Origin of the sequence: Staphylococcus arlettae (genome assembly GCF_025560845.1) — a bacterium.
Lineage (GTDB): Bacteria > Bacillota > Bacilli > Staphylococcales > Staphylococcaceae > Staphylococcus > Staphylococcus arlettae.
The window spans coordinates 1,384,113-1,441,783 of record NZ_CP094803.1 but is presented as its reverse complement, the minus strand read 5'-3'; the positions used below and the strand labels follow the sequence as shown (position 1 = coordinate 1,441,783).

General features: G+C 32.6%; 59 protein-coding genes, 1 other RNA gene and 1 riboswitch (2 of these 61 cut by a window edge). Of the genes, 6 read left to right on the top strand and 54 right to left on the bottom strand.

The window, feature by feature from the left end; genetic code table 11:
- From MUA37_RS07030 to MUA37_RS06970, 13 genes are all read right to left on the bottom strand, one after another.
- Window positions 1-1,064: the 5' portion of an undecaprenyldiphospho-muramoylpentapeptide beta-N-acetylglucosaminyltransferase gene (locus MUA37_RS07030; protein WP_002511141.1), read on the bottom strand. 10 nt of this gene lie to the left of the window's left edge; only the first 1,064 of its 1,074 coding nucleotides appear in the window; it begins with the start codon at window positions 1,062-1,064; the stop codon falls past the left edge of the window.
- A 17-nt stretch (window positions 1,065-1,081) separates the two neighbouring features.
- Window positions 1,082-1,588 (bottom strand): GNAT family N-acetyltransferase, encoded by a 507-nt coding sequence (locus MUA37_RS07025; protein WP_142019659.1) that lies wholly within the window; start codon window positions 1,586-1,588, stop codon window positions 1,082-1,084.
- Between the two features lie 16 nt (window positions 1,589-1,604).
- Entirely contained in the window at window positions 1,605-3,068 is a 1,464-nt protein-coding gene (locus MUA37_RS07020; RefSeq protein WP_262624400.1) for a S41 family peptidase, read from the bottom strand.
- A gap of 129 nt (window positions 3,069-3,197) precedes the next feature.
- Window positions 3,198-3,419, bottom strand: coding sequence for a YozE family protein (locus MUA37_RS07015; protein ID WP_002511144.1), 222 nt, complete (start codon window positions 3,417-3,419; stop codon window positions 3,198-3,200).
- Window positions 3,419-3,919, bottom strand: a complete 501-nt coding sequence (locus MUA37_RS07010) for a PTS sugar transporter subunit IIA (RefSeq protein WP_002511145.1) — start codon at window positions 3,917-3,919, stop codon at window positions 3,419-3,421. Before MUA37_RS07010 ends, MUA37_RS07015 begins: the two co-directional genes overlap by 1 nt.
- Window positions 3,920-3,933: 14 nt before the next feature.
- Window positions 3,934-4,362 carry a peptide-methionine (R)-S-oxide reductase MsrB gene (gene msrB, locus MUA37_RS07005; protein WP_002511146.1) on the bottom strand — a complete coding sequence of 143 codons (429 nt, stop codon included), beginning with the start codon at window positions 4,360-4,362 and terminating at the stop codon, window positions 3,934-3,936.
- Window positions 4,355-4,882: a peptide-methionine (S)-S-oxide reductase MsrA gene (gene msrA / locus MUA37_RS07000; protein WP_002511147.1), complete on the bottom strand. Its 528-nt coding sequence runs from the start codon at window positions 4,880-4,882 to the stop codon at window positions 4,355-4,357. The genes msrB and msrA overlap by 8 nt, the downstream gene beginning before the upstream one ends.
- Window positions 4,883-4,999: 117 nt before the next feature.
- Window positions 5,000-5,839 (bottom strand): DegV family protein, encoded by an 840-nt coding sequence (locus MUA37_RS06995; protein ID WP_002511148.1) that lies wholly within the window; start codon window positions 5,837-5,839, stop codon window positions 5,000-5,002.
- Window positions 5,814-6,332, bottom strand: a complete 519-nt coding sequence (locus MUA37_RS06990) for a dihydrofolate reductase (protein ID WP_002511149.1) — start codon at window positions 6,330-6,332, stop codon at window positions 5,814-5,816. The genes MUA37_RS06995 and MUA37_RS06990 overlap by 26 nt, the downstream gene beginning before the upstream one ends.
- 98 nt (window positions 6,333-6,430) lie before the next feature.
- The gene (locus MUA37_RS06985; RefSeq protein ID WP_002511150.1) at window positions 6,431-7,387 is read right to left on the bottom strand and encodes a thymidylate synthase; all 957 of its coding nucleotides are present in this window, start codon (window positions 7,385-7,387) and stop codon (window positions 6,431-6,433) included.
- Window positions 7,388-7,545: 158 nt separating this feature from the next.
- Complete coding sequence (gene brxA / locus MUA37_RS06980) at window positions 7,546-7,980, bottom strand: bacilliredoxin BrxA (protein ID WP_002511151.1); 435 nt, start codon at window positions 7,978-7,980, stop codon at window positions 7,546-7,548.
- Window positions 7,981-8,037: 57 nt separating this feature from the next.
- Window positions 8,038-9,153, bottom strand: coding sequence for a conserved virulence factor C family protein (locus MUA37_RS06975; protein WP_002511152.1), 1,116 nt, complete (start codon window positions 9,151-9,153; stop codon window positions 8,038-8,040).
- An 11-nt stretch (window positions 9,154-9,164) separates the two neighbouring features.
- Window positions 9,165-9,359 (bottom strand): zinc-finger domain-containing protein, encoded by a 195-nt coding sequence (locus MUA37_RS06970; RefSeq protein ID WP_037580352.1) that lies wholly within the window; start codon window positions 9,357-9,359, stop codon window positions 9,165-9,167.
- 366 nt (window positions 9,360-9,725) lie between these two features.
- On the opposite strand from MUA37_RS06970, the gene MUA37_RS06965 reads away from it, so the two are divergent.
- Window positions 9,726-10,430 carry a queuosine precursor transporter gene (locus tag MUA37_RS06965; protein WP_002511154.1) on the top strand — a complete coding sequence of 235 codons (705 nt, stop codon included), beginning with the start codon at window positions 9,726-9,728 and terminating at the stop codon, window positions 10,428-10,430.
- A gap of 33 nt (window positions 10,431-10,463) precedes the next feature.
- Here the strand turns inward: MUA37_RS06965 and MUA37_RS06960 are convergent, their stop codons facing one another.
- Window positions 10,464-11,027, bottom strand: coding sequence for an RBBP9/YdeN family alpha/beta hydrolase (locus MUA37_RS06960; RefSeq protein WP_002511155.1), 564 nt, complete (start codon window positions 11,025-11,027; stop codon window positions 10,464-10,466).
- 354 nt (window positions 11,028-11,381) lie between these two features.
- Here MUA37_RS06960 and MUA37_RS06955 point away from each other — a divergent pair, with 354 nt between their 5' ends.
- Entirely contained in the window at window positions 11,382-11,798 is a 417-nt protein-coding gene (locus MUA37_RS06955) for a ribonuclease HI family protein (protein WP_002511156.1), read from the top strand.
- Window positions 11,799-11,816: 18 nt separating this feature from the next.
- Here MUA37_RS06955 and MUA37_RS06950 read toward each other — a convergent pair whose 3' ends face one another.
- The 9 genes from MUA37_RS06950 to MUA37_RS06910 all read right to left on the bottom strand — a co-directional run bounded on the left by MUA37_RS06950 (window position 11,817) and on the right by MUA37_RS06910 (window position 21,258).
- A complete protein-coding gene (locus tag MUA37_RS06950) occupies window positions 11,817-12,698 on the bottom strand; it encodes a 5'-3' exonuclease (RefSeq protein ID WP_002511157.1) in 882 nt (293 codons plus the stop codon).
- 17 nt (window positions 12,699-12,715) lie between these two features.
- The gene (locus MUA37_RS06945) at window positions 12,716-16,162 is read right to left on the bottom strand and encodes a dynamin family protein (RefSeq protein ID WP_262624399.1); all 3,447 of its coding nucleotides are present in this window, start codon (window positions 16,160-16,162) and stop codon (window positions 12,716-12,718) included.
- A 192-nt stretch (window positions 16,163-16,354) separates the two neighbouring features.
- Window positions 16,355-16,990: an NAD(P)H-binding protein gene (locus MUA37_RS06940; RefSeq protein ID WP_021458784.1), complete on the bottom strand. Its 636-nt coding sequence runs from the start codon at window positions 16,988-16,990 to the stop codon at window positions 16,355-16,357.
- 311 nt (window positions 16,991-17,301) lie between these two features.
- Complete coding sequence (gene rarD, locus MUA37_RS06935; RefSeq protein WP_002511160.1) at window positions 17,302-18,207, bottom strand: EamA family transporter RarD; 906 nt, start codon at window positions 18,205-18,207, stop codon at window positions 17,302-17,304.
- 27 nt (window positions 18,208-18,234) lie between these two features.
- A complete protein-coding gene (locus MUA37_RS06930) occupies window positions 18,235-19,371 on the bottom strand; it encodes a THUMP domain-containing class I SAM-dependent RNA methyltransferase (RefSeq protein ID WP_262624398.1) in 1,137 nt (378 codons plus the stop codon).
- 143 nt (window positions 19,372-19,514) lie between these two features.
- Window positions 19,515-19,897: RNase P RNA component class B (rnpB, locus tag MUA37_RS06925), an RNA gene on the bottom strand.
- Window positions 19,898-20,010: 113 nt separating this feature from the next.
- Window positions 20,011-20,346 (bottom strand): cell division regulator GpsB, encoded by a 336-nt coding sequence (gene gpsB, locus MUA37_RS06920; RefSeq protein ID WP_002511162.1) that lies wholly within the window; start codon window positions 20,344-20,346, stop codon window positions 20,011-20,013.
- A gap of 13 nt (window positions 20,347-20,359) precedes the next feature.
- Window positions 20,360-20,926, bottom strand: coding sequence for an SLOG family protein (locus MUA37_RS06915; RefSeq protein WP_262624397.1), 567 nt, complete (start codon window positions 20,924-20,926; stop codon window positions 20,360-20,362).
- A complete protein-coding gene (locus MUA37_RS06910) occupies window positions 20,923-21,258 on the bottom strand; it encodes a DUF1798 family protein (protein WP_002511164.1) in 336 nt (111 codons plus the stop codon). The genes MUA37_RS06915 and MUA37_RS06910 overlap by 4 nt, the downstream gene beginning before the upstream one ends.
- A 253-nt stretch (window positions 21,259-21,511) precedes the next feature.
- Here MUA37_RS06910 and recU point away from each other — a divergent pair, with 253 nt between their 5' ends.
- Window positions 21,512-22,138 carry a Holliday junction resolvase RecU gene (gene recU, locus MUA37_RS06905; RefSeq protein WP_002511165.1) on the top strand — a complete coding sequence of 209 codons (627 nt, stop codon included), beginning with the start codon at window positions 21,512-21,514 and terminating at the stop codon, window positions 22,136-22,138.
- A complete protein-coding gene (locus tag MUA37_RS06900) occupies window positions 22,135-24,381 on the top strand; it encodes a transglycosylase domain-containing protein (RefSeq protein ID WP_002511166.1) in 2,247 nt (748 codons plus the stop codon). Before recU ends, MUA37_RS06900 begins: the two co-directional genes overlap by 4 nt.
- 29 nt (window positions 24,382-24,410) lie before the next feature.
- Here the strand turns inward: MUA37_RS06900 and MUA37_RS06895 are convergent, their stop codons facing one another.
- The 25 genes from MUA37_RS06895 to cmk all read right to left on the bottom strand — a co-directional run bounded on the left by MUA37_RS06895 (window position 24,411) and on the right by cmk (window position 49,360).
- Complete coding sequence (locus MUA37_RS06895) at window positions 24,411-24,746, bottom strand: YpoC family protein (protein ID WP_002511167.1); 336 nt, start codon at window positions 24,744-24,746, stop codon at window positions 24,411-24,413.
- 3 nt (window positions 24,747-24,749) lie between these two features.
- Window positions 24,750-25,409, bottom strand: coding sequence for an endonuclease III (gene nth, locus MUA37_RS06890; RefSeq protein WP_002511168.1), 660 nt, complete (start codon window positions 25,407-25,409; stop codon window positions 24,750-24,752).
- Window positions 25,399-26,085 (bottom strand): DnaD domain-containing protein, encoded by a 687-nt coding sequence (locus MUA37_RS06885; RefSeq protein WP_021458776.1) that lies wholly within the window; start codon window positions 26,083-26,085, stop codon window positions 25,399-25,401. Before MUA37_RS06885 ends, nth begins: the two co-directional genes overlap by 11 nt.
- An 87-nt stretch (window positions 26,086-26,172) precedes the next feature.
- Window positions 26,173-27,465 (bottom strand): asparagine--tRNA ligase, encoded by a 1,293-nt coding sequence (gene asnS, locus MUA37_RS06880; protein WP_002511170.1) that lies wholly within the window; start codon window positions 27,463-27,465, stop codon window positions 26,173-26,175.
- Window positions 27,466-27,560: 95 nt separating this feature from the next.
- A complete protein-coding gene (locus MUA37_RS06875; RefSeq protein WP_262624396.1) occupies window positions 27,561-30,245 on the bottom strand; it encodes a helicase C-terminal domain-containing protein in 2,685 nt (894 codons plus the stop codon).
- A gap of 24 nt (window positions 30,246-30,269) precedes the next feature.
- On the bottom strand, window positions 30,270-31,241 hold the full coding sequence (locus MUA37_RS06870; protein ID WP_002511172.1) for a biotin--[acetyl-CoA-carboxylase] ligase: 972 nt from the start codon (window positions 31,239-31,241) through the stop codon (window positions 30,270-30,272).
- Window positions 31,234-32,430, bottom strand: a complete 1,197-nt coding sequence (locus MUA37_RS06865; RefSeq protein WP_002511173.1) for a CCA tRNA nucleotidyltransferase — start codon at window positions 32,428-32,430, stop codon at window positions 31,234-31,236. Before MUA37_RS06865 ends, MUA37_RS06870 begins: the two co-directional genes overlap by 8 nt.
- Window positions 32,423-33,553 (bottom strand): N-acetyl-alpha-D-glucosaminyl L-malate synthase BshA, encoded by a 1,131-nt coding sequence (bshA, locus tag MUA37_RS06860; protein WP_002511174.1) that lies wholly within the window; start codon window positions 33,551-33,553, stop codon window positions 32,423-32,425. Before bshA ends, MUA37_RS06865 begins: the two co-directional genes overlap by 8 nt.
- Before the next feature lie 21 nt (window positions 33,554-33,574).
- Window positions 33,575-33,886 carry a nucleotide pyrophosphohydrolase gene (locus MUA37_RS06855; RefSeq protein ID WP_002511175.1) on the bottom strand — a complete coding sequence of 104 codons (312 nt, stop codon included), beginning with the start codon at window positions 33,884-33,886 and terminating at the stop codon, window positions 33,575-33,577.
- Window positions 33,887-34,051: 165 nt separating this feature from the next.
- Entirely contained in the window at window positions 34,052-34,747 is a 696-nt protein-coding gene (locus MUA37_RS06850) for a zinc metallopeptidase (RefSeq protein WP_002511176.1), read from the bottom strand.
- A gap of 38 nt (window positions 34,748-34,785) precedes the next feature.
- On the bottom strand, window positions 34,786-35,382 hold the full coding sequence (locus MUA37_RS06845; protein WP_002511177.1) for a DUF1405 domain-containing protein: 597 nt from the start codon (window positions 35,380-35,382) through the stop codon (window positions 34,786-34,788).
- 4 nt (window positions 35,383-35,386) lie between these two features.
- Window positions 35,387-35,947 (bottom strand): YpiB family protein, encoded by a 561-nt coding sequence (locus tag MUA37_RS06840; RefSeq protein WP_002511178.1) that lies wholly within the window; start codon window positions 35,945-35,947, stop codon window positions 35,387-35,389.
- Between the two features lie 14 nt (window positions 35,948-35,961).
- Window positions 35,962-37,203: a tol-pal system YbgF family protein gene (locus tag MUA37_RS06835; protein ID WP_021458773.1), complete on the bottom strand. Its 1,242-nt coding sequence runs from the start codon at window positions 37,201-37,203 to the stop codon at window positions 35,962-35,964.
- Between the two features lie 5 nt (window positions 37,204-37,208).
- Entirely contained in the window at window positions 37,209-38,507 is a 1,299-nt protein-coding gene (aroA, locus tag MUA37_RS06830) for a 3-phosphoshikimate 1-carboxyvinyltransferase (protein ID WP_002511179.1), read from the bottom strand.
- Between the two features lie 9 nt (window positions 38,508-38,516).
- Entirely contained in the window at window positions 38,517-39,584 is a 1,068-nt protein-coding gene (aroB, locus tag MUA37_RS06825) for a 3-dehydroquinate synthase (protein WP_002511180.1), read from the bottom strand.
- A gap of 61 nt (window positions 39,585-39,645) precedes the next feature.
- Window positions 39,646-40,812, bottom strand: a complete 1,167-nt coding sequence (gene aroC / locus MUA37_RS06820; RefSeq protein WP_002511181.1) for a chorismate synthase — start codon at window positions 40,810-40,812, stop codon at window positions 39,646-39,648.
- A 231-nt stretch (window positions 40,813-41,043) separates the two neighbouring features.
- A complete protein-coding gene (gene ndk / locus MUA37_RS06815; RefSeq protein WP_002511182.1) occupies window positions 41,044-41,493 on the bottom strand; it encodes a nucleoside-diphosphate kinase in 450 nt (149 codons plus the stop codon).
- Between the two features lie 137 nt (window positions 41,494-41,630).
- Window positions 41,631-42,584: a polyprenyl synthetase family protein gene (locus MUA37_RS06810; RefSeq protein ID WP_002511183.1), complete on the bottom strand. Its 954-nt coding sequence runs from the start codon at window positions 42,582-42,584 to the stop codon at window positions 41,631-41,633.
- Window positions 42,585-42,609: 25 nt separating this feature from the next.
- Window positions 42,610-43,311 (bottom strand): demethylmenaquinone methyltransferase, encoded by a 702-nt coding sequence (locus tag MUA37_RS06805; protein ID WP_002511184.1) that lies wholly within the window; start codon window positions 43,309-43,311, stop codon window positions 42,610-42,612.
- Window positions 43,308-43,886 carry a heptaprenyl diphosphate synthase component 1 gene (locus tag MUA37_RS06800; protein ID WP_021458769.1) on the bottom strand — a complete coding sequence of 193 codons (579 nt, stop codon included), beginning with the start codon at window positions 43,884-43,886 and terminating at the stop codon, window positions 43,308-43,310. Before MUA37_RS06800 ends, MUA37_RS06805 begins: the two co-directional genes overlap by 4 nt.
- A 293-nt stretch (window positions 43,887-44,179) precedes the next feature.
- Window positions 44,180-44,452: an HU family DNA-binding protein gene (locus tag MUA37_RS06795; protein ID WP_002483248.1), complete on the bottom strand. Its 273-nt coding sequence runs from the start codon at window positions 44,450-44,452 to the stop codon at window positions 44,180-44,182.
- A 169-nt stretch (window positions 44,453-44,621) separates the two neighbouring features.
- Window positions 44,622-45,620: an NAD(P)H-dependent glycerol-3-phosphate dehydrogenase gene (locus tag MUA37_RS06790; RefSeq protein ID WP_002511186.1), complete on the bottom strand. Its 999-nt coding sequence runs from the start codon at window positions 45,618-45,620 to the stop codon at window positions 44,622-44,624.
- A gap of 17 nt (window positions 45,621-45,637) precedes the next feature.
- A complete protein-coding gene (gene der / locus MUA37_RS06785) occupies window positions 45,638-46,948 on the bottom strand; it encodes a ribosome biogenesis GTPase Der (RefSeq protein ID WP_002511187.1) in 1,311 nt (436 codons plus the stop codon).
- Window positions 46,949-47,215: 267 nt separating this feature from the next.
- Window positions 47,216-48,397: a 30S ribosomal protein S1 gene (gene rpsA / locus MUA37_RS06780; protein ID WP_002511188.1), complete on the bottom strand. Its 1,182-nt coding sequence runs from the start codon at window positions 48,395-48,397 to the stop codon at window positions 47,216-47,218.
- Between the two features lie 303 nt (window positions 48,398-48,700).
- A complete protein-coding gene (cmk, locus tag MUA37_RS06775; protein ID WP_002511189.1) occupies window positions 48,701-49,360 on the bottom strand; it encodes a (d)CMP kinase in 660 nt (219 codons plus the stop codon).
- Window positions 49,361-49,439: 79 nt separating this feature from the next.
- Here cmk and MUA37_RS06770 point away from each other — a divergent pair, with 79 nt between their 5' ends.
- A complete protein-coding gene (locus MUA37_RS06770; protein ID WP_262624395.1) occupies window positions 49,440-50,414 on the top strand; it encodes an asparaginase in 975 nt (324 codons plus the stop codon).
- 42 nt (window positions 50,415-50,456) lie between these two features.
- Here the strand turns inward: MUA37_RS06770 and ypdA are convergent, their stop codons facing one another.
- The 4 genes from ypdA to MUA37_RS06750 all read right to left on the bottom strand — a co-directional run bounded on the left by ypdA (window position 50,457) and on the right by MUA37_RS06750 (window position 55,666).
- A complete protein-coding gene (ypdA, locus tag MUA37_RS06765) occupies window positions 50,457-51,443 on the bottom strand; it encodes a bacillithiol disulfide reductase YpdA (RefSeq protein ID WP_204171451.1) in 987 nt (328 codons plus the stop codon).
- Between the two features lie 161 nt (window positions 51,444-51,604).
- Window positions 51,605-53,197 (bottom strand): LysM peptidoglycan-binding domain-containing protein, encoded by a 1,593-nt coding sequence (locus MUA37_RS06760; RefSeq protein WP_262624394.1) that lies wholly within the window; start codon window positions 53,195-53,197, stop codon window positions 51,605-51,607.
- 140 nt (window positions 53,198-53,337) lie between these two features.
- On the bottom strand, window positions 53,338-54,717 hold the full coding sequence (locus MUA37_RS06755) for a RecQ family ATP-dependent DNA helicase (protein WP_002511193.1): 1,380 nt from the start codon (window positions 54,715-54,717) through the stop codon (window positions 53,338-53,340).
- Window positions 54,707-55,666, bottom strand: a complete 960-nt coding sequence (locus MUA37_RS06750) for a helix-turn-helix domain-containing protein (protein WP_002511194.1) — start codon at window positions 55,664-55,666, stop codon at window positions 54,707-54,709. Before MUA37_RS06750 ends, MUA37_RS06755 begins: the two co-directional genes overlap by 11 nt.
- A gap of 110 nt (window positions 55,667-55,776) precedes the next feature.
- Between MUA37_RS06750 and MUA37_RS06745 the strand changes: the two genes are divergently transcribed.
- Window positions 55,777-56,025: a ferredoxin gene (locus tag MUA37_RS06745; protein ID WP_021458763.1), complete on the top strand. Its 249-nt coding sequence runs from the start codon at window positions 55,777-55,779 to the stop codon at window positions 56,023-56,025.
- A 391-nt stretch (window positions 56,026-56,416) separates the two neighbouring features.
- Here MUA37_RS06745 and MUA37_RS06740 read toward each other — a convergent pair whose 3' ends face one another.
- Both MUA37_RS06740 and MUA37_RS06735 read right to left on the bottom strand, forming a co-directional pair.
- Complete coding sequence (locus tag MUA37_RS06740; protein WP_002511196.1) at window positions 56,417-56,962, bottom strand: ECF transporter S component; 546 nt, start codon at window positions 56,960-56,962, stop codon at window positions 56,417-56,419.
- Window positions 56,963-57,032: 70 nt separating this feature from the next.
- Window positions 57,033-57,169: riboswitch (FMN riboswitch) on the bottom strand.
- A 78-nt stretch (window positions 57,170-57,247) separates the two neighbouring features.
- Window positions 57,248-57,671 carry the end of a cell wall metabolism sensor histidine kinase WalK gene (locus MUA37_RS06735; protein ID WP_262624393.1) on the bottom strand. Its footprint extends 1,325 nt past the window's final position, so 424 of the gene's 1,749 nt are visible here — the last part of the coding sequence; its start codon lies off the right edge, out of view; the stop codon is at window positions 57,248-57,250.

Sequence of the window (57,671 nt, the reverse complement as noted above, 5' to 3'; positions counted from 1 at the left end):
GCGTCTGTAACGATTTTATCGAATAAATCTTCTTTAGTATAACTTTCTTTATAAGTTTTCATTTTATCAATAATGTCTGATCTATTATGTTCTATATCAGCTAATTGTTCAGCTAGTTGGTTTTCAGAAAGTTCATCTTCTAAAATATATCTACCGAAATCTTTTGATGCAAAATTTTTAGCGTTGTCAATTTGGTCTCCTCTAGACTGTTCCAAACCTAATGGAATGAGTAACATAGGAATGCGTAACGTTAAAAACTCATAAATCGCATTAGAACCAGATCTACTAACAACAGTATCGGTAATAGCTAATAAATCAGTTAAGTCATCTTTCACAAATTCAAACTGAATATAACCTGGGCGATTAATATATTTTTCGTCTAATAGTCCTTTACCAGTTAGGTGAATGATTTGATATGTTTTGAGTAATGCATCTAAATTACCTCTTATAGTATCATTTAATTTTTTGCTTCCGAGGCTACCTCCCATCACTAGTAAGACCTTTTTGTCGCTGCTAAACTGCGTTAATTGATAACCACGCGATTTATTACCACTTTTCAAATCTTCTCGGACAGTTGCACCTACAAAGTCAGCCTTATCTTTAGGTAAGTAGTTTAACGTATCTTCAAATGTTGTGTATATTTTTTTAGCAAACTTTAATGCTATCTTATTTGCTAATCCTGGAGTTAAATCAGATTCATGAATGATAGTTGGTATTTTTAATGACCGAGCAGCTATAACTACAGGTACAGACACAAATCCTCCTTTAGAAAATAACAAATCAGGTTTTTCTTTCTTTAATACGCGACGCGCATCGATGATTCCTTTAAGGACTTTAAAGATATCTTTGAAATTGTCAAAAGACAGGTAACGACGTAATTTCCCACTGGAAATTACATGATATTTGATTTCTGGTAGCTGTGATTCAATCATCTCTCTTTCAATCCCTTTTTGAGATCCTATATAAAAAGCTTCATGTCCTTTTGCTAATGCTGTAGGAATTAAACTTAAATTAACAGAAACATGACCAACAGTACCGCCACCGGTAAATGCTATTTTCGACATAAAACAACCTCGCTCTATTATTTTAATTTGGTGTAATAAGCATAAAAAGGTTTCCCTTTATCAAATGGAAAATAATCCATTGTGGCTTCGCCTACTTTAGTAAAGCCAAATTTAGTGAATAATTGTTGTGCACGATAATTTAATGCAAACGTGTCAGTAAGTACATAATCAACTTCGTGGCTTTTGGCTAAATTTAAAGCAAAAGCAAAAAGTTTTGTAGCGCCTCCCTTATAATTAGGGGAATTTGCTAATCGATGTATTACAAATGCCTGATTTTTATTTATAGGCCACTTTAAGCTATCATACCATTCTGCTTGAGATTGGTCGACCGCAACAAAACCATAAACCGTATTATTTTCATCTAACACATAAAGTGATTTGTTTTCAATATCACCCACGAAGTGTTGTTGTAATGGGTAGTTGTCATCCCATTGTGGATTATTATCTTGTTGCATAATTGCTTTTGCTTGATTTACGATAACCATTATTGAATCAAGATCTTTCATTGTTGCATTACGAATCATTGACTGACACCTCGTATTATTTAAGTTTATCAAGTAATTCATCAAGTACTGTATCTTTTTCGTTTGCTTTGTTGACTAACATTTCAGTGAATTTATTGTTCGTCTCTTTATCAAAATTACCATTTACAGTTAATTTTTGATCTTTTTGGAATTTTTTAATTGCTTCAGTTAATTCATTATCATAAGTTTTAGACTCGTTATTTATGGAATAACCCAATGCTTTAAGTCCAATTTTTATTGTTTTGACATGGCTAGTTTCGTCACCTTCTACATAAGTTTTGTTATTTGGAATAACGTTTAATGATTGATATCCAGGTGTGTCAATTTTAACATCAGGTTTTATCCCTTTACCATGAATATATTTATCATCTGGTGTTAACCATTTCATGTCAGTGTATTTTAAGATAGAACCATCGTCTAATTCATGAGTAGTTTGTACGATCCCTTTACCAAATGTTTTACTACCATATATTTTAGCTTTTTCATGAGCTTTCATGGCTCCTGCAAAGACTTCTGAAGCACTTGCTGAACCGCCATTAACTAAGATAGCAACATTCATATCTTTAGCTTCTTTTAGTGAGTCGTTCGGTGTTTTTACCTGTTCTTTATGTTCCCCTTTTTCTAATTGCACAACAGTTTTATTTTTGTCGATAAAGATATTTGCCATTTTAACTGCTTCATTCAATAAACCACCAGGATTATTTCGTAAGTCTAGTACAATATTATCAATTCCTTGTTTGCGTGCTTTAATAATTGCAGATTTTAATTCGCCTGCTGTACTATCTTGGAATTTATTGATTTTAAACACACCACTATTTCCATGTTTTTCGTATTCAACACTTTTCACATGTATAGTATTACGTTTAATAGAAATGTCTTGTTCCTCACCATTTCTTTTTATCGTAAGTGTAACCTCACTACCTTTTTTACCTCTCACTTGTTTTACAATAGCATCTAAAGGTTTACCTTTAACAGATTTACCATTAACTTTAGTAACAATGTCTTTTGGTTGTATTCCTGCCTTTTCAGCTGGTGAGTCTTTCATAGGACTTGTTATTTGAATTTGGTCATTTTTTTTCTGCATTTCAGCGCCAATGCCGACAAAATCACCGGAGACATCTTCATTAAATGCTTTAGTTTGTTGTTTCGTCATATACTCTGAATAAGGGTCATCAAGTTGTTTGACCATACCGTTTATAGCAGCATCTGATAATTCTTTAGACTTTACGTCTTTATAGTATTCGTTATCAATTGTTTTATAGGCTTGTTCTATTTTGGCTACATCCTTACGTTGTTCACTAGTAAGTCCAGACATAAAATTACTGATGGAAATTGTAGCAAAAACCGTAATCAAAGCTGTTAATATAATAGTAGCTATAACAAGCCAAATAAATTTTCGCCGTTTGAATTGTAAGTATTTTGTAGCTGGTTGAGACTTCTCTGTGCTGTCTTCAGTATGTGTATCTTGTGGTTCTGTCATAAATTCACTTCCTAATCATCTAACTAAACAGTAAAATAGCTGGGTTTGAACTCATACGTTTCACCCAGCTATTTACTCTATTTTTATATTTTAATATATCTAAAATGTGAAACTCAAATATATTGATATTTAAAATTTAAGCCACTCTTGGTATTCTTCATATAAATCATCGAATACTGCCATAGATACTGTAAAATTGCCGTGAGTTTCAACATAATCCGATAATTGGTTGAAATCCTTTTCTTGTTTTGGAAAAGATAAGTCATCAAAAATTTCTTCGGCAAGCTCACCTTTTGCATCTTTTCGACCTCTCACGGTTAATATAAATTGATAAAATGAGTGGTTTTTCATTATTTCATTGTCACATCAGCGATTTTAGTTTCACCTTTTATTAAATCAGTAGCTTCAGCGAAGTTTATATCACTCGTTTGATCTGAATTAGTAATGATGATTGGAGAATTTGTTGATTTAGCATTTTTTTGAATATAGTCAATATCAAAACGTAAAATTGGATCACCCACATTGACAGTATCTCCACTGTCTACTAATACTTCAAAGCCCTCACCATCAAGTTGTACAGTATCTAAACCGATGTGTACAAGTAACTCTAAACCATTTTCAGCTTTTAAACCAATAGCATGTTTGGTAGGAAATACATTATCTACTTTGCCTTCTATAGGTGAAACTACTTCACCTTCACTAGGATTAACTCCAAAGCCTTCTCCCATCATTTTTTGGGCAAAAACTGGATCAGGAATATCTTCGATTTGAATATATTGTCCAGTTATTGGTGCAAAAACTTCCGTATTTTTGTTAACTTCTTTACCTTTTCCAAATAATTTTTTAAACATATCGTATTCGCTCCTTATTTATTAAAATGGGTTAGTAAATCACCATACCCTAGTTCTTCTAATTTATCATACGGTATAAATTGTACTGCTGCAGAATTAATGCAATAACGTAAACCACCAGATTCTTGTGGCCCGTCATTAAACACATGACCTAAATGACTATTTGAGTCTTCAGATCTTACTTCTGTACGAACCATACCAAAAGATTTATCCACTAATTCGACAATTTCATCATCCGTTAATGCTTTAGAGAAACTAGGCCAACCACAATCAGATTCAAACTTTTCTTCTGATGTAAACAGTGGTTTGCCTGATAATTTATCTACGTAAATCCCTTTTTCAAAATGATTCCAATATTCATTTTGAAATGGTGGTTCAGTACCATCTTCTTGTGTTACTAAATATTCCATTTCAGATAGCTCTGATTTACTTTTCTTAATCATTCTGTTCCCCCCAATGCTTTTCAATAAACGCTTTTCTACCAGAACCTTTTTGATATTGCTGATAATGTAAAGGATTCTTTTTATAATAATCTTGATGATAAGATTCAGCTGGATAAAAATTTGTATATGGTTTTATTGGTGTAATGACTGGTTTATTAAAGATTTGTTGTTCATTTAATTGTTGAATTTTATACTCGGCAGCCTTTTTTTGGTGTTCATCATGATAAAATATTGCTGGCTCATAATGTGGACCTCTATCGAAAAACTGACCCGAATTATCTGTTGGATCAAATGTTTTGAAAAATATATCTAAAATATTTTCAAAAGAAGTGATATCGGAGTCAAATGAAATTTGTACTGCCTCAACATGACCGGTTTGCCCTGTACTTACTTGCTCGTAAGTCGGGTTCTCTACATGGCCACCAGCATAACCTGATATTATGCTTTCGATACCTGGATAAGAAGTAAATGGTTTAACGAGGCACCAGAAACAACCACCTGCTAATGTTGCATAAGCCATAAAATACCTCCCTCTAATACTAGTGTGTCATAAAATATATAATATATTAAGGATTTTGCAATTATTAACAGCAGAAATAATAAGATATTTGAATTACTATAGTTAATTGTATTAGCTTTATGAACGAACTACTACTAATCCAATCGCGCCTTGACCTGTATGTGTAGTAATTACAGGCGTTGTCGTATTGACATCAAAGGTATGATGATCAAATTCTTCAGCAAATTGCTTTTTAATTTTATCTACGAATTGGATTATATTGGCATGAGCAATACCGATAGATTTAACATTATGATTTTTGATAAACTTAGAAACTTCTTTCTTTAAAAACTGTATACTCGCATTTTGAGTTCGTGAATTATGCATTAATTCAATTTTCCCATCGACTAATGTGCCGATAGGTTTAATTTTCATCATATTACCGATTAGCCCTTTAGTTTTACTAATGCGTCCACCTTTAATCAATTGATTTAATTGACCAATGACGACAAACAGTTTGATGTTTTTTTGTAATTCTTCAAGTTTTAGTAAGATATCGTCTGTGGAATGTCCTTCATTACACCAAGTAACTAAATGTTGTATTTGATAGCCTAAACCGTACGAAATCGATTTTGAATCTATTACAGTAACATTGCTATCAGTCATTTGACTCGCTTGCAATGCAGTTTGATAAGTACCACTTAAACCGGAAGTCATGTGAATACTTATAATTTCATCCCCATTGTCACCTAAAGTATTATATAATTCTATAAATTTGCCTATAGACGGTTGACTTGTTTTAACATCTGCACCTTCCTCAATGCGTTGTATATAGTCTTCTGAATTGATATCAATTTGGTCTACATATGACACTCCGTCAATTGACAAATTTAATGGTACAACATGTATGTTGTTGTCATTCAAGTAATCTTGTGATAGATCAGATGTAGAGTCAGTTACTATTATCCTGTTTTTCATTTGCTATCCCCCTATTATTCTTTCTAACTAAATGTAAAAACGTATGTGGGATGGTGTTTTTATCATCTAACTCACCAGGTACTGAGGAAACAACATCCCATTCTTCAAAAGTATAAGGTGGGAAAAACGTGTCGCCATTAAATTTGTCTTCGATTACCGTTATATACATGTCATCGACTTTATCAATCATTGCTTCAAATAATGTTTGCCCGCCAAATATAAAAACATGACCTGGCAAATTATTAATTTCATCTAAAGAGTGTATCACCTCTACACCTTCAGGATGAAAAGAACGATTTCGCGTAAGTACTACATTTTTTCTATTAGGTAAAGGTTTACCGATAGATTCATAAGTTGCTCTCCCCATAACTAATGTATTACCAGTACTTAATTGTTTTACATGTTTTAAATCATTTGGTAAATGCCAAGGTAAGTCATTGTTTGCGCCAATGACACGTTGGCGGTCATGCGCAACTAATATTGAAAGCGTCATGAAGTTCCTCCTTTAAAAAACTTAGTTCTTCTTAATTATTAATTTAACTTGGTGTCTATTATATAACAAATTTAACTGTTTTATAACTTTAGAGACTTTTATACTGCAATTGGTGCTTTAATCGCTGGATGCGATTGATAATTTATTAATTCAATATCTTCATAATTAATATCAAAAATTGACTTGTCACTATTTATTTTAACTGTAGCAGGTGCGTAACTATCTCTAGATAATTGCGTTTCAATAGCATTGATATGATTAGAATAAATATGTGCATCACCAAATGTATGAACGAATTCTCCCACTTCTAAGTTACATTCTTTGGCGATGAGATGTGTTAATAAACTATAACTGGCAATGTTAAAAGGTACACCTAAGAAAATATCGGCACTACGTTGATATAGTTGACAGCTTAATTTGCCATCTTGAACATAAAATTGGAACATTGTATGGCAAGGTGGCAATGCCATCGTATCAATTTCAGTTGGATTCCATGCAGATACAATATGTCGTCTGGAATTTGGATTTTGTTTTATCTGTTCAATGACAGTTGCCAATTGATCGAAATGGTTACCATCTTTATCTTCCCAATCACGCCATTGTTTGCCATAGACGTTACCTAAATCACCATACTTTGCCGCAAAAGTTTCATCATTTAATATTTTAGCTTTGAAATTTTTCATTTCAGTTTGGTATAAAGCTTTGAAATCTTCATCTTGATTCGCTCTATGACCAAAATCAGTCATATCTGGTCCGTGATAATCTGGAGAATTAATATAATTTTCGAATGCCCATTCATTCCAAATATTATTATTATATTCTAATAAATATTTAATATTAGTGTCGCCTTTAATAAACCATAATAACTCTGTAGCAACTAATTTAAATGAAACTTTTTTAGTCGTTAATAACGGAAATCCCTTTGACAAATCAAAGCGAAGTTGATGGCCAAATTTTGAAATTGTTCCAGTTTTTGTTCTATCATCTTTTGTACTACCAATGTTTAGTACTTCGTTACATAGATCATGATAAGCTTGATCAAAAGCATTTAACATAATCACCACACTCCTTCCACATTGAATCGTTATATTAATAATATTTCATAAAGACATTTTTTTAAAGCGTAATCATTATTCTTGAAAAATAAAGCGATTGACACGTGTGTCAATCGCTAATAAATCAACAGTTATCTTGCTTGTTAAGTTTTCAAATATTAACAATGATCGTCAAATGCATCTTTAATATCCATGCAGATATCTTGAATGTCGCGACCCTCAATATGCTCTCTTGGGATAAAGTGTTTTAACTCTGTCCCTTTAAATAGCGCGTATGATGGGCTAGATGGTACTTGTTGAATATAATTACGCATTTCTGCAGTGGCTTCTTTATCTTGGCCAGCAAATACCGTCACTTTATGATTAGGTACTTTGTCGTTTTGTTCAGCAACAGTAACTGCTGCTGGTCGTGCAAGGCCTGCAGCACAACCACATGTTGAATTGATTACTACAAAAGTAGTATCTTCAGCATTAACTTGTTGCATATAATTCGTAACTGCGTCCGCAGATTCTAAGCTATTAAAACCATGTGTAGTAAGTTCTTCGCGCATTTGTTTAGATAATTCATTCATATAAGCTTCGTAAGCATTCATTGTTACACTCTCCTAATTTAATTTCACTATTTACGATGTATCTTTAACATGTATGAGTTACTTATTTCGATTTGCAATTTGTTTCCAAACAGAACCTAAAGCTTCATCACCATTTTCAATACGTGATATTGCCATTTCAATTTGCAGTTTGACTTCATAAGCAGAATCTTCAACGTGAGCTTTTAATGTATCAAGTTGTTCTGGACCACCTTCATCGAATAGGAACATAGCTGCACGCCAACGGACAATTTTTTGTGGGTCAGCTAAAGCTTTTTCCATTGCTGGTAATGCTGCTTTAAAGCCTAAATCACTTAAACAATCTCCTGCGGTTCTTCTAACTGCTGGACTTTTATCGTTAAGGCCTTTATACAAATAAGGTAAAACACGTTCATCTTCAATCATCCCAAGTAATACAACCGCTTCTCTGCGTAACGGTACTTTCGCTGCTTCTGAAATCACATAATCTAATAATGTAATATCATCTAATGTTGGCGTTGGGAAATGTTTCAACATACGTAATTGTGCTTTCCAATCATCCGTCGCTTTAAAGTCATCTAAAGTTACATGTTGATAATGTTTTTCTGGGATAACAATATCTGTTTGTAAAGCATTATTTACAAGCGTCGACAATTGTGATTCTGGGTATAAAGCATAGATTTCTTCAGTGATTTCTGACATAACTTCATCAAAATCACCGTAACGTACACCAAAGTTTTCCCATTTTCTTAAAAATACGACGTTATCATTTTCTTTTTGCGCTGCTAGCATACTGTCTACATATATTTCTGGTAATTGTTTACGTTTTTCTTCGTCAGATGAACTAAGTTTAATTTGATATGGTATTCCTTTAAACATTAATACTTCAGCTTTTATTTCACCAAAGTGTTCATCTGGTGCTGTGGCAGTCTCTTCTTCACTTTCATCATTTAAAGTGGCAGTAACTTGAGGTAATACATCTTCCCAATCAAATTTAGGTTGTTTATCAACCGCTAAAAAGTCCATGACATGGAAAATTGATTTTACACCCTCTAGCGCTAATAAATCATTGATAAACTTAGGTTGCTCTTCTTTTACTGTAGTATAGGTGTTTGATTTATTATCTTCCCTCTTTTCACTTAATACAATTTTCATTGTATTTGGACTAGGTGTTGGTTCAACTCTAACAATTTCCATCCTATGACCTCCTATTGTAATTCATTTCCTAATTGTTTAATTTGTTTACCGACAGAACATTCATTTATACAAAAATGATGTGCCTGTGTTTTTCCTTGTGTATGTTTAATATGAGATTTTAGTAAACATTGATGACAATATGTGTTCATCAATTTATCAATAGCCACAATAGCTTCTTTCTCCGTATACGTAAGGATAGTTTTCACACTCCTAATTCATGTAACTTGTTAGCACTAAGAGACGACCGAACATAATAGTATATTTTACTATCATTCAAGCGTTAATTTTATTTTAACATCAATTAGCAATGTCGCCCACTAGTGTGTATAAATCAGTTGTAAATATTATAATTTGTAGTATATCAAATATTAGCGATAGATACGTATTGTGTCTATTATTATAGCAAATAACAGCTATTATTTATAAATTTGAAAACCGATGTTATAACATTTAAGTTTAATATGACAAATTAACTTAGGCTATTGCTTTTCAATAGTTATTTTATTAGAATGAATAGGTTGAATTTTGCGGTTTCTAAACACCCGCATTATCAAAATTTAGGAGGAAAGAAAATGTATAACGAAATATTTGGTGTTTTAACTTTTTTAGTTACTTTCATATTGTTAGTAGCTATGTATCGATTTTTTGGCAAACATGGACTCATAACTTGGGTAGCTATAGGTACGATTATTGCTAATATTCAAGTGATTAAAACAGTAGATTTATTTACTATATCGGCTACATTAGGTAATGTGATGTTCGCTTCTATTTATTTAGCGACAGATATTTTAAATGATATCTATGGCAGAAAAATAGCCAAAAGAGCTGTATGGTTAGGATTTAGTTCGACGTTAGTAATGATTATAGTGATGCAAATGTCATTACATTTCATCCCTTCTTCAGTTGATAACTCTCAAGATGCACTTGCGACAATTTTTAATGTTGTTCCACGTATTGCATTAGGTTCAATTATTGCGTATATTATCGGCCAACATTTAGATGTAATGATTTTTAATCTAATTAAAAAAGTATTTAGTTCGGATAAAACATTTATAGTGAGAGCTTACGGCAGTACTATTATTAGTAATATTATAGATACAGCATTATTTGTGTCTATCGCATTTCTTGGCACAATGCCTAATAGTGCGGTGTTTGAAATCTTTATCACTACGTATTTATTAAAATTAATTTCTACAATTTTCAATGTTCCATTTGGTTATTGGGCTAAATCTATGTATAGAAAAGGTAAAATTAAGAACCTAGACGAAGGTTATTAAAAAGAAAGACTGAGGTTGAATGTTTATTCAACCTCAGTCTTTTTTGTCATTTAATATATGCTGTAGTTGAGTCCACAGAAATTCAAAAGAAGTATAACCTTCTTCAGCTAAAAAGTGACCGTCATGTTCAATGTTTATAGTATTAATATTTAATAGTTGGGAGAGACGATTAGAAGCGGCGTTATCGACAATAGGATCATTTGTAGCTGCAAGCGCCAAAATATGTTGAGCATTGATGTTCCTTACGATGGTTTGTGAGATAAAAGCATCCAATTCGGGTAAATTGCGTAATTTTTCGTGAAAGCCTGAAATTAAAATTAATGCTTTAATATTTGGTGCTTTTGACAAACGCGCAAGGTAATTAAGCGTTGTAATAACACCTAAACTATGAGCAATTATAATCGTTTGATCATTTAATTCATGATCCATATGATGTTTTAAAGTATCATACCAAGCATGATATTCAGGTTTATGAGGATTTGGTAATTCAATAATATCGGTAGTATAGCCATAGTGTTGTATTTTTTGTGCAATCCAGTTAAACCAATGACTATTAGGATTGGCTTGATAGCCATGTATTATAAATAACTGTTTCATGATTTACCTCCTTAGGTGGATAATCCTACTAAGCATTATACTCCATTTTCCGATGTTATATAGACTATAGTGCCTAATTATAATTTATAACAGTTAGTTCTCATTAAGGAGCATTGGTTAAATTGTAATAAATAAAGTTTTATGATTTCGCAAATATTTGATCTACTTATGAGAAATGCCTTGATTAATAAAACTTACAGTCTGTTATTATACACATCAAACTAGTCTAAGTTGTAACGCTTGGAACTATAGTTAAGTGTAATTATTATTCAATACTTAGTTTGTATTTAGCTTTTGAAAAACTTTATGCTAGTCTAGTAATAGATAGATTATAACAGTAAGGTGGCAAGACATTTGGCTAAAATTTATTTTGATGCTGCAACAGCTGGTAATCCAGGTGAAAGTGTTGGAGCAGTAATTATAGTGAATGACGATGAGCGTTTAGTATTTGAACAATATTTGGGTGAATTAGATAATCATAGTGCAGAATGGGCAACCTTTGATTTTGCACTATCGTGTGCACTAGAACATAACGTGTCTAATGCTCTAGTATTTACGGATTCAAAATTAATTGAAGATAGTATGAATCAAGAAGCTGTTAAAAATGAAAAGTTTAAACACTACTATTCACAAATAATGACTAAAGCACCTATGTTTGAGTTAATGTTTGTAAAATGGGTACCAAGAGCGCAAAATAAAGAGGCGAATCATTATGCGCAACAAGCGCTATATAAAATGGTTACGCAAAGCAAAAGAAGGAAGTCAAAATAACTGACTTCCTTCTTTTTATTATTTGAAATGTGTTGCTAAATATTTTTGTGACACATGTAATTCATGTTGGTGACAAATATTTAAAGCATTTGTCAGAGTTGTACCAAATTGCATATCAGTTAACAACTGCTGTAAGTTAAGTGGTACTTCTGTATGAATTGCAGCTAATGATTTGGAAATTTTAAGGTTATCCATATCGTTTTCAATTTTATTACGTTGGCCAACTGTCAATTGGTCTATTGCATTGATAACATTTTCCACTGAGCCATGTTGTTGAATTAACTTAATAGCAGTTTTTTCACCAATGCCTTTTACTCCCGGATATCCATCTGCAGTATCACCCATAAATGCTTTAACATCAATTAATTGTTTAGGTTGAAGTCCATATTCATCTGTAAAACGATCTAACGTATAGCGATTATAAATATTGAACCCTTTTTTAGTTAACCATATTTCAACATTTTGGTTAATACATTGTAAGATATCACGATCACCTGTAATGACAAATACTTCATCTGTTTCAGAATAATGTTGAGCTAATGTACCGATGACATCATCGGCTTCATAATTTGTTACTCCCACATTAACGAAGCCGAACTGATCAGAAATCTCTTTAACAAAATCAAACTGTGGTATTAACTCTTCTGGAGGTGCAGGACGGTTTTGTTTATATCCTGTAAACATATCGTTTCTAAAAGTTTGTTGTCCCATGTCCCAACACACGGCCACGTGCGTTGGCTCAATGTCCTTAAGTGCAGTGAATACATGTCTAACAAAACCTTGAACGCCATTCGTTGGTATACCTGCTGAATTACGCATGAATTGTTTGTGTATACTCGTTGCATAGAAATGACGAAATAATAACGCCATACCGTCAACGAGTAATATTCTATTTGCCATATAAGTGCCTTCTTTCTTTATTGTGCTAACAATGTTTGTAATTTCTTATTGGTGATTTCTAGTTGCTTAATTAAGGAATCATCAATATCGAATGATAGTAGTTCGTTAATTTGAGCTTGAATTTCTAATTCTAATTGTTTTAAATTTGTTTCAGCTATTTCAGCCATTGTCGTCACTGAATCATTTAATGCTTCTCTAAAGTCAGCAATATCGGATGTTAATAAGTTTGTTGTTGCAACAGTTATGTCTTCTTGCAACGTTTGTTGCGTATTGGCTTCTAATAGTTTTCTTTTAGTTAAAGATTTCGGTAACGCAGCTAACATATCTTGTAACTCTATTCTTAAATATGGATGGTCAGTTTTTATATGAGTCAAATCGATTTCTGGTGAAATGAAAACATGTAACTGTTCTAATGATTGCTGTATAGGTGCAACTTCTTGATTAAACTGCTCTATAAAGTGTTTTTTGATACGTTCAAATAATAGTGTTTGTTCCAAATAGAAACGTTGATGTATTTGATTTAAATAAATTTTTGTCGCATGTGTTTTTGCTTCATTAAAGTTTTTATTTTTAGTCATTTGACTATTGTAAACTGATTTCACTTCATCTTTAAGTTGTAATTTTAACCGTTCATTTAAATGGTAAATTTGGTCTTCTACTTCATTATCTGTACGTTGTTCTGTATTTTGAATGATGTTGTGTGGTAAGACCGCTGTATCTTTTAATTGCGTTAATTTTTGTGTTCGTTGTTCAATTTGAGCTTTGTTGTTTTTAAATTCTTCTATAAGTTCAGTGTATGCTTGTGAGACATGAGTTAATCGTTGTAACATCTGTTGTTGTAAAATATGCTTAGATTCGACTAAGGCAAAGTGTGAAATATCATCGCGTAATTTTTGCATTGATGTGTCATCATCTTGTAATGCCTGCCTGCTAGACACTGGATAGATTTTTGATGCCAAATTAACTTGTGCTAAAGCATGATCTACGTATTCGAACACTGCTGATAAATCTTCGTCTGATTCAGCCAAATCAGTAGCATTAATAATCATTTTAAATGCTTGATTTGAGTTAAGTTGATTCATTTCTTTCATATGCTCGATGAATTTTTTATCATTATCTGTGAATGCATGATTAAAGTAACTTACATACAAAATTAAATCTGAAGATGTTAATACTTTCTCAGTTTCATTAGTATGTCTTTGGTTATTAGAATGTAAACCTAAAGAATCTACAATAATTTTATTTTTTAACCATTCTAACGGCAATTTTAAATGTACTGTATTAACGAAGGCTGCATATTCATCAACGGCGCTCCACTTACGAATTTCATCACTTTCTATTTGATGAACTAAACCAGAAGCGGTTTTAGCTTTATAAGCATCGTAATGATTTTCTAGTGCGTGGACAAATGCGAGTTGGTTTTTCTCTAATTGATGTTTTAATTTTTCGATATCAGTATTAAAAAATTCAGAGAATGATTGAAATGACGTTGCATTAATTTCAAACATATTATTAAGTTCTTCTAATAACTGCTCTTCCGATTTAAGTGTTATCGCACTGTCATGTCCATAAGATATTTCTGTCATTGCAGCAGTTGTTGGATTAGGTGAACTAATCAAGTACTGCTTACCTAGTAGTGCATTAATTAAACTACTTTTGCCGGCACTAAAAGTACCGAAGACCCCTATTTTAACTATTTTTTGCTCCATGCGTTCAACAGTTGATTGGATATCTTGTTTCGTTTGATCAAACATTGGTACATCACTGATTAACTTTAAGCCTTCTAATATTTTATCGCTTTGATCATCGGTTTCAACTTGAGACATTGAAGCATCATGCTGTGCATTGTTTGATAAATTTTGTTCTTGTTGTGGTGTAAATGTAATTTTTGTTCGATCGATTAATTTATCTAAAGAATCATCAATGTGAATATAATAATGACGGTAGTTTTTAGTTTCTAATGATTCCCTTAAATTTCTAAGCTCCATAAATTTTTCATAATCATTGTAATCATCTACTTCATCCGAACCAATATCTTGTGCTTTGGATAATTTGATCGCTTTGTCGAAAAGCGGTTCGGTTTCTTTTTTAATATGTTGCTGTATCGTTTGTATAATTTCATCACAAAATGTAAGTACATACTGATTACTAATATTAATTTGTGGTTTATATAAATCACTAATCATACTCGCAGTTATATCATAGTGCTGATTAAGTATTGCCTCATTTACCGAGGTTGAATTAATAAATCTTGTTAAGAAAGACATATCTTCTCTTAATGGTTGGCGAATTTGTTGATTGACTTTATCTTGTAAATTAGAAATCACTACGGATAATCTTTTATCTTGCTCTTCTTCAGTTTTTTTACGTTTATTAAATAGTCCACCAACTTTAAAATTCTTAGTTCGACTTTCAAGATAGTTACGAATTAATTCACGCATATCATGTGTCATAATATATGCATTATCTAAAATATCTTTACGTTTGTGCGCTAAAAAGTCATAAAGTTTCTCTGGATTATTTAATAATTGAGCTTCCTCGCTTACTTGTTGATGTTGTTGGAAGTTTAAATATGCTTGATCAAAATCCTCTTCGTCAATCGCTAGTTGTTCTAAAATATCATGTATTTCATGTTGGATATATGATAACTGTTCATCAGTAATAAACTTAACTATTCGATCTACATAAGTATCTAATGCTTCACGGTTATTGTCTTGTTCAACGAGAAAATCAGATAATTGTGAGATTTCATTATGTGGATTGTCGAATTTAGAAACGTAAAAGATTTTTTCTATATCAAGTTGCCAGTCCGCAAGCGATTTATTTATTCTATCTTGGAATGTTTCGAAGGCTAATTCTTCATCGTTATGTTTATCTACTTGGTTGATTACAAAGACAACAGGAATACCAGCTTGATTCAGTTGTTTCATAAATTGAAAATTCAATGCCGATTGAACATGATTATAATCTACCGTATAAAAAATAATGTTACTAGTATACATAAATTGTTCTGTACTCGTTTGGTGTGTAGAAACATTAGAATCAACGCCAGGCGTATCTTGCAAAGTAAACCCTTTGTTAAATTTCGTTGATGGAAACTTAATTTCTACAGATTCTACATCAATATTGGCTTTGTTCATAGCTTTTACTTCGTCGTAAGTAGTCAGCTCTGTGTACTGTTGATTACTTAAATTAGCAATGATACCTTCACGCTCATCGACAGAAACAATGGCTGTATTACTTGTTGTAGGTACGGGTGAACTTGGCAAAATTTGCTGTTCAAGCAATAAGTTAATTAATGTTGATTTACCTGCAGAAAAGTGCCCAACAAATGTTGTTGTAAATTGATTAAGATACACTTTTTTAATCACTTGATTAATAATATGTGTTAAACGTTCATTTTTAGATTTTGCTACTTCCTTTTTTAATTTATATAAAATGTCGAGTTGCTGTGTGTTTGACATTATTTGCAATCCCCTTTTTAACCTGTTTAATTATCTTCATTGTATAACAAATTACTGTTTGTCAAAAGACAGTGATAACATTATTTTTAATAAACTGTATAAATTTAGTACATACGTCTTATGTATAAGAAAACCTATAATAACTATCCTGTTAAATTGATAGTATTATAGGTTTCATACTTTATATTGTGTTTATGCCCAAGCTGGTTTATCGCCATCCGTATTAGGTTTATTAATACCAATACTTTGTCGTAAATATAAGTTCGGATCTTTTGCGATATTTACTGCTACTTCTGCTACACTTTTGCGTGATACTTCAGTCCCTTTAAATTTTTCTGCTTTGTCTGTAATTTCATAGTCAACTTCGTTTTTCTCAGTTAACCATGCAGGGCGTAATAATGTGTAGTCTAAAGAAGAAGTTTCTATCGTATGAGCAGCTTGTTTATAAATGGACAGTTTATCACCAATTTTTGCTGCACTCCATTCCCCAAAATTGCCTGGGACTTCGTCGTGTATCCCTAGTGCAGTTACAAATATAAGTCTTTTAACTGTGCTAACTTCCATTGCTTGAACGATAGTTTGAGCTTCTTTGTCTAATTCACCTGATAAGCTAGCAAAAACAATATCAACATCTTCCATCGCATGTGTAACATCATCTATATTAGTAGCGTCGCCTTCTCTGACCCTTATACGATCTGACGCATAATCAGGTAAGCGGTTGGCATCTCGTAAAAATAATCGTAAAGTATAATTTGTGTTTTCTAAAAAAGAGTTTATAGCTGCCTTGGATACTGCACCATTGGCACCTATAATTAATACTCTGCTCATATAATCACTCCAATTGTTTTAAATTTTTGTTTATCAATAGCAATGTTTCAGTACTTAAAAGTTAGCAAATATTTATTTATAACAATGATTGTTTGTTAAGACTTATTCGAGTTTTGTTACTTTATCTCTACCATAATACAGTTAACCGCTTAAGGCTAGTAATAAACGCATAAAAATTACACTTATTGTACGTTTATAATTTGATAGTCAGAGGATAACAAAATAAAAAGTTACTTAACTATCGACTACACAAGTAGTAAATGTTAAATAACTTTTTAATCAAAGTTATTAATAATAATACAAGTCAGCTGTTAATTAACAACTGGGTTTTTTGATTTCTTGATTTTTAAATATTGTGAAATGCTATAGACAATAATACCTAACCAGATAAATACAAATGTGATTAGTTGGTCGACATCAAATGGTTCTTTAAATACAAAAATACCTAAAATAAACATAAGTGTAGGACCGACGTATTGTATAAAACCTGTAAGAGATAATGGTATACGTTTTGCTCCAGCTGAAAAGAGAATAAGTGGCACTGCAGTTACAGCCCCTGAAAAAATAAGCCATAACGATGAACTATTTATTCCAAATGACATTTGCTGTTGTTGCCATATATACCATAAATAAATAAACCCAGCTGGTGCTGTTACAATACATTCTATAGTAATACTACTGATGGCATCAATGGGTACTAATTTTTTGATTAGACCATAAATTCCAAATGAAAAAGCTAGCAATAAAGAAACAAATGGAAATTCACCGATTTTAATAGTCATATATAAAACACCAATAAAAGCTAAAATTATTGCTAACCATTCAAATTTATTAAAACGTTCTTTTAAAAAGATGAGCGCAAGTAATATGCTAACTATTGGATTGATATAATAACCTAAACTGGATTGTAGTACATGACCATTAGTTACAGCCCAGATGAATGTTCCCCAGTTTATGGTAATAACATACCCTGCGACTATAATGGCTATGAGTTTGATTGGGCTACCTATTAAGCTTTTTAAATCACGTACAAAGGCCTGCCTATTCTTACCAATAAGTACTATAAAGACCATGAAAATCATTGAAAATATAATTCTAAATGCAAGGATTTCAAAGGCACCAAAGCCTTGAATAAGTTCCCAATATAAAGGTAAAATCCCCCATAAAATATATGCACCGAAGGCAAAAATTATTCCGCGTTTAAATTCGTTATTCATCTCTATCTACCCCCGGTATGTTTTGTGTTAAGACTTCTTTGGAGTTTTCTCTCCCCAATATTGATAATAGGTACATTCGATATAGCCATTAAAGAGCTTACGTCGTTTTGTTGCTTTTTTATCTACTAAGTACTCGAATTCTTTGTTACTTGTTAAAATATATGTGGATAATTGTGCATGTTGTTTCATTAATATGCCAATATATTTATACATTTCTTCTACTTCTTCACGATCCCCTATACGTTCTCCATAAGGTGGATTACCAATGAGCGCAATTGCTCTATTCGCTTCAACGGTTAATGTATTTACATCTTTAACGCTAAACTTAATAATATCGCCTAAACCTACTTCGTCAGCGTTACGTTTAGCAATTTCAACCATGTCAGGATCAATGTCGGATGCAAGTACTTCTACTTCACGATCATAATCAGCAGCTTGATCTGCTTCGTCACGCATTTGATTGTATAAATCGTTTGGCATAATGTCCCATGATTCCGAAACGAAGTCTCTATTAAATCCTGGTGCGATATTTTGTGCTATTAAACACGCTTCAATTGCGATAGTACCTGACCCGCAAAATGGATCGATAAGTGGTGTGTCTCCGGTCCAGTTCGCTAATTTAATTAAACTTGCCGCTAAAGTTTCTTTTATCGGTGCTTCACCTTGAGCTAAACGATAGCCTCGTTTGTTTAATCCAGAACCAGAAGTATCAATTGTCAGTAATGCTTTATCTTTTAATATAGACACTTCGATAGGATACTTAGCTCCTATTTCACTTAACCAACCTCGTGTTTGATATGCAACTTTCAAACGCTCAACAATTGCCTTTTTGACAATTGCTTGGCAATCAGGAACGCTATAAAGTACAGATTTCACACTTTTACCTTGAACAGGAAAATTACCATCTTCTGCTATGATTGCTTCCCACGGTAATGCTTTTGTTTGTTCGAATAAATTATCGAATGTTGTTGCAGTAAACTCTCCTACTACAATCTTTACTCGGTCTGCAGTTCGTAACCATAGATTACATTTCACAATAGCTGTTTCATCGCCCTCGAAAAATATCTTACCGTTTTCAACTGTTGTTTCGTAACCTAAATCTTGTATTTCTTTAGCTACAATGGATTCTAATCCCATAGGACATACAGCTAGTAGTTTATACATGTTTTTGCTCCTTCACTCAAATATATAGTTATATCGTATCAAAAGTTTATTTAAATAGATATAAGTTGATATGTATCTTTAAATTTAATAAAAATAAGAAAAAGCTCTCCGTGTTAGGAGAGCTTTGGAACTAGGGATGATGCTTTTATAAGCCATGTTCTGTACCGTTGTACTCATAACGTGTACTAGTTACACTGGTACGTCGGTGGTAACCATCTGTCTACACATCTTTTTCTCGCAAAAGTATGTCTCGTTTATACGTTGAATTCCGCTAAACAAGTGCTCCTACCAAATTTGGATTGCTCACTCGAGGGGTTTACCGCGTTCCACCTTTTATATTTCTATAAAAGCTACGTCACTGTGGCACTTTCAAACTAATTTAACCATATTTTATAAACTTAGGTTATTTCGTTGCCGTCAACTTAATGCCTTGACTTATTGTTTCATCAAGCACGAACACTACAATCATCTCAGATTGTGTGAGCATGGACTTTCCTCTATATCACTATAGCGATTACCCAAAACACCATCTGAATGATTATATCATTTTATAGAAATATAAACAAATAAAAAAAGTAAGTTTTGAGAAAATCAAAACTTACTTATTATGTACAAAAAACAGGCACGTATTAGTAACGGTTATTTACCAAATACGGCTTTTTCTAAATTAGATATACGTTTCAAAATATCAACATTGTTGTTATTGTTGCTACTATTTGAAGAAAAGTTTTTATTTTCTTGTGGTCTTGATGTGGCAACACGTAATCTTAATTCTTCTAGTTCTTTTTTTAATTTGCTATTTTCTTCTGATAACTTCACGACTTCACTATCAAGGTCTGCCATTTTTTGATAATCTGCAATAATATCATCTAAAAAGGCATCTACTTCTTCCCTTCTATAACCACGTGTCATTGTTTTTTCGAAGTCTTTTTCGTAAATATCTTTTGCTGATAATTTTAATGAAACATCTGCCATATTATTCTCCACCTCATTCGAAACTTTGTTCTTGAGACCATTGTATGTCATTAATGAATTCAGTTAATTCATCGAATGTTACTATGTCACAAGTATAGTTTGTTTTTTCCATAAATTCAACTAACATTAGCTTGAAATATTTTGGGCTACCTTCTTGTTCTTCATCATAAATTAGTAAGCTTTGGTCACTATGGTCTAACATAAATTGATCTGTTTGTTTAAATTGATAAGGACTCTGATACGTCGTATGGAACACGCTATCGACAAAATCGGCATGTTGCTCAATGTAACGGTATTTGTTTTGATTAAGCTCATTCCATTTATCTGTATGGCCATAGAATGGTGTTATTATACCCAATTTTAAGTCGGGATAATCTTCTTTTAATGAAATTACTACTTCTGCAGCCCATAATTCAATACCAAGTTGGCCTTGTATTAATACCCATTCTAAGCCTTCGTCAATCAATTGAGTTAATTTATGCGAGATAAACTTTTTCAAATAGCTTACTTCCGGTGCGTCATCTTTAAAAATATTGAGTTCAAATGATTTATAACCTGTAACATATATTGTTTTCATCATAAATTAACACCATTGTCTTGAATATAACTCAAATCGTAATGTACAGCTTTTAATTTTTCTGTGAAAAGTTTACGACTAGTTCTTTTGAAATGACATTCAACCGAAAGCTCTTCAATGTTAGACACTAAGATATCAAATTTCATTTTATTCATATATGGTAATGCTAAAATATGAGGCTCATAACTCTTCAGCACAGCAATATGTTGATCGACCAAATCAGTGAATGGTTTAACAATTTCATAAAAATCGAATAGTTCTCCTGCTTTAGCTTTTTTGTATTGCTCTTCCATATGTTGCACATCATGGATTAGTTGTTGTATAAATTGCGGCATGAGAATACCTCCTACTCAATAAACTTACCATAAAATGATTTTATAGTCATTGATAATGTTGTGTATAAAAATAACCTCTACAACCAGTTAAATTGGTTACATTTATTGTTTAATTCAAGAAAGAGCGTTAAAATGTATTTGGTGTATTTATGATGTAATAAATACACTATTTTGTTTTCGCAATTTGGATTTATTACACTTCATCATGTATAATGAATGAAGTTTTGAAATTAAAACTAAAGTGGTGAAAACAATGAATTATCCAAATGGAAAACCATTTAAAGTAAATAAGGCTCAAGTCGGAAGAACTGGGACACTGAAATCTAGTAAAATTGATTATGGTGGCCGAGGGATGTCACTTGAAAATGATATTGAACATTCAAACAGTTATTATTTAAAACATGGGATGGCTGTCATACATAAAAAGCCTACCCCTGTGCAAATTGTTAATGTTCATTATCCTCAACGAAGTAAAGCTGTAATTAATGAAGCTTATTTTCGTACGCCTTCAACAACTGATTATAATGGACTTTATCAAGGTCATTATATTGACTTTGAAGCAAAAGAAACTAAAAACAAAACATCTTTTCCATTAAGTAACATTCACGAACATCAAGTTACACATATGGATGCATGTTATCAACATCAAGGTATTGTTTTTTTGTTAATTCGTTTTAAATCTTTAGATGAGGTGTATCTTTTACCTTATGCTAAATTCCAAAAATTTTGGAAAAGATTTAAAAATGACGGTAAAAAGTCGATAACGGTTGAAGAATTGAGAAAAAATGGTTACTATATTCCTTATCAGTATCAACCACGATTGAATTATCTCAAAGCAGTTGATAAGTTGATATTAGATGAAAGTGAGGACCGCGTATGACAGAAAAGAAAAGGACTACCGAAGAAAAGAATGGTCAGTCCGAAGGAAAACAGAATAGGAATATTAAGCGAACGATTATTAAAATCATCGGGTTTATAATTATCGCCTTTATCGTATTAGCATTGGTTGGAATTTTATTATTTGCTTACTATGCTTGGAAAGCACCAGCATTTAATGAAGCCAAACTACAGGATCCAATGCCTGCTAAAATTTACGATAAAGATGGTGAATTAGTTAAAACTTTGGATAATGGTCAACGTCGTGCACATGTCGACTTAGAAGATGTGCCAGAAAATATGAAAAATGCAGTATTGGCAACTGAAGATAGTCGATTTTATGATCACGGTGCATTAGATTATAAACGTTTGTTTGGTGCAGTACTTAAAAACTTTACAGGTGGTTTTGGTTCTCAAGGTGCCTCAACATTAACACAACAAGTTGTTAAACGATCATTCTTGACCGACCAAAAGTCAATTGCTCGTAAAGCGCAAGAAGCATACTTATCGTATCGTTTAGAGCAAGAGTATAGTAAGGATGAAATTTTCCAAATATACTTAAATAAGATTTATTACTCTGACGGTGTATATGGTGTTAAGGCTGCTGCTAAGTATTATTTCGATAAGGACTTGAAAGATCTTAACCTAGCGGAATCAGCTTATTTAGCAGGTTTACCACAAGTACCAAATACTTATAATGTTTACGACCATCCAAAACAAGCTGAATCAAGAAAAGATACTGTGTTGTATTTAATGGAACATCATAATAAGATTTCTAAGGAAGAAAAAGAAGAAGCACAGAAAACATCATTACAAGATAACTTAGTACAACGTTCAGCTGAAGATAGAGAAGTAAGTGATGAAAGCAAGAATCCGGAATATGATTCTTACATCAACTTTGTTAAATCAGAACTTATGAACAACCCAGAATTTAAAGACAAAGACTTAGCTTCTGTATTAAATAGTGGTGTTAAAATTTATACGAATATGGATAAAGATGTCCAATCAACTTTACAAGATCGTATAAATAATGGAAGTTATTATAAAAACGACGATCAACAAGTTGGTTCTTCAATCGTTGATAGTGAAAATGGTAGTTTAGTTGCTATTTCTGGTGGACGTGATTATAAAGATGTCGTTGACAGAAACCAAGCAACGGATGCACACCCTACTGGTTCTTCATTAAAACCATTCTTGGCATATGGTCCAGCCATAGAAAATATGAATTGGGCAACAAACCATGCAATCCAAGATGAAGAGTCTTACCAAGTAGACGGTGTTACATTTAGAAACTATGATACTGAAAGTCACGGTGAAGTTAAGTTATATGATGCTTTAAGACAAAGTTTCAATATTCCAGCATTAAAAGCTTGGGAATCAACAAAAGAAAATGCAGGTAATGATGCACCGAAGAAATTCGCTGAAAAAGTCGGTTTAGAGTATGAAGCTGATTTAGGACCTTCAGAAGTACTTGGTGGTTCAGCATCTGAGTTCTCACCTACACAACTTGCTTCTGCATTTGCTGCCATTGCAAATGGTGGTGAATATAACAACGCACATTCAATTAAAAAAGTTGTTAAAGAAGATGGTGAAACAATAGAATTTGACCATTCAAGTAATAAAGCGATGAAAGATTCTACTGCTTATATGCTTGCAGAAGTACTAAAAGGTACTTTCGAACCTTATGGTTCTGCATATGGACATAAAGTAGATGGAGTGAATATGGGAGCAAAAACTGGTACTGGTACGTACGGTGCACAAACATATCAACAATACAACTTACCTGACGATGCAGCGAAAGATGTATGGATAAATGGCTTTACACCTAAGTACAGTATGTCAGTGTGGATGGGCTTCAGTGAAGTTAAACAAGGTGGTACAAACTCCTTCGTTGGTCATGAAGAACAAGAATACCCACAATTCTTATTTGAAGATGTTATGAGTGATATTGCACCTAGAGATGGCGAAGACTTCTCTAAACCTGATTCAGTTAATGGCAGCGAGCCAGACGACTTATCAGTTGACGGTCATAAGGATGACAATACGACAGATAAAGATCCTAAAGGCCAAGGTAGCAGTAGTAGCAGTGATGATGATGACTCATCATCAAGTAATAGTTCAAGCAGTAGCTCAAACAGTAGTAGCACTTCAAACAACTCTGGTACAAGCAATAATGCAACTACGACAAATAGAAGTGGTACCACTACTCAACAAAATCAACAAAGTCAACAAGCAGTTGCTAACTAAGCAACATTAATAAAAAGCTCCAATCTCAACTATTTGAGATTGGAGTTTTTTTGTCTTATTTGATAAGCAGCGTTCATTTTAATTAACTCTGTTTTTAAAGTTTTCATTTGTCTATAGCCCATAAAATGATGCTTACGAGCAAGAATATATTCATAGCGCTCTTGGAAGTTCATAGGTACAACATTTAAACTATCTAATGTATTAAAATCAATTTCTTCAATTTCGTTGATTTGTTTAAAGTAATCAACAATTAATTGTAAATATTGATCGAGATACTCTTGTGCTTCGGTAGTTTTTAGTTGTTTTTGTTGTGCATAGACATCGATTTTTTGTTCTAATTCTATAAATGTTTCTTTCGTAATCATTAATCACCCTTCTTTCAAGGCTGCTTTATAACGCTTTTGCCCTTCTCGACAATCAGAAAATAACGGACAGACATCACATTTAGGACTGCGCGCTAAACAATGATAGCGTCCAAAAAATATAAGCTGGTGATGTGTTTTATTCCATCTTTCTCTAGGAACAATACTACATAATTTGTCTTCTACTTGTCTGACGTTATCTTTCCAACGACAAATGCCTAAGCGTTTAGAAATTCTTTCTACATGTGTGTCTACTGCTAATGATGGCTCACCAAAAGCAACACTCATAACGACATTAGCTGTTTTTCTTCCTACTCCTGCTAAACTTTCTAATTCTTTGTGCGTTTGTGGGATTTCACCATTAAACTTTTCTAATAAAGAATGACATAATTTTTGGATATTTTTAGCCTTATTACGATAAAGGCCAATAGTTCTAATGTCATTTTCTAACTCTGTTAGTTCTACTGATAAGTAATCTTCTGGTGTCTTATATTTTTTGAATAGTGAGCGTGTAATTTTATTTACTGATATGTCAGTAGTCTGTGCAGATAATAAGACGGCGATAGTAAGTTCAAATGGATTATCATGGATTAATTCACATTCAGCATTAGGAAACATATCAGCAATTGTGTCGACCATTGCTAATGCTTTTTTATTACTTATCATTGGGTGTACCTCCATTTAGCCAATCAAATTTTGGAATATCTTTGACCGTTTGTTTCATTTTTGGTTGGTTATATTGTCTGCTAATTTGTTTAGAATCTTCTATGGTTTTAACATTGTGTTTTTTCCAATTTAATAAAATTCTATCTAAATATTTAAAGTTTAATTTATCTTGGCTCATTGCCTCATCAAGGGCAGCTTGAATAACTGTTAAATCATGTTGATCAACGTCAATCCATTGATTTAAAGTTTCCATTTCATAAGGTGAAAGTGGTCTACCAAATGCTTGTTCAATTTGTTGGAATAATGTATTAAAAGCAAGTTCATCTGTATCATTCTGGATAGCGATCGTCTCTTGTTCTAGAATTTGACTGAGTTTTTCATAAAATTGCTCTAAATCCATATACTCTGTGAATTTGCCTTCTTCATTTTTGTGTACTTCAAGTGATAGTAAATCACGTTGAATTAAATTTTGAATCACCGCAGTAATTTGTCGTGCTTCTAATGAAGTCCCCTGTTGTAATGATTCTATAGGGGGTTGTTTATTTGAAGTTTCAGCAGCGTATAATAATTTTATTAAAATGACTAATTCAGTTTCATTGATACCTAATTCATTATAATGATCCAGTAATTCTTTTCTAATTACGACAGGTCGTTGTTGCAATTGTCTTTTATTCATTTAGTTACACGCCTCCTTTTATAACATAAACAACTATGAAAAAAGTCCAGTCGTTTACAACATGACTGGACAATGTGTTGTGAAGTTTTATGGGTATAAACGATTTAATAGACGTGGGAATGGAGAAGTTTCTCTAACGTGTTCCACACCAGAAATCCATGCTACTGTACGTTCGAGACCTAAACCAAAACCACTATGAGGAACACTACCATAACGACGTAAGTCTAAATAGTAACTATAACTTTCAGCATCTAGGCCGTGTTCTGTAATACGTTGTTCCATTAACTCTAAGTCATTAATACGCTCTGACCCACCAATTATTTCACCGTAACCTTCAGGTGCGATTAAATCTGCACATAATACAGTATTTTCATTCTCAGGGTTAGGCTGCATATAAAACGGTTTGATTTTAGTTGGGTAGTTGATGATAAACACTGGTAAATCATAATGATTTGCGATAGCTGTTTCATGAGGTGCACCAAAATCATCACCCCATTCAATATCATCGAAACCTTGTTCTTTTAAGAATGTCACAGCATCATCGTAAGTAATGCGTGGGAATGGTGCTGTCACTTTTTCTAATTTAGATGTATCTCTATCTAATGCTTTTAATTCAATTTTACAATTTTTGAGTACAGATTGAACAACATGAGACACGTATTGCTCTTGAACTTCTAAACTATCTGCATGATTGTAAAACGCCATTTCTGGTTCAATCATCCAAAATTCAATTAAATGGCGACGTGTTTTTGATTTTTCTGCTCTAAATGTTGGACCAAAAGAGAAAACTTTACCGTGAGCCATTGCTGCAGCTTCCATATAAAGCTGTCCACTTTGTGATAAGAAAGCATCCTCATCGAAGTACTTCGTATGGAACAATTCACTTGTACCTTCAGGTGCACTTGCAGTTAAAATAGGTGGGTCTATTTTGGTGAAATTATTTTCATTGAAAAATTCATATGTTGCACGAATAATTTCATTTCTGATTTTCATTACAGCATGTTGTTTTTTAGAACGTAGCCATAAATGACGGTGATCCATTAAAAATTCTGGGCCATGATTTTTAGGTGTAATTGGATAGTCATGTGCTTCATCAATTAGTTCAATAGATTGCACTTGCATTTCATAACCTAAATCCGAACGTGTATCTTCTGTGATAGTACCAGTCACATATAAAGATGATTCTTGTGTAATATCTTTAGCAAGTTGGAATGTCTCTTCACTCACTTCTGCCTTGACGACCACACCTTGCATAAAACCTGTGCCATCACGCAATTGTAAAAAGGCAATTTTACCACTTGAGCGTTTATTATGTAACCAACCGCCAATCGTTACTTCTTGGTTAAGGTATTTTTTTGCTTCGTTAATTGTTGTTTTCATAACCAGTCTCCTAATTTGTATTTCATTTATCCTTATATATTTTAACAAAATCGATAGTTAACTTCTAGTTACTAACTTAGGAATTATACAAACTTTTAACGTTTTAGGTGTTTTAAGACATTACGAAATTGTTTAATATCACCTTTGCGTTGTTGATAGTTTTCTAATGATTGTTCAAAGAATTGTTTATAGCTGCTATTTATTAAGCGATCATCAAACGAAACCAAAATACCTTTATCATGTTCATTACGTATTAAACGTCCAATACCTTGTCTAAATCTAGTTACAGCATCTGGTAAAATATAGTCTTTGAAAGTTGATGAGAATTCAGATTCCATTAGCCAAAATTTGGTATTATTTTGATTCATAAATGGAAGCTTAGCAATCATGACACATTTGATGCCGTCAGATTGGAAATCAAAACCTTCAAAAAACGTTCCAGTACCTAATAGTATAGCTTTATTAAAGTTATTAAATTGTTGTACAATTTTGTAATTTTGATTTTGCTGTTGCGTTAAAATGACATAATCGTCAAATTTAGGTAGTTCGTTTAGTAATTCTTGAACCATGTGCATCATTTTATAACTCGTAAATAGTATCAAACATTTAGACCCTACTATAGAGACATATTCAGCAACATAGCTAATAATAGAAGCCACGTAATCATCTATATTTTTATAATTATAAGATACGACATCATTTGGCATAAACACAGTTGTCTTGTTGGCAGAATAGACTTGATTATCTATTTCGTAAGTATTAAAGTCAACATCCTCATTAAACCAATTTTTGAAGTGGTTAAACGAATGATTAAAAGTCAAAGTTCCTGAAATAAACGTTAACGAGTTGAATTTTTGTAATACTTGTTTTGTAAGAACATCTTTAACGTTATAGTCTTTAACATTAAGTTTAATAGTTGATTTTTGATTAATATTTTTAATTGATAAATAACTTGTGTGTCCATGTTTTAAACTGTTTTCAATAGCTCGAAATTGATCATTAATATACAACAATTGCTTGCGTACAGATTTAATAACTTTGTGACTCATACCATTAAAATATTCTAATGTCATATTTAATTTATGCGTTATGGCATGTAATGCACGTAAAATTGGTTCATGGTCAAAATGATAAACAAAATGTAGTTTATGCATTTCGTCATCGTAGATATCTGAAGCTTTAATAATGTCAAAAATAGTAGTGAACAACTGCTCGTTCAACTCATGTATTTCGTTTATTGATGTTTTTAAACCAAAGACATCTATAGGTGGGATATCTAATTTTTCTAAAATACGTTGTTGTTCTAAGTGGTCTATTGATTTTAGTAATTTATCATTTTCAGTTTTACCAATCAGACCTAGTTGATATTTAATATCAGCGTAATTTAGCTCATTGGTTACTTGATTTAACGCATAATCAGGCAAGCGATGTGCTTCATCGATAATACAATCATCAAAAAGTTGATAAATTGAATTATCTTGTGCTGAATGTATAAGATGTGCGTGATTGGTAATACCAATTTGAATATTGTGTGCATTACGTTTTATAAAGTTGTAATAATGCACATCTCCTCGTACTGGAACATAAGTTTCTAACTTTTGTTCAAAGTACATCTTTTGTCCGCCTTTTAAGTTCAACTCTTGTATATCACCTGTATTTGTAGTTGTCACCCAGATAAGTAATTGCATCTTCAAGATGTTGACTTCATAATTATTAGACTCGTCTTTTAAAATTTGACTAATTAGACCTAATGAAATATAGTCGCGTTTACTTTTAATTAATGTAGCATTGATTTTATAATTTAAAGCACGCTTTAACATAGGTATATCTTTTTCTAATAATTGGTTTTGTAACAGTTTGGTGTTAGTGGAAATCATAACGTGTTTTCCTGTTTCAATATTGTACATTAGTGCAGCGAGTAAGTATGCTATAGATTTACCACTACCTAAAGGTGCTTCAATCATTGCCTTTTCACTTTGCATTAATTGTTCCAAAATTATTTCAGCTAAATAAAGTTGTTGCGGTCTATAAGTTAAGTTTAATTTAGCAGTAATGTCAGAATACAACGTTTTTAATGTGCCAGAATAATTCAACGATGGTGCTTTAAAGTCTTTTTGCTTTTTATAAATGATTTGTTCAAAACGTTCAAAGTCTTTAGGAATTTCTGTTTGATTATGTAGTCTGACCATTTCAAATAAGATATCAAATAAATCGTACTTTAGATTTTTACTTAAGTAATATAATTGCTTTAAAGTATCTAATGGTAATTGCTCAAACTTTTTAAATGCTACAATCATTAATTTAGCTGTTGTTGTAGCGTCTTCATCTGCGCGATGCGCATTATTTAAAGGTATATTATGTGCTTCTGCAAGTTCACTTAGCTGGTAGCTTTTATCTGTCGGAAAAGCTACTTTAAATAACTCTAGTGTATCCATAACTTTACGAGGTTTGAATTTTATACCACATGATTTGAATGATTTTTTGATAAAGTTTAAATCAAACGCAACATTATGTGCTACAAAAATACAATCTTTTAATTGGTTGTATATATCATGTGCGATTTGATGAAAATAAGGTGCCTGACTTAGCATATCTTCTTCAATAGAAGTAAGTGCCTGAATGAATGGAGGAATATCTAAATCTGTTTTTATCATAGAGTGATACGTACCAATTATTTTATTTTCACGAACAAAAGTAATACCTATTTGTATAATTTCATCAAAATCTAATTGGTTACCTGTTGTTTCTAAATCCACAACTGCATAACATGGTTGAGTCATAGTGTTATCCTCCTTTCTTAGATATTAAAAGTCAATGTCTGCGCTCATTAATTTTCTCGTTTGATTGTTTTCATCTGTTACTAGTAAAAAGCCATTATTATCAATATCTATTACTTCACCATAAAACTGTTCTTTATTTTCTGTAAAACGTAAACGTTTATGCCAAATATTCGATGCAGCAATATACTCATCACGAATAGTGTCAAAAGAATTATTAATAAATTGATTGTAGCGATATTCTATATTTTTAATTAGTGATTGTAAAAAGTAATAGCGATTAAGTTGTTCATTTGTGTGCATACAGATACTGGTAGCTTTGTCTGCTAACTCACCAGTGAAATCGTTGTGGTCATGGTGCATGTTGATGCCAATACCACAAATAACCGCTTCAATACCATCACTATTCGCTACCATTTCGGTCAAAAAGCCACATACTTTTTTGTCTTTAATATAAATATCATTGGGCCACTTCACTGATACCTTTTCATTGCTAAATTGTTGAATCGCATCACGTATGCCTAAAGCGATAAACAAATTAAATGTAGTTATCATACTAAACGGGACATTTGGTCTCAAAACGACAGACATCCATAAACCTTTATGTTTTGCAGAATTCCATGGCCGATTAAACCTACCTGTCCCTTGTGTTTGCTCATCACTGAGTATTAAAAAGGTATCTTTATTCCCTACTAATTGTTGTTTCGCTTCTAATTGTGTTGAAGGTAAGGAATCATAAACCGCTACATGATCAAATAGTTGCTGTGCTTCGATAATTGGTAATACAAGTCCACTATACCATTTGTCTGGTAGATTTATTAAGCGATGACCTTTATGGTTTACAGATTCAATTTCACAACCTTCAGTTTTCAATTGATCCATTATTTTTTTCACTGAAGTACGTGAAATTTTTAATTGTTCGGCAATGTATTGACCTGAAACATAATCTAAGTGATGTTGATATAAAATTTGTATCACATCTTTGCTATATTTAGACATTATTATCCACCCATTCTAAAATTTCAGTTTTGCAATTACTCACTTCACCTTGTATCACAGCGAGTTCTATCTTTCTTAATATATCTTTCATCCATGGACCACTAGGTTGTTGTAAATGTGCTAATAGATCTTTGCCAGTAACTGCAAGTGCTTTACGTGTATCAATTGGCAATTGTTTAGCAGTTTCAGCTAATGTGGCTTTATTAAATATAAGTGGCGAAGGTAACTTAATTTGATTCGCTTCAAGTAGTGTTCTATGTGTTACTAATTCTAATAATAATTTCATGTCATAATCATAGACGATACGTTTTAATGTAGCTTTACTTTGTAATTCACCTATTTCTGACATTAACTGGCTAAGAGCGTGAATCGTATGTTTTTCTTGATTACTAATTTTTAATTGTGCTAACGACAGTTCTGTAGATTGTTTAACTTGGATTATCGCGATAAATAAGTTAAAAGATATAGGCTCTGTTATTGTAATAGAGTCCATATTTGATTGTTGGAAAAATGGAATATACGTAAAAGCCTTTAGTTGTTTCATATTTTCAAAGCTTACTGAAACGTGTTGACCTTGCACAAGTTTTTTTAATTCTACTACAATACGTTCAATAGATAAAAAGGAAATGTGACTCATTTGCTGTTGCATCGCTCGATATGTGTTTGTTTCAATATGAAATGCTAACTGTGCTTGAAAACGTAATCCTCTAATAATACGTAAAGCATCTTCTTCAAAACGCTCGCTCGCTTCACCTACCGTTGTAATAATACGCTCTGCAATATCTTGCTGCCCATGAAAATAATCAATAACATGATAATTTTCATCCATAGCTATTGCATTCATAGTAAAGTCTCTACGTTTAACATCTTCATATAAATCACGAACAAAGGCAACATCATTAGGACGACGATGATCATCATAGTCACCTTCAGTACGAAACGTCGTTATTTCATAGGCTTCATCCTGATACAATACATTAATTGTGCCATGTGCTTTACCTATAGGAATAGTTTTACTAAAAATAGATTCGATCTCATCAGGCGTCGCACTTGTAGTAATATCTATATCATGGATATCTTTGTTCATTAAATAATCACGCACGGATCCACCTACAAAATAAGCTTCGTAGCCTTGAGATTTAATATGTTGAAGAATGGGTTTGGCTTGTTCAAATAATAAGTTACTCATGATTTCCCTCTAACATTTTTTTGTAGTAGCTTTCATATTGATCTGTAATTAAATTGGATGCAAAACGAGCGTCAATATCTGCTAACATGGCAGTTTGCATCTTATTGTATAAGTTTTGATCTGTTAGTAATTGCAAGGCGTATTCACTTGCTGTATCACTATCTCCAACATCTACAATAAAACCAGTTTCATCATGTTTTATGACTTCTTTTATACCACCAGCATTGGAGCCAATTGGTACAACTCCGGATTTCATTGCTTCTAATAGTGTTAAACCGAAACTTTCTTTCTCACTGAGCAATAATACTAAATCCGACATTTGGTAAAATTCACTGACCCAATCTTGTTTTCCTAAGAAGAGCACATGATCTTCAACGCCTAAACTTTTTGCTTTTTGCTTCATATCCATTAATTCAGGCCCATCGCCTAATAAAAGTAATTTTGATGGTAGTTGAGCATGAATTTTGGTGAACGTTTCTATAATAGTATCTATCCGTTTGACTGCTCTGAAATTTGACACATGAATAATAACTTTTTCATGATCTGCAATACCATAAGCGGATTTCAGTTGATTATCTCTTTTTGTAGGAAACTCCTGTTCACGTACAAAGTTATAGATTGGCACAATGGGTTTATTAGTATTAATAATATCTTGAGTTTGTTTGGCTAAAGATTGACTCACACTCGTTACTAGGTCACTACCTTCTATACCAAACTTGATTGCATTTTTTAACGTATGATCATAGCCAAGTACCGTAATATCAGTACCGTGCAGTGTAGTCATTATTTTAATATCTTTACCTGACATTTGTTTTGCTAAGATACCACATACAGCATGCGGTACTGCATAATGCATATGTAAAATGTCTAAATCATATTCATTAATGACTTCTGCTATTTTCGTACTTAAAGTAATATCATAGGGTGCATATTGAAAAACGGCATATTGATTAACTTCTACTTGATGAAATGTAATGTTTGGTAATGGTTTACGTATTCGAAATGGTATATTTGAAGTAATAAAATGGATATCGTGACCACGTTCAGCTAACATAATACCAAGTTCTGTAGCAATGATGCCTGAGCCTCCCATTGATGGATAACATGTAATTCCAATTTTCATTAGGATGATTCACCCTTTCTATTATTCAAATCTATTTTTATCTCGACCATTATATTTATCTAATGTTTCATTAAAACTTTCAGTCATATCTATATCTAATGAATTAGCAATACATAGCAATACGAATAGGTTGTCACCTAATTCTGCTTTAATTGTATTATCTGCTTCACTATCTTTCTTTTTCTTTTCTCCGTATAGATGATTAATTTCACGAGATAATTCTCCTACTTCTTCAGTTAAACGAGCTAAATTGGCTAATGGAGAAAAATATCCTGTTTTAAATTGACTTATATAGGTATCGACTTCTTGTTGCATCGTGTTCATAGTTTTCATATTAATCGCTCCTTTTAAATCATTTCTTATATAGTATAGACTAAAATATACAGCCATGCATTAATGTTGCAATGTTCTTTATTGTAATTAGTAACTATATAGTAAGAAAGAAAATTGGACATAAGAAAACACCTTTTCTTGACGAAAAGGTGTTTAATATTATTATTAGTCGCTTGAACGTGCAATTAAAATAAATCTAGCAAGTTCTGCTAATGCAACAGCAGTAGATGCTACGTAAGTCATAGCAGCAGCTGTTAATACTTTTTTGGCATGCTTATATTCTTTTTCATTTACAACATCTAATTGTTGAATTTGCTGCATAGCTCGTTTACTAGCGTTAAACTCAACTGGTAACGTAATAATAGAAAAGAGAACTGCGAATGACATTAATGCAATACCTATCCATAATGCTGTTGAACCTAAGGTACTTTGCAGACTTGTCAAAATAATACCTGCAAAAACAGCTAAATACCCTATAGAACTCCCAATATTAGCAAGTGGCACTAAAGCAGTTCTAAATCTTAAGAAGAAATAGCCTTGCGCGTGCTGGATTGCATGTCCAATTTCATGGGCTGCAATTGCAGTTCCTGCAACTGAAGGTCTGCTGAAGTTAGCTGGTGAAAGCACGACGACTTTTTTACGTGGATCATAATGATCAGTTAAAAAGCCTTGTCCTTCTACTACATCAACATCGTAAATACCGTTCGCATGTAATATTTCTAATGCAACTTCCTGACCAGTTTTACCACTTGTAGATCTTACTTGTGAATATTTTTCATAATTTGATTTTACTTTATGCTGTGCCCAAAGTGGTAACACCATCAAAATAACAAAATATATTATCATATAAATAAAAGACAAGAAAATTCACTCCTTTGTTTATCATTTTACTGTGAACGTTAAGAATGGTCAAATGTTTTACATTGCTTCAAGCGTATCAAATACAATAGTAATGGAATTACCGATAACCAAAAAGCAAGATAGGCTACACTTGCTAAATGAGACTCAATAAAATCATAATATGGATACTGCATAAAGACATAGTCAATAATATCATTGTGAAACGCCCAAATCATAGCAACAATAAAACCGACTAGTGTAATTTTAAAACGGCGATAAAATAAGAAAGCTTCTAATGCCATAATACCATGAGACATTATTAACATACATCCGACTATAGTTATATTATCGTATTGAATAAACATAATGATATTCATTATAACAGCCCAAATACCATATTTGATAAGTGTGACAAAGGCTAATGCTTCAATAATAGGTAGATTTTTATCAAATAAATAAGCAATCAATACTATACAAAGAAAAAGTGAAGCGGTAGGACTATCAGGAACAAATATTTTATATTGCCAATCAGTTACACTTAGTTGTCCCCCGTACCATATATATCCATACAAAGTACCTAATATGTTACATAGCAATATTAACCATAGCATTTTTTTATTGTAAGTAATTAAATTTAATAGTGAATTAATTGGCATCTTATCAATCCCTCATTGTTGAATTATGATTTCTATGTTTGAAAATATTTAAAATTTGAGTTAGTTGGTAAAAAAGATCTTTATCATTCATTTGCAAACTTAAATCAATATTTTCTTGCAAATTGGCTATAATCGTATTTTCTTTATGCTTTGATAAAGGAATTGTATATATATCATTGAAATAGGTAATGTAGTATGGAGATTGTAATAATTGCGCTACCAGTAATTCATCTAAACGACGTTCTCTACGTAATTGCGTACCAAAATCTATTTTAATATCAATTGCAAACGAAGAATTAGCAATGAAATTAAAAATTTCATTGCTATTTTTGTACAATTGGGTATTCGTTTGTAATGTAATGGCGTTTGAATTAGATTGAATGGTAGCTAGTGTTAATGTAACGTGGTTGTTTACGATTGAATCTACAAAATGAATACGTTCTGCTTGTTGTAAAGAGCTTTTAAGATAATTTAAAGTCCAGACACTGATTCTTGATTTAAACTCATATTGAAATAGTAAATATTCAATAAAGTCTATTTTCAATTGATTTAAATTGTCTGTCATTTTAATCACCTCATTTATTGAATTCTGTCTAATTCATCCTGCCACGTATCATTACTTGGCTCTAATTCAACTAACTGTAATAGTAATTGTTTCGCAGTAGTTATATCGCCGATTTCAATTAAATAAAAATAATAGTCACTTAAAAAGTCTACTTGTGTTTTTAAAGTTGGATATGCTAATGCAAAGAAATGTTGAGCTTCTTTATCTCGTTCTTCTTTACCTAACGCATGTGCAAGATGCCACATAAATACTGGGTCCATATCTTCTTCATCAACGTATTGTATCAACCCAATAAGGGATTCGTAATCTTCTTCGTTGCGATATAAGTCGCTTAAAATTAACAATGGTTCTTGGTAGGCATTATCTACATCTAATGCTTGTAGTAATAATTCAACGCCTTCATTTGCATCTCCGTGTTCAAGCGCAATTGTACCTGTTGAAACCATCAGTTCTTTATAAAATTGACTTAATCGTAACCCTTCTTTACCAATTTCAATGGCATCTGGATAATTTTTTTCTTGTTCATATAATTGTTGTAAGTAAAAGTAGCCTTGTAAATAATCAGGGTCTTTAGAAAGTAATGATTGTACCAATTTTATAGCTTCTTGAGTTAAATCATTTTTTTCATAAGCAATCGCTTTTTTAAAGAAGTCTTCAGAATTCATTTCGTCTTCATTCATTTCATCAAACATTTTGATGGCGTCGCTGTAGTTTCCACTTTGTAAACTACAGTCAGCTAAGCGTGAAAATAAATTAACACCATTAATTTCGTATTCACCAGTTTCAAGAACTGTTTCATATTCTGCTGTAGCACGTAAGTATTGGCCATCAAAATAAAGAAGTTCTGCTAAAGCAAAATGGATAATAGGATCATTAGGCTCTAAATCAATCGCTTCTGTTAGTTTATCTATCGCAACCTCTAACATGTTTAGTTGTTGATATAAATCCGCTTCTAACATTAAGCGTTCAGTAGATACACCTACTTCACTTAAATATTCAAGCGCTTCGTCAGTTTGGTTTTCTGCGATTAAACAATCAATTAAATAAATTAGTAATTCACTTTCATCAGGGTATTTATGATACAAAGTACGAAAGACTTCAACGGCTTGTGGTGTTAAACCAAAATTGAATAAAGTTTCGCCTAAGATGAATAATGCATCGTCATTTGGTGAACTCAGTGCATCATTCACACGTGTTTCTAAATTGTCTAATTTTTGTAAGTTGATATCATCAATAAGCTTATAGATATCTTGCATCTTAATTATCCCTCGTTTTCTAATTGTTTTAACTTCGGCAAGAATCCTGGGAAAGAAACATTAACTGCATCAAATTGATTTATTGGCAATGTTTCAGTTGTAAGTAATGACGCAATGGCCAACATCATACCTATTCGGTGATCGGTAAAACTATCGACTGTTGCTGTTTGTTCTAACTGAGATGGATGTATAATCATACCATCATTTGTAGGTTGTAACATGAAACCTAACAAGTTTAACATATTTGCTGTTGTGTCGATACGATTGGTTTCTTTGACTTTTAACTCTTCGGCATCTTTAATCACACTTGAACTGTTAGCTTGTGTACATAATAAAGCAATGATTGGCATTTCATCAATAGCTTTAGGTACTAAATCACCTTCGATATGCACACCTTTCAAGTTAGGTGTATATTGTACTCGAATTGATGCAGTTGGTTCTGCCCCATCAGTTTTGTTAAACAAAGTAATGTTGCCTTCCATTTTTTGTACGATATCAATGATACCTGAACGAGTATCGTTTATGCCAACATTATGAATTGTAATATCACTGCCTGGGGTAATTAATCCTGCAACTATAAAGTAAGCTGCTGAAGAAATATCTCCTGGTACATGGAAATCTGCAGGCTGTATATGATCAATAGCATGTGGTTTGATATTAATTTTTGTCACTTGTGTTTCAATAGGTATGCCAAAATGGTGGAACATTGTTTCTGTATGGTTACGTGTTACATCGATTTCGTTTATCGTTGTTTCACTGTCTGCAAACAAACTTGCAAATAAAATAGCACTTTTTACTTGAGCACTTGCTACTTCCATTTGGAAATCAATACCAGTTATTGTTGCAGGCTTGATAATTAAAGGCGTGTAATTATCGTTAATACCTGAAATATTTGCTCCCATCATTTTTAATGGTTTCATGATACGATCCATTGGTCTCTTACCTATAGATGTGTCACCTGAAATTACAGTTTCTATACCTAATCCACACAACAAACCTGCCACCAATCTTGTCGTTGTTCCAGAATTACCTGTATATAAGACTTGGTGTGGTGTGACAAAATGTTTATAACCTGGAGAATTTATCGTTATGACTTCTGCACTAACAGTAATATCAACACCTAAGCGACGGAATATTTCAACTGTTCGTAAGCAGTCTTCACCCAATAAAGGTTTATAGATGCGTGAAGTTCCACTTGCTAGAGAACCTAAGATGATACCGCGATGTGTCATGGATTTGTCACCTGGCACTTCAATTTCGCCTATTAAAGGGCCATTGACATCAATTATTTCTTTATTACTCAAATGGGTCACCTACTTTTTAAAATATGTTTGTAATTCGTGAAATGCTTGTTTGAGAACGGTTTTGTCTACGTGTTGAACAATTGGTTGTCCATAGTTTTGTAATAAAACCATTTGTACTCCGGCATCGTCATTTTTTTTATCACTTAACATCAATTGATATAGTGAGTCAAAATCAAAGTCACTTATTAATGTTAAAGGATAATCTAAAATATGAAGATAATTAATAAACCGTTGAATATCAAAAGTTGTATTCAAATTAATATTAGATACTATAAATTGATATATTAAGCCAATCATAATAGCGTGACCGTGTGGAATTTTGAATTTATATTCTACTGCATGACCAAAAGTATGACCTAAATTTAAATGTTTACGGACATTATTTTCTTTCTCATCTTGAATAATGATATTTAATTTTGTATTAATTCCATTGTAAATATAAGTTTCGATATCTACTAAGTCACTTAAACGTTGTCTTGAGTTGTACTGCTGTTCTATAGTTTGGACAGCATGACTATCATTTAAAAGCGCATGTTTATAAACTTCAGCATAACCACTAATAATTTCACTATACGGTAATGTTGATAAAAAGTTTAAGTCATAGATAACAGCTTTAGGTCTGTAGAAAGCACCTATTAAATTTTTACCATGTTTAGAATTAATTCCTACTTTTCCACCGACACTTGAATCATGCGCTAGAATTGTAGTTGGGATTTGTATGAAATCCACGCCACGCAATAATGTAGCAGCTAGAAAACCTGTGAAATCACCTGTTGCACCACCACCTACTGCAAGTAAACAAGTATTACGTGTTAGATTTTTACTTAGTAATTCCTCTATTATTTCATTATAATATGCTAATGTTTTCGTAGCTTCCCCTGAAGGTATAACAAGTTTGTGCGCGTCATATTCAGAGGTAATGAAATCCAAAGTCTCGCCCCATTGTTCTTCTACTTTAGCATCAACTACGAGCACAATATCTTTGTAGGATTGCACAAATGGATGTAATTGCTGTATAGCATTATACTCAACAATTATTGGATAATTATTGGATTGATATGTTGTTTCTAATTTCATAGTCTCACCTATCTTATAAATCGATATTTGAAAATTAAATTGCGTGTTAAATATTTGGTGATTAATATTCGATATTTAAAGCGCGACGTTCTTCAACTTGTGCTTGTAATTGCTCAATGTGATTAGATTGGAATTCCTCTAATAGTGCTTTTGCAACTTCAAAAGCAACAACATTTTCAACCACTACACTTGCTGCTGGTACAGCTGAACTGTCTGAACGTTCGATAGAAGCTTTGAAAGACTCTTTAGTATTAATATCTACTGAGTTTAAAGGTTTGTATAACGTAGGAATAGGTTTCATTACACCGTTAACGATAATAGGCATTCCGTTAGACATGCCCCCTTCTAATCCACCTAAATGATTAGAGCCTCTGTGGTATCCATTTGTTTCATCATATAATATCTCATCTTGAATTTGACTGCCTGGTTTTTCAGCAGCATCAAAACCTTCGCCAAAACTTACACCTTTAAATGCATTGATACTCACGACGCCTTGGGCAATTTTGCCATCTAATTTACGATCATAGTGTACATAGCTTCCAATACCAACAGGTAATCCATCTACAATAACTTGTACTACACCACCTAAGGTATCTCCTGCTTTTTTCGCTTCATCAATTTTATCTCTCATAGACTGAGCAATACTTTCATCGATTACACGTACATCATTTTTATCAACGTTAGATTTAATTGTTTCTAAGTCATAAAGACCTTGGTCTTTAACGCCACCAATTTCAACTACACGACTATAGAAATCAATATTTAATTGTTTTAAAAGAATTTTAGAAACTGCACCTACAGCTACTCGTGCTGCAGTTTCTCGTGCAGAAGAACGTTCTAACACATTACGTAAATCGCGGTGGTTATACTTCATACCTCCTACTAAATCAGCGTGCCCCGGACGAGGTTTAGTGATAACACGTTTCATATTTTCTTGCTGTTCTTCGCTTATTGGATCTGCACCCATGATATTTTTCCAATGTGTAAAATCGTCGTTTTTGACGATTAGAGTGATAGGGCTCCCTAATGTATAACCATTACGAACACCAGAAACGATTTCAACCGTATCTTTTTCAATTTGCATTCTACGTCCTCTACCATAACCACCTTGGCGTTTAAACATTTGTTCGTTTATATCTTCAACATTAATTGTTAAATTAGCAGGTACTCCTTCAATAATCACCGTTAATTGTGGGCCATGTGATTCGCCTGATGTTAAATATCTCATATATGCACACTCCGTTCTTTAATACTTTAAATTAATGATATGTTTTCTATCTTACCATATTCAGATAATCATATTAACAGAAAATTTAATAAATAATTAGCTCGATATGATTATTTTAGTTCCAGTGTAACATTGAAAGCTATAAAACGGATATGATATTACTGTTTTAGGCATAAAAAATAAAGGCGAGAATACTGAATTGTATTCCTGCCTTTATACTAATTATTTATATTATTCATAAATCCACGGTTCACGTGTTTGTTGATAATCTGTCAACTCGTCTTCATTGAACCATAAACTAATTTCTCTTTTAGCAGACTCAACTGAGTCAGAACCATGGATAATATTTCTACCTACTGTTAAGCCTAAATCTCCTCTAATTGTTCCAGGTGCCGCTTCAGTTGGGTTTGTAGTACCAATGATATGTCGTGATACACTTACAACATCTTCACCTTCAACAACCATCGCAAATACTGGCGCAGATGTAATAAACGATACTAAACTCCCATAAAATGGTTTATCAACATGTTCAGAGTAATGTGTTTCGGCTAAAGATTTTGGTACTGACATTAACTTAGCCCCTACTAATTTAAGTCCTTTATTTTCAAGGCGAGTAATAATCTCACCAATTAAATTACGTTGTACCGCGTCCGGTTTAATCATTAAGAATGTTCTTTCCATTGTGCGTAAATCCCCCTGTGTTATGTATCACGCTGAATAATTGTTAAATTAACCGCATGAATTATGTTATACGATATATAATCAGCATAACACTATAATAACAGGATGTAAAAGCGCTTTCAATGTTTTTACATAACTTACATACTTCTTTTACTCATTTTTTGTATCAATTTTTTAAATAAACTTTTAGCTTCTTTATTTTGTAAGGACTCAATAAGTGTTAGTGCTTTATTTAAGTATTGATCACTAATGTTTTGAGCCACTTTAATACTGTCAGAGTGTCTTATAATTGAGACACATTCGTCAAAAGCTATTCTTGGACTATCACTATGTAACGCTTCAATTTTTGCTTTAAACATTGGGTTACTGCGCATCTCAAGTAAAACTGGTAATGTGAGATGGCCATTCATCAAATCACTACCTACTGGTTTTCCTAATTGTTTTTCTGTACTAGTAAAATCTAATATGTCGTCTACAATTTGGAAACTCATACCAATATAATGACCAATCATCTTTAATTTACGCACAGTTTCTTCGTCTGCTCCAGAAGAAATGGCACCGACTTCAGTTGATAATTGAATCAAAAGAGCTGTTTTTCTATTGATACGGCGTAAATAGTTAGTTATGGATTGTTGCGCATTAAATTGATCTCGAAATTGAAAGAGTTCCCCTTTACAAACATCTATAATCGCATTAGAGATAACAGCGTGTACATGATTATCAGGAATATACGAAATATAATCCAAAGCAAGTGCTAACAAAAAATTCCCGGTTAAAATTGCTGTGTTTTGGTCCCATTTTTTAGAAATTGTAGGTCTGCCGCGTCGTTTATCACTTTTATCAATTACATCATCATGGACTAGTGTTGCCATGTGAATAAGTTCCAACGCTACTGCAACTCTGTAGGTGTACTCAGTTCTATCTTCACCAAACTGGCTACTTAAGATAACAAATGCAGGTCTAACACGTTTACCCCCAGAAGACAATAAATGGAAAGCAGCATTTTCGAGTACTTTGTCTTTACTAGTGATTGCTAGTTGTAATCGTTGTTCAATTTTCTTTATTTCACTGTTCATATTTAACTTTGCCACGCTAATCACCTTTGGTTGTTTCGTATTATTTATAGCCAAGGTGCATTGCAGCAACGCCACCTGTATAGCTACGTACTTTCATATTGCTGAAACCAGCTTGATTAAATAAACGACGTAATTTCTCTTTGTCTGGGAAATTAAATGTAGATTGTTGTAACCATTCGTATTCATCTTTAGATTTTGCAAAAATTTTACCAAAAATTGGCATTACAAATTTGAAATACATTTTATAAAATTGTTTGAACACAGGTAATGTTGGCTGACTTGTTTCTAAACAAACCACCATACCTCCGGGTTTTAGTACTCGATTCAATTCTTTTAATGTAGCCAAATAATCTGGAACGTTTCTTAAGCCAAAGCCAATAGTTACGTAATCAAATGAATTTGTATCAAACGGTAAGTCCATAGCATCTCCATGAATAAGTGTGATGTTATCTATATCTTTTGTTTTTTCTTCGCCCACTGCGAGCATATTTTCACTAAAATCGACGCCATAAACTTCACCAGTAGTGCCGACTGCTTTGCTTAAAGCAATTGTCCAATCAGCTGTGCCACAGCAAACATCTAATGCTTTTGCTCCTTTAGTTACAGCCATTTCTTTCATCGTATGTTTACGCCATAAAACATGTTGCTCAAAACTTATGATATTGTTTAAACGATCATACTTATTTGATATATTTTGGAATACTGTATGTACTTGTTCTTTTTTAGCATTGTTTTCAGTCATTTTAAATTACCTCTTTTATGAATATAATTTTGTTTTATATTCTTGAAAAATGTATTTTGTTCCTCTTTCGAATATTGTCTTAAATAGAATGATAAATGTGCATCATCATGATTGAACATTTTTGCTTGAATATCAATCGTATTAACATCAGCAATATAATGTTGAATGGTCACAATAGGAAACAGACATTCAATGGTCAATATAGTTTTTTCTATTTGCTGTTTATCTATTTGGTTATGGTGAATAGAAGATTTCAATTCATTTACTTCAACGATTGCTTGGCTAATTTTTGCTTGATAACTAGGGTTGTTTAGTTCAGCTAAAATCGTGTAAAAATGTGCGCTCAACAAATCACCAATTAATATGGATTGTTTAGAAAGATGATCACCTGGAACGGCATCTAAATGACACATTGCTGTGTCAATAGTGAGGCAAGCTAGTTTCGCTTTTTCAGGTATGTCATATGAATCAAGTACGTCACTTAATGCGCGATTAATATGTATAGGTTGATGTAAAGGTACATCAGCAAGTCTTTGTGTAATTTGTTTTTTTAATATAGTATATGTTGATTCCATGTTCACACCTCACGTTATAATCAATATACATAGTAACATTATATGATAGAAATTAAAATCAAGGATGACTAAAGTATTTAAGAAAACTTTTTATTCTATATGGTCAGCCTAACTATTATAACATTAAACAAAAAGTTGGTTGCCCAATATGCACTTTCTAACTTATCAATGTTAACAACTTATATATATTTAGACAAAAATAACGTTTTATTTATTGATTTTATATTATATGTATTAATTTATGTAAAAAGAAAAAGCCCCTTTATTAAAGGGCTTTGATGTAAAGTAAAGAATTATTTTACTGCGTCTTTTAAAGCTTTACCAGCTTTGAATGCTGGAACTTTGCTTGCAGGGATATCAATTTCTTTACCAGTTTGAGGGTTACGTCCTTTACGTGCAGCACGTTCACGTACCTCAAAGTTACCGAATCCAATTAATTGTACTTTTTCACCTTTAGAAAGTGATGATTGAATTGATTCGAATACTGCATCCACAGCTAAACCTGCTTCTTTTTTAGTTAAATCAGCTTGTTCTGCAACAGCGTTGATTAAATCAGTTTTGTTCATTACGAATTCACCTCCCCTAGGGTTAATAATGATATCTTAATATCATTATGCTATGACTTTAACACAACAAATATTGCTACTGCAATGATTTATATACGAAAAAGCTTGAATTAAAGGGATTTTTATTTAAAAAAGTAATCTATTGTCTTAATAGTGTAAAATTACTTCGTTATTCGGCTTTTTTTCCACGCTCCATTAAGTACTTAACACTTTCTTCAACAGGTGTATTTTCAAACAACACATTGTATAAAGCTTCGGTAATAGGCATGTCGACATTATACTTTTTAGATAATTGATAAACAGATTTTGTTGTATAGACACCTTCTACTACCATATTCATTTCATCAAGTGCTGTATCTAAAGATTTACCTTCGCCTAGTTTATAACCTAAAGTATAGTTTCTTGAATGGGTAGATGTACATGTAACTATTAAATCACCAATGCCACCTAAACCTAAAAAAGTCATTGGGTCTGCACCTAATGTTTCGCCTAATCGACTAATTTCTGCGAGACCACGAGTCATAAGAGCTGCTTTGGCATTGTCACCAAAGCCCATACCTGCTATTACGCCACTGGCAACAGCAATGACATTTTTTAAGGCGCCACCGAGTTCTACACCGATTAAATCACTATTTGTATACACACGTAAATAATCATTCATAAATAAATCTTGAATTAATTTACTAATAGTTTCACTATTGGAAGAAGCTGCTACTGTAGTTGGTTGTTTGATGACAACTTCTTCGGCATGGCTAGGTCCAGATAAAACGCCAATGCCATCATTATGTTCTGACGAAATTGTATCTTCTATCATTTCTGAAACACGTTTAAAGGTATTGTTTTCAATCCCTTTAGCAACATGGATAAAAATCTTCTTATTAGTGATTAACGCATCGATTTGTCCTAAAACCTCTCTAATTGCTTTAGTAGGTAGGGCAATTAAATATACGTCTGCAAATGTAACTGCTTGCGTTAGATCGTTAGTTGCTTTTATTTGGTGGTTTAATTCTGCATTTTTTAAATATTTGGTATTTACATGTTGCGAATTTATTTGTTCAATTGTTTCATTATTTTTTCCCCACATTAAGACATCATGTCCATTTTCAGCTAAAACGTTAGCTAATGCAGTACCAAAACTTCCAGTTCCATATACGGTAACTTGTACCATAAGTAAATCCCCCCGATTTAATTTCTTTTTCTAGGTAAGATGTGCACTGGTGTGCCCTCAAAACCAAATGCATCACGAATTTGATTTTCTAAATAACGTTTATACGAAAAATGCATTAATTCTACATCGTTAACAAAAATAATAAAAGTTGGCGGCTCTATAGCTACTTGAGTAGCATAAAATACATTTAATCTACGTCCTTTATCGGTTGGAGTAGGATTCATAGAAATTGCATCTGTAACCACTTCATTAAGTGTTGAACTTTTGACACGTTTTTTATGATTTTCACTTGCTTCTTTGATATATGGGAATAACGTTTTTAATCGCTGGCGTTCTTTTGCAGAGACGAACGCGATTTCGGCATAATCTAAGAATTGAAACTCTTTTCGCACTTCATCTTTAAATTTTTTCATTGTATTCGTTTCTTTATCAACAGTGTCCCACTTATTGACAACGATGACAATGGCTTTTCCTTCTTCGTGCGCATAACCTGCGACACGTTTATCTTGTTCTATAATACCTTGCTCAGCATCTATGACTACGAGTACAACATTTGAGCGTTCTATTGCTTTTAAAGCACGTAAGACAGAATATTTTTCTGTGGATTCATAGACTTTTCCTTTTTTACGCATACCAGCAGTATCTATAAGGACAAAATTTTGATCATCATATGAATATTCTGTATCAACCGCATCACGTGTTGTACCAGCAACATTCGACACAATAACACGATCTTCACCTAAAATTGCATTAACTAAACTAGATTTACCGACATTCGGTCTACCAATTATAGAAAGACGAATTGTATCCTCATCATAAGGATCTTCCACATCTTCTTTAAAATGTGTAACAACAGCATCTAATAAATCACCTAATCCTAAGCCATGTGAACCAGAAATTGGATAAGGTTCACCAAAACCTAATGCATAAAAGTCATAAATTTCGTTGCGCATTTCCGGATTATCAACTTTGTTGACTGCTAATACTACTGGTTTTTTGGATTTATATAATAATTGTGCGACTATTTCATCACTTTGTGTTAAACCTTCGCGAATATTCACCATGAAAATAATCACATCTGCTTCATCAATCGCAATTTCTGCTTGTGCTCTAATTTGAGTTTGGAATGGAGCATCTCCAATTTCAATACCACCTGTATCAATGATATTGAAGTCATGAGTTAACCATTCTCCTGTAGAATAAATTCTATCACGAGTAACACCTGGAGTATCTTCGACAATAGATACACGTTCACCCACTACTCTATTAAAAATTGTAGATTTACCGACATTCGGTCTACCGACAATTGCTACTATAGGTTTAGTCATTACCTAACTTCCTCTCTATATTAAATCTCTATAATTCTATCATATGGCATCACTAAAGAAAAAGAAATTTTGAAACAACTTTCCTGAAATTAATTCGGCAGTTTTTTATAAATACCCTTTAACGACGTATATGCTTACATTACTAATATTAATTGTTTTATCAACAAAGTTAATAAATTCTGAAATTATTATAATTTTGAACATAAAATAAATCTTGCCCTTCTGTCAATCAGGACAAGATTTAAGTTTAATATTTAATTGAAAACTTTAAAATTTGAAGTCTTTTAATTTATCTCCAAATACATCTCCTAATGTAGGATTGTCTTCTTCATCGTCACTTGTATCTAAATATGATTTCGTCGTTTCATCATCACTTTCGACAACATCTTCATTTGGTAATGTTGCTTTGATTGATAAAGAGATACGTTCATTTTCGACATCGACACCAAGGACTTTGACACTCACTATGTCACCAGCTTCTAATACTTCGCCTGGAGTACCGATATGTTTGTGACTTATTTCTGAAATGTGAACTAAGCCTTGCACACCAGCTTTAATTTCCACAAAAGCACCAAAACTAGTTAAGCGTACGACTTTACCTTCAATGATATCACCTTCATTGAATTCGCCACGGATAGATTCAAACGGGCTAGGTAAAGTGTCTTTAATAGATAAGGAAATACGTTCACTATCTTTATCTATAGATTTAATTTTAACTTTAACGTCGTCGCCAATAGCAACTACATCTTCAGGTGTTTTAACATGTTCATGTGCTAATTCAGATACGTGAACTAAACCGTCAACACCGCCAATATCAATAAAGGCGCCAAAGTTAGTTAATCGTGCGACTTTACCTTCAATGACATCACCTTCAGTTAGTGATTGGAGAAGTTGATCTTTCTTTTTAGCATTTTCAACTTCTTGTACAGCTTTACGACTAAGAATGACACGATTATTTTCTGGATCTAATTCTTCGACTTTTAATTCTAGAACTTGTCCATCAAAATGAGAGAAATCCTCAATGAAATCAGTTGATATTAATGAAGCAGGAATAAACCCACGTTGTCCAACATCTACTACTAAACCGCCTTTAACTACTTCGGTAACTTTAGCTTCAATAGTTTCATTACTATCTAGTTTTTCTTGTAAATAGTCATAAGATTTCTCTGTTTCTAGTTGTCTTTTAGATAAAATGTAAGCACCTGTTTCGTTTTCGTCGTCTAATTCGACTTTCGTAACATATGCTTCAATTTCATCACCTACGTTTACCGCATCACTTGGATTATCGATATGATGTGTTGATAATTGACTAATTGGGATAATTCCGTTAAATTTACCGCCATTGACATGGACAATCACTTGTTTGTCTTCTAATGATTGAACTTCACCAGTAATTTTATCTCCCTCTTTAATGTCATTAATCATTGATTCATTAAATTCTTCAGTCATCTTGTCTGCCTCCTTATTACACTACATAATTATAACATCTTACAAAGTAACCAAATTGTCAAGAAATACCACAGCAACCCATGTTTTGTATAAAAACTATGTAAAAGTGAAGTTAGAACTCCACAATTTATCAATTATTTTAGTAGTATATAACAAAACGAATTAAACTATTCTTGCAATTTTTGAAACATATAGTTTCTAAGTACCCTATTTTAATTAAATTATAAACGTAGAATAAGAAAATTTTGAAAAAAAAGACGAAATTCTATAAATCAACTATGAAAATTAATTTAATTGACTTATTTATTTAATATTATTGACCATTTCTAAAATTTCGTTAGTTACTGTTTCAATAGATTTACCTGTAGTATCTAAAGTCAGTGCATCGTCTGCTTTTTTTAATGGTGAAATTTCACGATTCATATCATAATGATCTCGCGCTTCAATTTCAGCTTTTAGTTGTTCGATATTTGATTCGATGCCTCTTAGTTCATTATCTTTTTGTCTACGTTCTGCGCGTTCCTCTACAGAAGCAATCATATAAACTTTTAAATCAGCATTTGGTAAAACGACAGTACCGATATCTCGCCCATCCATGACAATACCTTTGTTATTCGCAAGTTCTTGTTGTTTTTTTACGGCAAAAGTTCTTACAGGCTCTTTTGAAGCAACATATGATACATGATTTGTAACATCATTTTCTCGTAAGAAATCAGTTACATCATTGTCATCAAGTATAATGCGTTGGCCTTTGTCTTCATCATACGTTAAAGACAATGTTGTTGATGCAATTAGCTTGGCAAAATCTTCTGGCTTATTTTGTTGTAAATATTTATATGTTATAGCGCGATACATAGCACCTGTATCTACGTAAATCATTGCTAACTTAGCTGCTACTAATTTAGCAATTGTACTTTTACCAGCTGCTGCTGGTCCATCTAATGCAATATTAATTAAATTCATTGTACGAAACCCTTCCTTGTTGTATTATGAATTATATTTTATCATAAATACGTAGTTTATAAATAGGAGGAATGCAGTCATGAAAAATCTTCTTGTCATCCATACAGGCGGTACTATTAGTATGTCGCAAGATGAGTCAAATCAAGTTGTTACCAATGCTAATAATCCAATATCAAATCACGCAGAGGTAATTGAAAAGTATGCAGATGTAACCGAAATAACCCCAATGAATGTACCATCACCACATATACAAATTCATCATATCCAACAATTGAAACAAATAATTGAAGAAGCACACAGTACACATGAATATGATGGTTATGTAATTACTCACGGCACTGATACATTAGAAGAAACTGCCTATTTGCTAGATTTGTCAATGGATATAACACAACCAGTTGTGATTACTGGAGCTATGCGCTCATCAAATGAAATTGGTTCAGACGGTTTATATAATTTTATTTCCGCTATTCGAGTAGCATCTACAGATGAAGCAGCAAATAATGGTGTTATGGTTGTCTTTAATGATGAGATTCATACTGCAAGAAACGTGACAAAGACACACACATCTAATACTAATACGTTCCAAAGTCCTAACCACGGTCCATTAGGTGTTATTACTAAAAATAGTGTTCAGTTTCATCATCGCCCATATGACCATATGATCTTAAATAATATTAATGCTGAACTCAATATTCCTCTAATCAAAGCTTATATGGGAATGAAAAGTGATGTGTTATCATTTTATAGTAATGAGAATGTTGATGGAATTATCATTGAGGCATTAGGACAAGGTAATTTACCTCCTACATGTTTAGAAGGTTTGCAACAATGTTTAGCTAAAAACATTCCAATTGTATTAGTTTCTCGTTCCTTTAATGGTATAGTCGGCCCCATTTATGCATATGAAGGTGGCGGAGCAACATTAGAACAAAAAGGTGTTATTTTCTCAAATGGTCTAAACGGTCCTAAAGCTAGGTTAAAATTATTAGTTGGCCTAAGTAATAATTTGTCTTATGAACAATTAAAGAAATATTTTGAATCACAATTATAATAAAAAAGCTAGTGTCTATATATTATAAGACACTAGCTTTTTTTAAGATTCTAAAGGTGTTTGCTTTTTAGTTAAAATACTTTGAGTAATTATACCGCCGTGGTATTTACCATTTTCAATAAATATTGTATTTGCATCATTTCCTGCTGCAATCACACCGGCGATAAAACAATTGATTACATTTGTTTCAAATGTTTCTTTGTTATATACGGGAGCAGTACCAAACTCATTAGTATTAATATCGATACCAATAGATTGTAAGAAAGTATAATCGGGATGATATCCAATCATTGCAAAGACGTAATCATTTGGAATTTCATATGTGTGACCATCGTTTTCATATTGAACAGATGTTTCTGTAATTTTGGTTACTTGAGCATTAAATACCATATTGATTTTTTCGTTTCTCACTAATGATTCAAAGTTTGGTAATATCCAAGGTTTAATAGCATTAGGATAATCTTGACCTCGATATAAAACGGTAACGTGTGCGCCCGCTTTTTCTAATTCTAAAGCCGCATCAACCGCAGAGTTTTTCCCACCAATAATAACCACGTTTTGTCCAAAGTAAGGATGAGCTTCTTTAAAGTAGTGATTTACTTTAGGCAATTCTGCACCTTCAACTTCTAACTGGTTATGTTGGCCATAGTAACCTGTTGCGACAGTTAAAAAGCGACACTGATATACATCCTTAGTTGTTGTAATAGTAAAACGATTATTGATTTTTTTAACAGTTAATACTTCTTCAAAAGGATTAATATTAAGTTGATGATGTTTTACTACTTCTCTATAATAAACCAATGCTTGGTTTCTACGTGGTTTACTTTCTTCTACAATAAAAGGAATATCACCAATACTTAATTTATCACTGGATGAGAAAAATGTTTGATGTGTAGGATAATTATAAATAGCTTCTACAACATTACCTTTCTCTATTACTAATGTTTCGATTCCTTTTTTCTTTTGTTCGATTGCGGCACTTAAACCACATGGGCCACCACCGATAATTATGCTTTCTACAGTTTGCATTATTGTCTGCCTCCTTTAACCACTAATATATTATACCAATAGTATAGAAAAATCCAAATAATCGAAATGAAATTGTGTTGCAAGTCGCTGAATTTTTATAAAACTTATATTAAAATTGCACAAAAAAAACCGAGCAATTACTGCTCGGTCTTTCATTTTCATTATTGAGGTATTACTAGACGTTGACCATTATGAATGTCATTGCCTGAGATACCATTAGCTTCTCTAATTTTTTCAACATTTTCTGGTGAGCCTTCACCGTAATATTGAATAGCAATACGATATAAGTTTTGACCATTTACAACATGTGTACGTTGACCTTGTGAATCATTGTTTGTGGCTTGACTACTATCGTCTGTAGAATCGGACGTATTACTGTTTGCTTGATCTGATTGTTGATTATCAGAGCTTTGCTGACTTTGTTGTGATTGACTTTGACTATTTTGATCAGAAGAACTACCAGCATTACTAGCATCGCTAGCATTTTCGCCACTAGTGTTAGCAGTGCTTTGACCATCTTTGTCTGATGATTGTGAGTTGCTTGAGTCACTTGAATTGCTTGAGTTGTTAGCTGAATCATTAGCATTAGAATCATCAGATGTTGCGTTATCACCATTATTGTTTTCGTCTGATGATTGTTCGTTGTTTGAATCATTGTCATTTTCACTATCTGAAGCTTTGTCTTTATCTTTGCTATTGTCTTTGTCATCAGCATTTTTATCTTTATCGTCTGATTTATTTGCAACTTTATTGTCGTTATCGCTATTACCATCATCATTGTTACCAGTTAAAGCCATTCCTGCAAAAATAGCAATAGCTGCTAAAATTAATATCGCGGCAAGTATAGGCAATAATTTACCAAGTAGTCCTTTTTTCTTCTTGCCGTCGTTATCATGTTGACTATTATCACCGGATCCGTTGCCACCATTGCCAGCGGAGCCATTGCCTCCATTACCACCAGAATGTGAAGCTTTGGAAGCGGCAGCAGCACCACCCGCAGCACCAGCACCTGCAGCGGCTGCACCGGCTTTCTTACCTTTTCCATCTTTTGATTCATTTTTGTTTGATTCTTGTTGTTTGCTGTTATCTTTATCATGTGATTTCGCACCAGCTACACCAGCAGCTCCCGCACCTGCAGCGGCTGCAGCACCAGCTTTCTTACCTTTATGATTTTTAGAATCATTATTGGTGTCATTGTCATCATTTTGCTGCTGATAATCTACCTGCTTGTTCTCTTGATCTTGCTGTTTATCACTATCATCATGTGATTGAGCATCATCGTGTTGCCCTTCTTGATTGTTGTCATGATGTTTTTTGGCAGCGTAAGCACCTCCGCCAACAGCAGCAGCACTACCTGCAACAGCGGCCCCTTTTTTCTTGTTGTTACTTGATTCATCTTGTGAATCAGGCTCATTGTTTGAGTCCTGTTGCGCATCACGGTCAGTATCATGTTCATCATGTTGACGTTCTACATCTGAATCGTTGTTGTCTGTTGTAGGATGTTGTTCATCATGATCTTCTTGATTCACAGTGTCTTGTTCTGAATTTGGTTGATTTGTAGCAGTACTACGACTACGTTGTCTACGCTGTGAATTTCTTGGTGGAAATTGCTCGTCAGCCTTATCTGTGACTTTTTCCGTTTCATTGTCTACAGAACCTTTCGCTTTATCTGTATCTAGATGTTCTTTCGGGTCAATAGATTGACGATTTTTTTCGAAATCATCTTTAAAATTATTATTAGACAAACCGCTCATCCTTCCTTTTGCTTTTTTGCATACAAAGCTATACCCTATACAATGGTAGATATGTATAACAATTTAATGAAAATAAAATTATACTTGTTATATGCTTTATTATAGCTTGATTAAAAAAGTGAAGTAAAGCAATTACTCATTTATTTGAACAAACTTTGTAATTTTTCTAAATAATCCATTTTTCGTTTTACTTTTTTTCTATTTAATTGTTTTAGGTCTAATTCTTCACTGTCTATATCGCAACAATAAGTGGGCTTGTTAATAAATGACTCACCAAAAAATTCTAGTAAGTATTTTCTTCGACATTGATCAAGATTTATATAACCAAGCATTCTATAATAGCTTAACTGTTTTCGTCGAAATACTGTGTTAAAGATACGTTTAAGCGTTTGGATTGTATATATTTCATTTAACACTGTTAATATTTCATGCTTATTCATATCAATTAATTCACCAAGTTCAAATAATTGAATATCATTTTCTGATATGGCGTCAGTAAACAACAAGGTTTCTAATAAGAAACTATCGTCTGGTTGATATAAACTAATCGCTTGGCTTAAAGTACCATCTCTACCAGCTCTTCCTATTTCTTGTAAATAGTTTGAGGGGCTCGTTGGTAAATGATAATGAATAATAGTTCTTATGTCTTTTTTATTAATTCCCATACCAAAAGCGCTCGTAGCTACAATAACCGGAATTTCATTGTTAATAAATTGATGTTGAACAGTATGCCTTTCTTGGTAAGACATATCTCCATGATATATTCCAGTTAAAAAGCCATGTTCATATATAGCATGTGCAAGAGTGGCACACATTTTTTTAGAAGATACATAAATAATTGTGGGCCCAGAATTTTCTATAAACGGTAATAGCCATGTTAATTTTTCGTCATCGTTACTAAAATTTTTATGAGACAACATAATATTATTTCGATTCATAGTTGTTTTAATTTGATGGAACTTTGTTTCCAACATATCATTTAAATCATCGATTAAAAAAGGTTGAGCTGTAGCAGTTAACGCTAACAATGTAGCTTGTGGAAAGTATTTTGTTACCTTTCTAATTAATGCATAATGAGGTCGGAAATCATAGCCCCATTCAGATAGACAATGTGCTTCATCTAAGACAATCATGCCGAGATTTATATTTTTTATGAGCTTAATATTAGTACCTTGTAATAAGAATTCGGGACTTAAAAAGATAAAGCGACTAGATGATAACTTGTCGATGTTTTGACGTTTTTCTTCAGCGTCCATCCCAGAATGTACACAACTGACAGATGATTCTCCTTGTGCTTTCATTTGACTCACTTGGTCATCCATTAAGGATATTAAGGGTGAAACGATAAGTGTTGGTTGTCTTTTGATATAAGTTGGCAATTGATAACATAAACTTTTGCCACTTCCTGTTGGTAAAATACCTAATGTAGGTTGATTTTTTAAAACGCTTGTAATGATCTCTTCTTGTCCTTCATTAAAATGATCAAAACCAAACCAAGTTTTTAGTGCCTTATGTAGCATTTAGTTCACCTCTTTGATAACCGACAATCAGTAGTTTAAGTTGGAAATAACTTAAATCAGAAAATCTTGCTTTCATATCTCTCAATCGTTCATTTGAATGCTCAGGATAGTAGTGACTAAAGTCCCCCATCATTTGAGTAGTTACATATGTTTCATAATCAGATAAATAACCTTTGATAAATAATTCAATGAGGTGATCTTCAATTGTATTTATTTTGACGTTTTGCTCTCGTAAAATATCATTTAAAGATTGCTGCGCCAGTATACTGTGCAAAGTTTGTTCAGTTTTATTTAATAAAGGTGGATGCAAAACGAGTTGATGAAGTAATGGATATTTTGAATTATTCTCTAATTGGGTAACCATCTCAACTAAATCATTGTATTCTAACTCCATTAAAAGATGTTGTGGGATATTCTCTATTAAACTAACTTGTTGTCGCGTATACATACTTTCATTATAGCCTTGTAAATAATAATGTATGTAAGTTTTACCGTTTGTATCATGAATGGCAGTCAACAATTGTTGTAGTTCGGCTAGAAAATTATCTGTTTCTTGTTGCTTTTTAATAGTATTAAATAGTTTTTTAACCTGTTTTTGAACTTGTAGTTGTTGAGATACTGGTGTGAATTGGTAAAATTTGTGTATATCACACGAAATAGTTTGGATAAGTAATTGTAAGGCATTAAAAGTGTTACGCATACTGTCATAGGTATGCTTATTGTTGCACTTTAATGTTAAATTAGTATGATTATCATTAGTTTCCGTTAAAATTCGCTCGAATGACTGATATTTTAAGTTGGGTAAACTATGATAAAATGATAGTAGATGTTGGCTAGAAGCATCAAAAAAGGTTTGATGAGACTTTTTGCCTGTGATAATATTAAATATGCTTTTTTGAGTTTTGTAATCATGTGCTTGCGAATGCACAAAATTTAATATATTATACATGTTTTACTCCTCTTATTTATTAAACAAAAACATTTGAAAAAAATAAATGGGATGATTACAATATTAGGTATGATATTATTGTAGCATTTTTGTCAAAGGAGGCGAAAGAAATGGCTAAATATACGATAGTAGATATGGATACATGTATAGCATGTGGTGCATGTGGCGCCGCTGCCCCTGATATATATGACTACGATGACGAAGGTATAGCATATGTTATACTTGATGACAACCAAGGCACAGCGCAAGTGCCTGAAGAATTATATGAAGATATGGAAGATGCATTGGAAGGTTGTCCAACAGATTCTATTAAAATTGAAGAGGAACCATTTGATGGGGATGCTTTAAAATTTGAATAAGTGCTTGTTGATGACGATTGACAATCACGGTAAGAATTGAGAATGGGACGTAAATCCTTATTCTCAAAATAAGAGGAGGCTGGGACAACATTGATTCGTTCCAGTCTCCTCTTATATTTAAAACCTACGATTTTGACCGTGCATGCTTGCCTAGGGTATGGTTCGAGCCTGTAGTCTCTCACTTATACTATTCCTCAGGGCGTCAGCACATTTCAAAATCAATACCATAAAGTAAAATTTGGTGTTCCTAAATGGTAATATATATACGAAAGAAAATAGTACAGCGAGCTAGAAAATTTCATAAAACTAAAATAAACGTCAATTTCTATATCTTCTTAATAGAAATTGACGTTTATTTTTTAGTCAGAAATATTTATATCCCGTGCACTTTTTATGATTCTATCACTTTACTAAGACGACGATATAATAAGATAAAGATAATTGAAATTACAATACCTTTAATAATATTGAATGGTATAACACCAGAAACAATAATAATTTTCAAATTATGCATAATGTCTGTTAAATTCATTATCATGCCATATAGTGGCAACAATACAAAGTAATTGAGTATACTTAAGACTATCGTCATAGCAATTGTGCCACTGATTAATCCAATAATTAAGGATTTAGTATTATGTTTATTTTTAGCTACAAGATAAGCAACCACTAAAAATGATGTTGCTGCAAAAAAGTTTGCCATAGGACCAATTGGATCCCCAATATTAAATAAGAAATTAAGTAAATTTTTAACAAACTCTACAATGATACCTGCTACAGGTCCAAGTGTGAAAGTTGCTAATAGTGCAGGTACATCACTTATATCTAATGTTAAATACGGTGGCAGAAATGGTATAGGAAACTTTAAAAAAGTTAAAATAAACGCTACCGCACTTAACATACTTATAGTGATAAGCTTTTTTTGATTATTACGCATTATTTAGTTTTCTCCTTCCATTCATCTTACTTCGAATAGGAGGAAAAATGCTAAATAAAATGCCTAAATCCTCCATCTTCTCCCATCCAGACTTTACTGTCGGCTCTAGATTTTCACTAGATCAGCCATATTGTCTAAAAACAACAATATGGGTCGCAGGCTTTGATTACTGCCGGTTGGGATTTGCACCCTACCCCGAAGATGAATATACAAATTTTATAGATATATCATAGCTTATTACTCGGTTAAAAACAATACTATTGCTCAAGATAGATTAATAATTAATTATGCTTTAGGTAATTTAATGATAAACGTTGTTCCAACGCCTAGTTCGCTTTTTACTGATATGTTACCACCATGTTCTTCGATAATCATTTTACAAATAAATAAGCCTAAACCAGTACCTTGTTTACCACGCTTTCTAGATGTATCAACTTTATAAAATCGATCGAATACTTGGTTTAAATGTTCAGGTGCGATACCTGTACCTGAATCATTGATATATAAGATATCTTCAGTGTCAGTTTCGCCATAATTAATAGTAATAACATCACCTGATTCAGTGTAACGAGTAGCATTGTCAATTAAGTTTGTCAGTACTTGTTCAATTCGATCTAAATCAAATAACCAATATTGACCACCAGTGTTAGCATTTAAATACATTTCTAATTGCAAATCAATTGCTTGTTGTTTATATTTTTGTTGCATT

What these genes read in the sequence shown, in the direction of transcription:
- MUA37_RS07025 (WP_142019659.1), bottom strand. Translation starts at nt 1,588, where the DNA reads ATGATTCGTAATGCAACAATGAAAGATCTTGATTCAATAATGGTTATC.
- MUA37_RS07020 (WP_262624400.1), bottom strand. Translation starts at nt 3,068, where the DNA reads ATGACAGAACCACAAGATACACATACTGAAGACAGCACAGAGAAGTCT.
- MUA37_RS07015 (WP_002511144.1), bottom strand. Translation starts at nt 3,419, where the DNA reads ATGAAAAACCACTCATTTTATCAATTTATATTAACCGTGAGAGGTCGA.
- MUA37_RS07010 (WP_002511145.1), bottom strand. Translation starts at nt 3,919, where the DNA reads ATGTTTAAAAAATTATTTGGAAAAGGTAAAGAAGTTAACAAAAATACG.
- msrB (WP_002511146.1), bottom strand. Translation starts at nt 4,362, where the DNA reads ATGATTAAGAAAAGTAAATCAGAGCTATCTGAAATGGAATATTTAGTA.
- msrA (WP_002511147.1), bottom strand. Translation starts at nt 4,882, where the DNA reads ATGGCTTATGCAACATTAGCAGGTGGTTGTTTCTGGTGCCTCGTTAAA.
- MUA37_RS06995 (WP_002511148.1), bottom strand. Translation starts at nt 5,839, where the DNA reads ATGAAAAACAGGATAATAGTAACTGACTCTACATCTGATCTATCACAA.
- MUA37_RS06990 (WP_002511149.1), bottom strand. Translation starts at nt 6,332, where the DNA reads ATGACGCTTTCAATATTAGTTGCGCATGACCGCCAACGTGTCATTGGC.
- MUA37_RS06985 (WP_002511150.1), bottom strand. Translation starts at nt 7,387, where the DNA reads ATGTTAAATGCTTTTGATCAAGCTTATCATGATCTATGTAACGAAGTA.
- brxA (WP_002511151.1), bottom strand. Translation starts at nt 7,980, where the DNA reads ATGAATGCTTACGAAGCTTATATGAATGAATTATCTAAACAAATGCGC.
- MUA37_RS06975 (WP_002511152.1), bottom strand. Translation starts at nt 9,153, where the DNA reads ATGGAAATTGTTAGAGTTGAACCAACACCTAGTCCAAATACAATGAAA.
- MUA37_RS06965 (WP_002511154.1), top strand. Translation starts at nt 9,726, where the DNA reads ATGTATAACGAAATATTTGGTGTTTTAACTTTTTTAGTTACTTTCATA.
- MUA37_RS06960 (WP_002511155.1), bottom strand. Translation starts at nt 11,027, where the DNA reads ATGAAACAGTTATTTATAATACATGGCTATCAAGCCAATCCTAATAGT.
- MUA37_RS06950 (WP_002511157.1), bottom strand. Translation starts at nt 12,698, where the DNA reads ATGGCAAATAGAATATTACTCGTTGACGGTATGGCGTTATTATTTCGT.
- MUA37_RS06945 (WP_262624399.1), bottom strand. Translation starts at nt 16,162, where the DNA reads ATGTCAAACACACAGCAACTCGACATTTTATATAAATTAAAAAAGGAA.
- MUA37_RS06940 (WP_021458784.1), bottom strand. Translation starts at nt 16,990, where the DNA reads ATGAGCAGAGTATTAATTATAGGTGCCAATGGTGCAGTATCCAAGGCA.
- rarD (WP_002511160.1), bottom strand. Translation starts at nt 18,207, where the DNA reads ATGAATAACGAATTTAAACGCGGAATAATTTTTGCCTTCGGTGCATAT.
- MUA37_RS06930 (WP_262624398.1), bottom strand. Translation starts at nt 19,371, where the DNA reads ATGTATAAACTACTAGCTGTATGTCCTATGGGATTAGAATCCATTGTA.
- gpsB (WP_002511162.1), bottom strand. Translation starts at nt 20,346, where the DNA reads ATGGCAGATGTTTCATTAAAATTATCAGCAAAAGATATTTACGAAAAA.
- MUA37_RS06915 (WP_262624397.1), bottom strand. Translation starts at nt 20,926, where the DNA reads ATGATGAAAACAATATATGTTACAGGTTATAAATCATTTGAACTCAAT.
- MUA37_RS06910 (WP_002511164.1), bottom strand. Translation starts at nt 21,258, where the DNA reads ATGCCGCAATTTATACAACAACTAATCCATGATGTGCAACATATGGAA.
- recU (WP_002511165.1), top strand. Translation starts at nt 21,512, where the DNA reads ATGAATTATCCAAATGGAAAACCATTTAAAGTAAATAAGGCTCAAGTC.
- MUA37_RS06900 (WP_002511166.1), top strand. Translation starts at nt 22,135, where the DNA reads ATGACAGAAAAGAAAAGGACTACCGAAGAAAAGAATGGTCAGTCCGAA.
- MUA37_RS06895 (WP_002511167.1), bottom strand. Translation starts at nt 24,746, where the DNA reads ATGATTACGAAAGAAACATTTATAGAATTAGAACAAAAAATCGATGTC.
- nth (WP_002511168.1), bottom strand. Translation starts at nt 25,409, where the DNA reads ATGATAAGTAATAAAAAAGCATTAGCAATGGTCGACACAATTGCTGAT.
- MUA37_RS06885 (WP_021458776.1), bottom strand. Translation starts at nt 26,085, where the DNA reads ATGAATAAAAGACAATTGCAACAACGACCTGTCGTAATTAGAAAAGAA.
- asnS (WP_002511170.1), bottom strand. Translation starts at nt 27,465, where the DNA reads ATGAAAACAACAATTAACGAAGCAAAAAAATACCTTAACCAAGAAGTA.
- MUA37_RS06875 (WP_262624396.1), bottom strand. Translation starts at nt 30,245, where the DNA reads ATGACTCAACCATGTTATGCAGTTGTGGATTTAGAAACAACAGGTAAC.
- MUA37_RS06870 (WP_002511172.1), bottom strand. Translation starts at nt 31,241, where the DNA reads ATGTCTAAATATAGCAAAGATGTGATACAAATTTTATATCAACATCAC.
- MUA37_RS06865 (WP_002511173.1), bottom strand. Translation starts at nt 32,430, where the DNA reads ATGAGTAACTTATTATTTGAACAAGCCAAACCCATTCTTCAACATATT.
- bshA (WP_002511174.1), bottom strand. Translation starts at nt 33,553, where the DNA reads ATGAAAATTGGAATTACATGTTATCCATCAATGGGAGGCTCAGGCATC.
- MUA37_RS06855 (WP_002511175.1), bottom strand. Translation starts at nt 33,886, where the DNA reads ATGAAAACTATGAACACGATGCAACAAGAAGTCGATACCTATATAAGT.
- MUA37_RS06845 (WP_002511177.1), bottom strand. Translation starts at nt 35,382, where the DNA reads ATGCCAATTAATTCACTATTAAATTTAATTACTTACAATAAAAAAATG.
- MUA37_RS06840 (WP_002511178.1), bottom strand. Translation starts at nt 35,947, where the DNA reads ATGACAGACAATTTAAATCAATTGAAAATAGACTTTATTGAATATTTA.
- MUA37_RS06835 (WP_021458773.1), bottom strand. Translation starts at nt 37,203, where the DNA reads ATGCAAGATATCTATAAGCTTATTGATGATATCAACTTACAAAAATTA.
- aroB (WP_002511180.1), bottom strand. Translation starts at nt 39,584, where the DNA reads ATGAAATTAGAAACAACATATCAATCCAATAATTATCCAATAATTGTT.
- aroC (WP_002511181.1), bottom strand. Translation starts at nt 40,812, where the DNA reads ATGAGATATTTAACATCAGGCGAATCACATGGCCCACAATTAACGGTG.
- ndk (WP_002511182.1), bottom strand. Translation starts at nt 41,493, where the DNA reads ATGGAAAGAACATTCTTAATGATTAAACCGGACGCGGTACAACGTAAT.
- MUA37_RS06805 (WP_002511184.1), bottom strand. Translation starts at nt 43,311, where the DNA reads ATGACTGAAAACAATGCTAAAAAAGAACAAGTACATACAGTATTCCAA.
- MUA37_RS06800 (WP_021458769.1), bottom strand. Translation starts at nt 43,886, where the DNA reads ATGGAATCAACATATACTATATTAAAAAAACAAATTACACAAAGACTT.
- MUA37_RS06795 (WP_002483248.1), bottom strand. Translation starts at nt 44,452, where the DNA reads ATGAACAAAACTGATTTAATCAACGCTGTTGCAGAACAAGCTGATTTA.
- MUA37_RS06790 (WP_002511186.1), bottom strand. Translation starts at nt 45,620, where the DNA reads ATGGTACAAGTTACCGTATATGGAACTGGAAGTTTTGGTACTGCATTA.
- der (WP_002511187.1), bottom strand. Translation starts at nt 46,948, where the DNA reads ATGACTAAACCTATAGTAGCAATTGTCGGTAGACCGAATGTCGGTAAA.
- rpsA (WP_002511188.1), bottom strand. Translation starts at nt 48,397, where the DNA reads ATGACTGAAGAATTTAATGAATCAATGATTAATGACATTAAAGAGGGA.
- cmk (WP_002511189.1), bottom strand. Translation starts at nt 49,360, where the DNA reads ATGAATTTAATTAATATTGCATTAGATGGACCAGCAGCAGCTGGTAAA.
- MUA37_RS06770 (WP_262624395.1), top strand. Translation starts at nt 49,440, where the DNA reads ATGAAAAATCTTCTTGTCATCCATACAGGCGGTACTATTAGTATGTCG.
- ypdA (WP_204171451.1), bottom strand. Translation starts at nt 51,443, where the DNA reads ATGCAAACTGTAGAAAGCATAATTATCGGTGGTGGCCCATGTGGTTTA.
- MUA37_RS06760 (WP_262624394.1), bottom strand. Translation starts at nt 53,197, where the DNA reads ATGAGCGGTTTGTCTAATAATAATTTTAAAGATGATTTCGAAAAAAAT.
- MUA37_RS06755 (WP_002511193.1), bottom strand. Translation starts at nt 54,717, where the DNA reads ATGCTACATAAGGCACTAAAAACTTGGTTTGGTTTTGATCATTTTAAT.
- MUA37_RS06750 (WP_002511194.1), bottom strand. Translation starts at nt 55,666, where the DNA reads ATGTATAATATATTAAATTTTGTGCATTCGCAAGCACATGATTACAAA.
- MUA37_RS06745 (WP_021458763.1), top strand. Translation starts at nt 55,777, where the DNA reads ATGGCTAAATATACGATAGTAGATATGGATACATGTATAGCATGTGGT.
- MUA37_RS06740 (WP_002511196.1), bottom strand. Translation starts at nt 56,962, where the DNA reads ATGCGTAATAATCAAAAAAAGCTTATCACTATAAGTATGTTAAGTGCG.